This is a genomic window from Microbacterium sp. Ag1, assembly GCF_001005635.1.
Taxonomy (GTDB): Bacteria; Actinomycetota; Actinomycetes; order Actinomycetales; family Microbacteriaceae; genus Microbacterium; species Microbacterium oxydans.
Map to the genome: position 1 here is coordinate 457,013 of NZ_LBCR01000034.1, position 48,684 is coordinate 505,696.

The window sequence follows — 48,684 nt, forward strand, 5'->3', positions numbered from 1 at the left end:
GCCGGGACTTCAATACTACATATGGGGACCGACATTGGGGGCGACCACAAGGGGTAGTAGTTACATCCGTGTAGTTATCCACCGTTCTCAACAGATACAACACAGGTTCTCCACCGTTTCTTCCACAGGCCGAGCCCCCTTCCGAAGGCACGCGAACCGCGTGAAATCGCGGCTGGGAAGCCCCTGTGAGCGATCCATCCACAGGGGGCACGTTACGACGCCCCACCGACATTCGGATTCCTGTGGAATTCACCCTTCGGCGTGTCGCGGGCGTGTCGCGGATCGCCCCATCCGCGACCGGCCCCACGGGCCGGTACCGTTGTCTGGTGGCGGGATATCGGGATCTTCTTCGCACGCCGGGAGTGGCGCGCATGATCGCTGCTCAACTGACCGCGCGCTTCCCCAACGGGATGATGTCGCTGGCGATCCTGCTGCACGTCGAGCAGCAGACCGGCTCCTACGGGTCCGCTGGTCTCGTCCTCGCCGCGACCAGCGTCGGCCAGGCGATCGCCGGCCCCATCACCAGCCGCTGGATGGGCGCCTGGGGCATGCGTCGAGTGCTCACTCTCACCCTGTCGGTGTGTGTGGTGGCCGTACTGTGTCTGGCTCTGCTTCCGCTCGAGGTGCCGGGGTACATGGCGCTCGGGATGATCGCCGGCCTCTCCACCCCACCGGTGCAGGCCGCCGTGCGCACGATCTACCCCAAGCTCGTGAACTCCTCGAACCTCACCCCGCTGTTCTCCCTCGACGCGTCGCTGCAGGAGATCATCTGGGTGCTCGCGCCCGTCGTGATCACACTCGTCTCGACCCAGATCGGCACCGCCGAGGGTCTGCTGCTGGTCGCGATCATCCTCGTCGGCGGCGGCGCGTGGTTCATCCTCTCCCCCGAGGTCGGGCGGGTGCGCATCCCGCGCAGCCGCAACGCCCTCGGAAAAGTCGTGCTCAAGCCGCCCGTGATGCTGGCGACCGTGATCGGGTTCCTCCTGATCGGAGCCTGCGCCGCCGTCGAGGTCGGCGTCGTGGCGACCTTCGAGCACGGAAGCCTCGCCGCCGGACTCGTCCTCGCCGTGTTCTCGGCCGGAAGCCTCGCCGGTGGTCTCGCCTTCGGCCACATCCCCATCGGACCCTGGGCCATGGCCCGCCGTCTGCTGATCGTCACGATCGGCCTCGGGCTGACGATGGTCATGCTCAACGTGTTCTGGCTGGGCGGCACCCTCATCCTCGCCGGCATCGGCATCGCGCCCGCCCTGGCGGTGCTCTTCGCGATCACCTCGGCCAGCGTGAAGTTCAGCGAGACCGCTGAGGCCTTCGGCTGGGCCGGCACCGGACAGCTCATCGGCGCCGCCGCCGGTTCCGCTGTCGCCGGCTTCCTCGTGGATGTGGGCGACTGGCGCGGCGCCTACCTCGCCGCCACCATCTTCGCCGCGGTCGGACTGATCGTGGCCGTCGTCTTCGTCCGTTCCTTCCCGGACCTGCGTCACCGCGACGCGAGCCCCCACCCCGACACCGAACCCCTGGCGGTCACCCCCTCATGAGCTCTCCCTCCTCCTCCTTCCCCGAGATCGTCTGCATCGGCGAGACCATGGCACTGATCACTCCGACCGACTCCCGGCTCGCCGAAGCCGCCGAGGCGTCGGTCGGACTCGCCGGCGCGGAGTCCAACGTGGCCGCCGGCGTCGCCTCGACGGGACACCGCGTCGCATGGGCATCCCGCCTCGGCGCCGATCCGCTCGGAGACCGCGTCGCCTCCGAGCTCGAACGCCGCGGGGTGGAGCTGTGGGTCGAGCGCGACGACGCCGCCCCGACCGGGGTCATGTTCAAGGACCCGGGCGCGGAGTCCTCCTCCGTCTACTACTACCGCAGCGGATCAGCCGCTTCGCGCATGGAGCAGGGGTTCCTCGACCCCTCCCGCCTCGACGGGGTGCGCATCGTGCACACCACCGGGATCACGCCAGCACTGTCGGCCTCGTGCCGGCAGATGGTCGACCGGCTCTTCACCGATGCACGCGCAGCCGGCGCCCTCGTGTCGTTCGATGTGAACGACCGTCGTCCCCTGTGGAGCAGGGACGATGCCGCCGAGACGCTCGCCCGCCTCGCCGATGCCGCGGACATCACCTTCGTCGGCCGCGATGAGGCCGAGCGCATCTGGGGGACGGTGACCCCGACCGAGATCCGTGCGTTCCTGCCGAACTGCGCCCTGCTCATCGTCAAGGACGGCGATGTCGGCGCCACGGCGTTCGAGGGGGAAGCCGAGCCTGTCTTCGTACCCGCCCCCGTGGTCGACGTCGTCGAGCCGGTCGGCGCCGGGGATGCCTTCGCCTCCGGTTTCCTCGCGGCGACCCTCGACGGAGAAGACCTCACCTCACGCCTCTCCGCCGGTCACGCGGCCGCGGGGCGCGTGCTGACCATCGCGGCCGACCTCCCACCTCTGGTGCCACTGCGCTGATGCGCGCGAGACTGCGCGCTCCGGGGACCCCGGCACGTCCCCGGTCATAGGCTGGGGGCATGGCCGCACCGCTCACTCTTCCCCGCCTCTCGTGGGGGTCGCCGTCGGCCTCCCGTCGCGCCCTTCTGGTGCACGGTCTCGGGTCTTCAGGCGCACTGATGTGGCGTCTCGGCGACGCTCTCGCCGACGCGGGCTGGCACGCGACCGCCGTCGACCTCCGCGGGCACGGCGACGCTCCGCGTTCCCTCGACTACTCGGTCTCCGCCTATGGGGCCGACCTCGCCGAGACCATCCCCGACGGCGACCGTGCCTGGGATGCCGTCATCGGTCACTCGCTCGGTGGCGCGGCCAGCACGGTCGCCGCGGCCTCCAGCCCGGAGTGGACCCGGCGCCTCGTGCTCATCGACCCGGCGATCCACGTGGACGGTCGCGACGCCGCGATCATCCGCCGGAGCCAGGAACGCGCGTTCGCCGACACCCGGATCGAGGTCGTGCAGCAGGAGCATCCGCACTGGCATCCGCAGGATCAGGAGCTCAAGGTCGACGCCGTGCGGCGTGCGAGCGCGTGGGCCGTGGAGCAGACCAGCGCCCAGAATCGACCGTGGGACGTGCGCGCAGAAGCGGCGCGCCTGACGGTCCCCACGCACGTGATCGGCGCGGATCCCGCCGTCTACAGCATCTTCACGGGAGAGCTCGCCGACGAGGTGCTCGCCGCGAACCCCCTCATCTCCCTATCGGTGGTCGAGGGTGCAGGGCACTCCCTGCACCGCGACCGCCCGGAGGAATCAGTACGGCAGCTTCTGGAGGCACTGGCATGACATTCGATCCCGCAGCATTCCTTCCCGACGACCTCCTCGAGCGCATCCGCGAGCGCGCGCCGATCCACGACCGCGAGAACACCTTCCCTCAGCAGGACCTGGACGAGCTGCGGGCTGCCGGGTACCTGTCGATCCTGGTGCCACGAGAGCGCGGTGGCGCGGGACTCGGGCTCGCCGAGGCCGCGATCCTGCAGCAGCGCCTGGCGGGGGCGGCCCCGGCGACAGCCCTGGCCATCAACATGCACCTCGTCTGGACGGGCGTCGCGAAGGTGTTCTCCGACCGCGGGGTCCCCGGCCTTGAGTTCGTGCAGGACGGCGCCGTCGCGGGCGAGGTCTTCGCGTTCGGCATCAGCGAGGGCGGCAACGACCTGGTGCTGTTCGGCAGCGACACGGCGGCTGTGCCGGACGGGGACGGCGGCTACTCCTTCACGGGAACGAAGATCTTCACCTCCCTCGCCCCGGTCTGGACGCGCCTGGGCCTGCACGGTCTCGACACCACCAGCCCCGATGCCCCGAAGCTGGTCTTCGCCTTCGTTGAGCGGACGGATGCCGTCACCACCTCCGACGACTGGGACACCCTCGGCATGCGGGGCACGCAGAGCAGGACCACCCGGCTGAACGGCGCCGTGTCCGACGCCGCCCACGTCGTGCGACGCATCGATCCGGGACCCAGCCCCGACCCGATCGTGTTCGGGATCTTCTCGGTCTTCGAGATCCTGCTCGCCTCCGTCTACACGGGGATCGCCCGGCGAGCGTTGGAGCTCGCGGTGGCCACGGCGCAGAAGCGGCATTCGAAGAAGACCAGGCTCGCGTACAGCCAGGATCCCGACATCCGCTGGCGCATCGCCGACATGGCCATCGCCTACGACGCGCTGCCCCCGCAGATCGCCGCGCTCGGACGCGATGTGGATGAGCGCGTCGATCACGGCGCGCGGTGGTTCCCCCAGCTCTCCGGTGTCAAGCATCGGGCGATCACGATGGCCAAGCACGTCGTCGACGAGGCGATGCTCGTCGCCGGCGGCGGGTCGTACTTCTCGGCCAATGAACTCTCGCGCCTCTACCGCGACGTTCTGGCCGGAGCGTTCCACCCATCCGACCCCGAGTCCGCGCACTCCACGGCGGCGAGCGCCTGGCTGGGACCGCTCGAGAGCTGAGATTCCTGCCGATTCCGCTGGACGAATAGCCAGATTCCACGAAATCGGTTGCTCAGCGCATCGTGGAGTGCGAGGATCGCACCATGAGTCCGGCGAAGAAGCACCCTTCCCTCGATGCGGTCTCGAAGACGATCGTCGAGCTGCTCCAGGAGGACGGACGACGTTCGTACTCCGAGATCGGCCGCACCGTCGGGATGAGCGAAGCCGCCGTGCGCCAGCGCGTGCAGCGGCTCACCGAGTCCGGCGTGATGCAGATCGTCGCCGTCACCGACCCGATGCAGCTGGGCTTCCACCGCCAGGCCATGATCGGCGTGCGCGTGTCCGGCGACGCCCGCCGCGTCGCCGAGGCCATCGCCGCCATCGACGCCGTCGACTATGTGGTCATCACGGTCGGATCCTTCGATGTCCTCGCCGAGGTGGTCTGCGAGGACGATGACGACCTGCTCGCGCTGATCAACGACGTCATCCGCCCGATCGACGGCGTCCTCTCCACCGAAACCTTCATCTACGCCAAGCTGCAGAAGCAGCTCTACAACTGGGGGACCAGATGAGCACCGCACGCACCATACCTTCCGAGTCCGCACTGCAGACGATGGCGAAGGACCATCTTTGGATGCATTTCACCCGGCAGTCCACGATGGCCGAGTCGGGCGTGCCCATCATCGTCAAGGGCGAGGGGCACCGCATCTGGGATGCCAAGGGCAAGGAGTACTTCGACGGGCTCGCCGGCCTCTTCGTCGTGAACGCAGGGCACGGTCGACGTCGACTGGCCGAGGCTGCCGCGGCGCAGGCTTCCGAGCTGGCGTTCTTCCCCCTGTGGTCGTACGCGCACCCGGCCGCGATCGAGTTGGCCGATCGTCTCGCCGACGAGGCGCCGGGCGACCTCAACAAGGTCTTCTTCTCCACCGGCGGCGGCGAGGCGGTCGAGACCGCGTTCAAGCTCGCCAAGCACTACTGGAAGCTGCAGGGCAAGCCCGCCAAGCACAAGGTCATCTCGCGGTCGGTGGCCTATCACGGCACGCCGCAGGGAGCCCTGGCGATCACCGGCATCCCCGCGATGAAGTCGATGTTCGAGCCGATCACCCCCGGTGGCTTCCGTGTGCCGAACACCAACTTCTACCGCGCGGCCGAGATGGGCGGACCCGCCGACGACCTCGAAGCGTTCGGACGCTGGGCGGCCGACCGCATCGAGGAGATGATCCTCTTCGAAGGCGCCGACACGGTCGCCGCGGTCTTCCTGGAGCCGGTGCAGAACTCCGGCGGCTGCTTCCCGCCCCCTCCCGGCTACTTCGCCAGGGTGCGCGAGATCTGCGACCGTCACGACGTGCTGCTCGTCTCGGACGAGGTCATCTGCGCCTTCGGCCGCCTGGGTCACACCTTCGCCTGCACGGGTCTCGGCTACGTGCCCGACATGATCACCTGCGCCAAGGGCATGACCAGCGGGTACTCCCCGATCGGCGCGACGATCGTCAGCGACCGCATCTACGAGCCCTTCTCGAAGGGCGACCTGTCCTTCCCGCACGGCTACACGTTCGGCGGGCACCCGGTGTCAGCCGCGGTCGCGCTGGAGAACCTCGCGATCTTCGACGAGGAGGGACTCAACGCGCACGTGCGGGAGAACTCCCCGCTGTTCCGTGCAGAACTCGAGAAGCTGCTCGACCTGCCGCTGGTCGGCGACGTGCGCGGCGACGGCTACTTCTTCGGCATCGAGCTCGTGAAGGACAAGGGCACGAAGGAGACCTTCGACGATGCCGAGTCCGAGCGGCTGCTGCGCGGCTTCCTGTCACCCGCCCTGTTCGAGGCCGGGCTGTACTGTCGCGCCGATGACCGCGGCGACCCCGTGATCCAGCTCGCGCCGCCGCTCACGGTCGGACCGTCCGAGTTCCGGGAGATCGAGCAGATCCTGCGGGATGTGCTGACGCGCGCGCAGTCCGTACTCTGACCGTCCCGGCCACGACGGCGCCACGACGGCGAGGACGCAGGGTCAGGCCACGGGCGTCGCGCTCCGCCTCGCCAGCAGTGCGAGATGGAGCGCGGCGAGCGTCTCTCCGTCGTCGAGGTCCGCGTCGAGCAGATCGCCGATCAACGTGAGGCGCTGATAGAAGACCGACCGCGAGAGGTGACTGGCGTTCGCCGCCGCTGAACGATTCCCGGGGTGTGCGACGAGCGCCGACAGCACGTCGATCAGGTCTCCTCGGCGCTCCCGGTCGTATGACACGACCGGCGCCAGCATCCGCTCGCTGTGCGCGAGAAGGCGATGGTCGTCGCGCAACGAGGCGACAAACCGCTCCAGCGGACGGTCGTCGACGCGCCGCACGCGGGGACCGCTGTCCGAACGGTCGCTCGCCGCCAGATCGCGCGCGGCCCGAAGCGAGGCGAGCAGCCCCAGCACGTCATCCGCAGGGGGCCCCACGAAGACCGTGCGGTCGGGGCCGACGAGGCTCGTGACGATCGCATCCGTCAGCGGAGCGGATGCCGGCAGCGAGAGCAGTGCGACATCGTCGTCACCCACCCGCGCGGCGACCACCGCGACCCCGGCCCTGGCCGCGCGGTGCGCGAGGTGCACCGCAGATTCCGTGCCGCGTGCCACGATGCCGTGGCAGTGCCGCCCCGCGAGCATGAAGCCGCTGGTCGCGAGACGGGCCTGGATGTCATCCGGACTCGCGAAGCGGGCGCCGAGCAGATCGTCGATGAGGCCGCGCTGCGCGAGCAGCGACCATTCGGAGTCACCGCCGTCCGCGAGGCATCCGAATGCGAGGGCCGTGGCCCCCTGTTCGAGCACGGTGAGCCGGCCGGCAGGATGCGCAGGTCCGGGGAGTGCGAGGAGGGTCCCCCACCGCACGCCGCGCGCCTGTACGGGCACGCGGTCGGCCGAGCGCAGCTTCCCCAGCGCCTCCGCGACCGGCATCCGCAGGGTCTCGTGCGCGATCACCTCACGCGCCAGGTTCTCCAGCACGACGGGTGCGCCGAGCGCTCTCGCCGTCTCCGCGACGACGACGTCGGCCGGAGCTCCGCGCAGGCTGAGCGCCGTGAAGAGCTCGTGCAGGTGCTGGCGTTCGCGCAGGGCCATGGTCTGCGCCGCGATCAGCGCGCGGTGCACGGTCTCCGTGACCGTGACGAACTTGATCTCGCTGGTGAGTGCGATCAGTGCGAGCCCGCGCTCCGTGCACACCTCGACGACGGCCTCCGGGATGCGCGCCTGGCCAGAGCCGAGCTCGACCACGATGCCCGCGACCCCGGCCTGATGCAGTCCGACGGCGAAAGCACGCAGTTCCGCCGGAGCGGTCGGCCAGCCGGCCCCGGTGCTGAGCAGGAGCTCCCCGCCGTCGAGCAGACGGGCGACACCGGCACTGTCGGACACGTGCACCCAGCGCACGGCGGCATCGAGCGCCCCACCGCCGACGATCACCTCCGGAGCGCCTGCCTGCAGCACGGGCTCCGCGAGGACGTCGGCGACCGTGAGGAGGGCGTCGCCGCGAACCGGACGATCTGTCCGGATGGAGCGGAAGTCCTGACGTTCTGACATCACGACCAACTCCTCTGCTCTGTGATCATTGAGGAGCACAAGCCTATCGGACACCGGTCAGAGTGTTCGAACGGCGCATTCTTCAGCCCTCGGAGGAACATCGTGGACATCGTCCGTCACGTCATCAACGGAGCGGAGACCGCCGAAGCGGCCCGCACCGGCCAGGTCTTCGACCCCGCCACCGGCCAGGTGTCGAAGCAGGTGGCCTTCGCCTCCACCGCCGAGGTGGACTCCGCGATCGCCGCCGCAGCCGCCGCCCTCCCCGCCTGGCGCGAGACGAGCCTGATCAAGCGCGCCGATGTGTTCTTCCGCCTGCGCCAGCTGCTCAAGGAGCGCACGCCGGAGCTCGCCGCGATCGTGACGAGCGAGCACGGAAAGGTGCTCTCGGATGCAGCGGGCGAGGTGTCGCGCGGCATCGAGAACGTCGAGTTCGCCGCCGGACTCGTGCACCTGCTCAAGGGCGAGCGCAGCGAGCAGGTGGCCCGCGGCGTCGACGTGCACTCGGTCAAGCAGCCGGTCGGCGTCGTCGCGGCGATCACCCCGTTCAACTTCCCGGTCATGGTGCCGCTGTGGATGGTGGCCTCGGCCATCGCCTGCGGCAACACGGTCGTCCTCAAGCCCAGCGAGAAGGACCCGTCCGCCTCCGTCTGGCTCGCGAAGCTCTTCAGCGAGGCGGGCCTGCCCGACGGAGTGCTCAACGTCGTCAACGGCGACAAGGAGGCCGTGGACGCGATCCTGGATTCCCCGCGCGTCAACGCGGTGAGCTTCGTCGGCTCCACTCCGATCGCCCGCTCGATCTACCAGCGTGCCTCGGCTGCCGGCAAGCGCGTGCAGGCCCTCGGTGGCGCGAAGAACCACATGGTCGTGATGCCCGACGCCGACATCGACGCGGCAGCCGACGCCGCGGTCTCCGCCGCCTACGGCTCCGCCGGCGAGCGCTGCATGGCCGTCTCCGTGCTGGTCGCGGTGGGCGACATCGCCGACGACCTCGTCACCGCGATCGCCGACCGCATCGGCGGCCTCACGATCGGCGCGGGCACGGATACCGCGAGCGAGATGGGTCCGCTCATCACCCGCGAGCACCGGGACAAGGTCGCCTCCTACGTGACGGGCGCTGAGGCCGAGGGCGCGAAGGTCGTCGTCGACGGCACGCAGAAGGAGTTCGACTCGGAGGGCTTCTTCCTGGGTGTCAGTCTGATCGATCAGGTCGCCCCCGGCATGAAGGTCTACGACGACGAGATCTTCGGCCCGGTGCTGTCGGTCGTCCGCGTCGACACCTACGCCGACGCGGTCGCCCTCGTGAACGCCAACGCCTACGGCAACGGCACCGCGATCTTCACGCGCGACGGCGGCACGGCCCGTCAGTACGAGTTCGACATCGAGGTCGGCATGGTCGGCGTGAACGTTCCGATCCCCGTGCCGATCGGCGCCTACTCGTTCGGCGGGTGGAAGGACTCGCTGTTCGGCGACTCGCACATCTACGGCCCCGAGTCGGTGCACTTCTACACGCGCTCCAAGGTCGTCACCACCCGCTGGCCCGACCACACCCCCTCCCAGATCGACCTCGGTTTCCCGAGCAACCACTGACTTCCCGAGCAACGACTGAGCGGACACGACGATGACGAACTTCACCGACCGACACGGGGTCGCGCACCCGCTGCCCGCCCCCGAAGCCGAAGCGCAGGTGCGTGCAGACGACCGCGGGCACGTGTTCCACTCCTGGAGCGCGCAGGGCCTGATCGACCCGCTGCCCGTCGCCGCGGGCGAGGGATCGACCTTCTGGGACTACCAGGGCAACCCCTACCTCGACTTCTCGAGCCAGCTCGTGAACCTCAACCTCGGGCACCAGCATCCCGATCTGGTCGCCGCGATCCAGCAGCAGGCCGGACGCCTCGCGACGATCCAGCCCTCCATCGCCAACGACGTGCGCGGCGAGCTCGCACGTATGATCGCGGAGGTCGCGCCCGAGGGGTTGGAGAAGGTGTTCTTCACCAACGGCGGCGCCGAGGCCAACGAGTACGCGGTGCGCATGGCCCGCCAGTTCACGGGACGCCGCAAGGTGCTGTCGATGTACCGCAGCTACCACGGCTCCACCTCGACGGCGATCTCGCTCACCGGCGATCCGCGGCGCTGGGCCAACGACACGGTCGACTCCGGTGCCGTGCGCTTCTTCGGACCGTACCTGTACCGCTCTCCGTTCCATTCCGAGACTCCGGAGCAGGAGGCTGAGCGGGCGCTCGCACACCTCGAGCAGACGATCCAGCTGGAGGGCCCGCAGACCATCGCGGCGATCATCATCGAGACGGTCGTGGGCACCAACGGCGTGCTCGTCCCGCCGCCCGGGTACCTGCAGGGTGTCCGCGAGCTGTGCGACCGCTACGGCATCGTGTACATCGCCGACGAGGTCATGGTCGGATTCGGCCGCCTGGGCGAGTGGTTCGGCATCGACGCGTTCGACGCCAGCCCCGACCTGATCACCTTCGCGAAGGGTGTGAACTCGGGCTACGTTCCGCTGGGCGGCGTGGTGATCTCCGACCGCATCGCGAGCGCCTTCGACACGATGCCGTTCGCGGGCGGACTGACCTATTCCGGCCACCCGCTCGCCTGCGCGGCCGGCGTCGCCACGTTCGAGGTGTTCCGTCGCGACGGCATCCTGGAGCGCGTGCGCGACCTCGGCACCCGTATCGTCGAGCCGACCGTGCGCGGCTGGGTCGAGAAGCACCCGAGCGTCGGCGACGTGCGCGGTCTCGGACTGTTCTGGGCCGTCGAGCTCGTGCGCGACCAGGAGACGCGCGAGCCCCTCGTGCCGTTCAACGCCTCGGGGACGGATGCCGCGCCGATGGGTGCCTTCGCCGCAGCCGCCAAGAAGGCCGGGGTCTGGCCGTTCACGCACTTCAACCGCATGCACATCGCTCCGCCGCTGGTGATCAGCGAGGAGGAGTTGGTGCGCGGGCTCGGTGTGCTCGACGAGGCGCTGTCCGTGGCCGACGAGGCCGCGGCGGGCTAAGACGACCACGGATGCACGAAGCCCCGGCGACATCGCGTAGCCGGGGCTTCGTGCATCCATGGTCGGTGTGTCGGAGGGAGTATGTCAGCTCGACGACAGCCCTCGCTACGACCTGCTCGAACCCCTCACGTCTCTAGACGTCTCAGAGCCGCGATAAGGACTCTAGAGAATCGTCTTTCTACGAGATAAAGCGCCGTCATCATGAGCAGCAAGATCGCTGCAGCTATCGCGCTCAGCATTGAAGGTTCATTCCAGAAAACGATAGCTGCGACCAGCGCGAGGACCGGCGCCACCCAGCTGATGATGAGAAGGCTGCGCTTCCGTTTCTCCATAGGACCAAATTCATTGAGAGAGACCATAACTGAAACTCCTTATCCCCTTACGGTCCCGTACACCAGACGTGACCCGCCCAGGTCCAGTACACCCAGATGCCCTTGCCTGCCTGGTTGCAGAGCCCCAGCCCCACGTTGTAGAGAGCCGAAACCCTTGTTCCACGTCTCACTGCGTTTCTCCGATCACTCGACCCGCCGCGCACATAGCGTCCCGCACTTCAACGGCACCTGTCTGTCCTCCGTTCGGGGGACAGACCAGCCAAACCCGCACCACATTGCGAAGAGCGGCCGATATACAATTCGACGGTCGATTACACACTCCTCAAACAGACCGCTGTGCGTCCGGCGACCGCCGAGGAGATCGCAACACACCAGGTCGGGGCCGTTGGCGACCGCGGAAACGCTTAGCTACTACACCCCGGCGCTGGCGTGATTCCCACCGGCGTACTTATCGGCGTGGTCAGCGAGCCGATGCCCCGTCCGGAGTGGGCCGACGGCTCACTCCGCGGAGTCGTACACCCGCTCCCCCTCGACCCAGGTGCCGCGCACCTCGGTCAGGCCGATCTCGTCGGCCGGATGCTCGAACGGGTCACGGTCGAGCAGGGCGAGGTCGGCCCGCATCCCCACCGCGATCGTGCCGGTGTCGTCGAGGTGGTTCACCCGCGCGGAGCCCGCGGTGTACGCCACGAGCGCGGTCGCGAGATCGATCGCCTGCTCCGGCAGGAACGCGGGGTAGTCGCCCTCCCACTCGGTCGGCGCGGAACGACGGTTCACCGCGACGTGGATCGCCGCCATCGGGTTCGGTGTGCTCACCGACCAGTCGCTTCCCGCGGCGAGCGCAGCCCCCGAACGCAACAGGTCACCGAACGGGTACTGCCACGCCGACCGCTGTTCCCCGAGGAAGGGGATGGTGAGATCGACCATCTGCGGCTCCAGCGTCGCCCACAGCATCTGCATGTTGGCGGTGACGTCGAGCGCCCGGAACCGCGGGATGTCGTCGGGGTGCACGACCTGGATGTGGGAGATGTGGTGCCTGTTCCCGCGAGGTCCGTTGCGCACGAGCGCGGCGTCGACCGCATCCAGGCACTCCCGCACCGCGCGGTCGCCGATCGCGTGGAAGTGCAGCGTGAATCCGAGGGCATCGAGCCGCGTCGCCGCTTCCTTGAGCAGCTCGGGTTCGACGAAGGAGATCCCGGAGTCCTCGCGCGGATGCCCGTGGCCGTCGCAGTAGGGCTCGAGCATCGCGGCGGTGAAGTTCTCCGCGACGCCGTCCTGCATGATCTTCACGCTGCGTGCCCGGAATCGCCCGACCGTGCTCTCGTCGCGACGCCGGACGATGTCGTCGATCTGCTCCAGGCCGCGCGACCGGTCCCACCACAGCGAACCCACCACGCGACCGGTGAGCGCACCGGATGCGGCGGCGGTCAGGTACGCGGGCAGCGGGTCGCCCGCGTCTCCGTACTCGGTGCCGACGATCGCGTCCTGCCACGCCGTCACGCCGTAGGAGTGCAGGTGGCGCTGCCCCTGCAGGAGGGCCTCCACCAGACGCTCGGGCGCCTCCGTCGGCAGCAGCCTGTTGACCAGGCCCATCGCGCCCTCGTGCAGCGTGCCGCTCGGTGCGCCGGTCGCGTCGCGCTCGATCCGCCCGTCCGCTGGATCGGCCGTCGCGCGGGTGATGCCGGCGAGCGCAAGTGCTCGGGAGTTGACCCAGGCGCCGTGGCCGTCGCGGTTGGGCAGGAATGCCGGGCGGCCGGGCACGACGGAGTCGAGGTCTTCCGCGGTCGGTACACCGCCGGGGAACGCCGACATCTGCCATCCGCCGCCCAGGATCCACTCGTCATCGGGATGCTCCTGCGCATAGGCGGCGATGCGGTCGAGGTACTCCTCGCGCGTCGACAGCTCGGCGAGGTCGCAGCGGAGCATGTCCAACCCGCCCCACACCGGGTGCACATGCGCGTCTTGGAACCCCGGTACCAGAAGCCCGCCGTCGAGGTCGACGACCTCGGTGTGCGGGCCGACCAGCGCCGAGACGTCGTGCCCCACCCCACTGATACGGCCGTTCGTGACGGCGACGGCGTGCGCGGTGGATCGCGCAGCATCCGCGAGGAACACCCGTCCCCCTCGCGTGCCGGCGGTGAACACCAGATCTGCGAACACCATGCTCACCCTCCAGCCATCGTGCGGGCGATCTCGGTCGCCGAGTCACCCGCACGCTTGAGGACGACCGCCACCAGAGCGAGTGCCAGCAGCGTGAGCACCAGCATGATCGTGGACACCGCGGCGATCTCCGGCCGCAACCCGCTGCGGAGGGCGCTGAGCACGTAGACGGGCCACGGCGTCGTGCCGGAGACCTGCACGAAGGCGGAGACGACGGTGTTGTCGAGACTCAGCGTGAACGAGAGCAGGAACCCGGCGAGCACCGCAGGCATCGCGAGAGGCAGCGTGATCTTGAAGAAGGTGCGCACCGGGGGCGCATAGAGGTCGGCCGAGGCCTCTTCGAGCCGGGCGTCGAGCCCCACGAGCCGCGCCCGCACGATGTACGACACGATCGCGATAGAGAACAGCGACTGTCCCACCACGAGTCTCATGGTGCCGTCGTTGAAGATGCCGATCCCGGCGTCCTGCCCGAGGAAGACCAACCACGGCAGGAGCGCGACGGCATCCACGATCTCCGGCGTCACCGACACGAGCAGCAGCAGTCCGAGGAACCACCACACCCACTTGCCGGGATTGCGCGCCATCGCGATGCCGGCGAGGGTTCCCAACGCGGTGGCAAGGAGCGCCGCCAGCAGGCCCGTGCGCACCGAGACGAGCACCGCGTCGCGGATCGCCGGCTTGTTCACGATCGCGAGGAACGAGTCGAAGCCGAAATGGTCCCACGACACCAGCAGCCGGCCGACATTGAAGGAGTAGACGATGATCACGAGGATCGGCAGGAACAGGAACAGGAACACCAGCGCCGCCCAGAGCGGCAGCACGAAGCGACCGGCCCCTCGGCGCACGCGCGGTGCGGTCTTCTGCGGTCCATCGGTCACGGCGGTCATGATCCCTCCCCCAGGACGAGGCGGTTGCGTTGCCGGAGCGGCAGGGTCACGAGCCAGAGGAGTCCGGCCGCGACGGCGATCGAGAGCATGATGACGATGATCAGCAGTACCGCCATGGCCGAGCCGAGCGCCCAGTTCTGCGCGGTCTGGAACTGACTCGCCACGACCTGCCCGATCATGTTGCCCTTCGCCCCGCCCAGCACGGTCGCCGTGATGTAGTCGCCCATGAGCGGGATGTACACCAGCAGCACTCCCGCGATGATCCCGGGCCTGGCCAGGGGCACGGTCACCCTCAGGAAGGTCGTAACGCTGTTCGCACCGAGATCCTTGCTCGCCTCGCGCAGCGGCCCCGACACGCGATCGAAGGCCACGAACAGCGGCAGGATCATCAGCGGCAGGTAGTTGTAGACGACGCCGAGGAGCACCGCGCCGCGCGAGTAGAGCAGATCGAGCGGACCGGGGATGACCCCGATGCCCTGCAGCAGCTGCGAGAGCCAGCCCTCGGGGGCGAGGATCACCTGCCAGCCGATGGTGCGCACGAGGAAGTTGGTCCAGAACGGCACCATCACGAGCGCGAGCAGGAGTCCGCGCTTCGAGGGCGGGGCCTTCACCGCGATCCAGTATGCGACCGGACCGCCGATCACCAGACACAGGGCCGTGCCGAGGATGCCGATCCACAGTGTGTTCAGGAACGTGCTGAAGAACGTCGGGGAGAGAGCTTCGAGGTAGCGGTCGAACGAGAGGTGGTCGAGCGCATGCGTGGCGAAGATGCTCGGCTTGTAGCCGAAGCTGAACACGATCACCATGAAGATCGGGGCGACGAAGAAGACGAGCAGCCAGACCCAGGCGGGGATCGCGAGGCCGAACTTGAGCTTAGGCACCGGCGGCCGCCTTCATCGAGTTCCAGATCGAGACGACACGGTCCTGCGCATCGGTCAGCTTGCCCTCGTGCATCGTGGCCACCTGCTCCTCGTCGAAGAACACCATGTCGAGCCGTTCCAGCCCCGCAGCCTCCGCTTCCTCGCGGATGCCGGAGATGCCGGTGTCGTAGCCGATGTAGTCGACCTGTGCGAGCTGCACGTCGGGCTGCAGCACGAAGTCGATGAACGCGTGCGCGGCCTCGGGGTGCGGAGCTCCCGCGGCGATCGCCCAGTTGTCCATCCACAGCTCCGTCGCCGGGCTCCCGAGCACCCACTGCCAGCGGTCAGGGTCGTCCGACTCGAAGATACCGAGCCGCGCGTCGCCGTTGTAGGACTGCAGCAGCGCGTGGGACGCCTGCGGGATCGACGACCCACCGGGGTACGAGTCGAACGCCGAGACGTGCGGAGCGAGATCCTTCACCAGGAACCTCTCGACCGCGTCGAGGTGGTCGGGATCGGTGGTCGTCCAGTCGATGCCGTTCGCCCAGAAGTAGATGCCCAGCAGCGGTGCCGGGTCGTCGAGCACCGAGGTCGAGCCCGATGCCTCGTTCTGCGCGGCATCGATGAAGTCGTTCCAGGTCGTGAGCTCGCGCGAGATCACCCTCTTGTCGTACACGAACCCCGTGGTCCCCCACGCCTTGCACACCGAGTACTCGTTGCCGGGATCCCAAGAGCGCCCACGGAACTCGGGGGCCACGTGCTTCATGTTCGGCAGCAGGTCGAGGTTGAACTTCTGCAGGAGTCCGTTCTCGGCCATGGGCCCGACGAACACCCCGGTCGGCACCACGATGTCGTAGCCGGAGGTGCCGCGGGCGGCGACCAGCTTGGCGATCAGCTCCTCGTTGGAGTTGAAGGCGTCGAGCACGATGCGCGGGCCGCTCTCGGCGGTGAACTGCTCGAGCACCTCCGGGGCGTCGTAGTCACCCCAGCTGTAGATGGAGAGCTTGTCCTCGAGAGGGCCGCCCTCGGCATGCACGGCCGCGGCGTTCTGCCCCGGCGAGCACGCGCTGAGCACGACGGCACCGCCCGCCATGATCGCGGTGGCGAGGAAGCCCCGTCGGGTCAGCTCGGTGCGGATCACCCGCGCGGCACTCCGGTGTGCGAGCACGCGCACCGGAGGGGCGCCCGTCACAGCCCGCCGTCCTTGGGCAGGGTGATCACGTGCGTCGCGGTGGTGGGGATGCCCTCGGCGGCGAACAGCCGCGCATCCGCAGGATCCCACACACAGCGGACGGCGTCATCGACTCGCACCCGCGGGGCGGTCGGGGCCGGCATGCGCGAGAGGAACGTGGCGTCCTCGCCGACGCGAACAGCGACCTGGAGGGTCTCACCCAGGTGCGAGACACCGAGCACGCGCCCGGGGACGCCCCCGCCTTCGCCCTGTTCCAGACGGACGTACTCCGGCCGGATGGCGGCGACGGCCGGCTGCCCCGCCGCCACATGCTCCCCACCCCAGCGGCCCGCGATCACGCCGATGGCCGTGTCGACCGCCTCCCCATCTGCCCGAACCGTGCCGTGCACGAAGTTCTGCTGACCGATGAACGACGCCACGTAGGCGGAGGCCGGCTCCGCGTAGATGGCGTCCGGCGCATCGAGCTGCTCGATCCGCCCCGCGCGCATCACGGCGATCCGATCGCTCATCGAGAGCGCCTCGGCCTGATCGTGGGTGACGAATACGAAGGTCGTGCCCAGCCGCGCCTGCAGCAGCTTGAGCTCGAGCTGCATCTCCTCGCGCAGCTGGCGGTCCAGTGCCGCCAACGGCTCGTCGAGCAGGAGCACGCTCGGCCGGTTGATGAGTGCACGCGACAGAGCGATGCGCTGCTGCTGTCCACCGGAGAGCTGTGTGGGCTTGCGGTCGGCGAAGGCGCGCAGCTGCACCATGTCGAGTGCTTCGCTCACCCGTTCCCGCTGCTCGGCCTTGGGCACGCGCCGCTGCTGCAGCCCGTACGCCACGTTCTCGGCGACCGTGAGGTGCGGGAACAGGGCGTACGCCTGGAAGACGGTGTTCACCTCGCGCCGATACGGGGGGAGGTTCAAGACGCTGCGGCCGGAGATGCGGATGTCCCCGGCATCCGGGTATTCGAAGCCCGCGATCATGCGCAGGGTGGTCGTCTTCCCGCAGCCGGACGGGCCGAGCAGGGAGAGGAACTCCCCCTGCTGCACGTCGAGGGTCAGGTCGTCGACGGCGGTGGCGGTGCCATATCGCTTGGTGACGCCGTCGATGTGGACCGCGCCGGTGGCGGTGGGTGCATCGAGTGTCGCCGTCGACATTCGGGTGTTGTCGGGCATGGAGCCTCCCCATTGAGATTCGCTTGTCGCGAGTCTGTCACAGGAAAGGCGTCAGGTATAGCGAAATCGGAAGCCTCTTGATGATTTCGCAACGGTATCCGTTGCCGATTCAGGAAATGGCGACCGATTGGCACCGATCAGAGGAGGAAGCCACGCAGCAGGGCTTCGGACCCGGCGAGATGATCGCGCATCGCCGCCTCGGCAGCATCCGGACGTCCGGCGAGGATCGCGGAGACGATGCTCTCGTGCTGCTCCCCCGAGTGCTGGATGTTGCGCGGCATCAGCGGGAACGTATCGAGCCACGCATTGACGTCGGCCCTGTTCTCGGCCACGAGCGCGACCAGCGACGGGATTCCGGCGGCCTCGGCGATGGCCAGGTGCAGCAGCGTGTCCAGGCGTCTATACTCCTCAGGACCCGCCGGCACCGCCGCCTCGTGTCGCGCCCACAGGTCGGCACGGGTCGAAGCGTCCAAGGAGCGGCTCGCGGCCGCGCGCACGGCCCCGGTCTCGAGCACGCGGCGCAGCCCGAGCACGTCGTCGATCTCGTCCGGCGTCACCGCCCCCGGCACGCTGGGGTGTGGCAGCGGGTCGGCCACGAACGTGCCTCCGTAGCGACCACGCCGCGGCAGCAGGTAACCGGTGTCGGCCAGCTCGCGGATCGCCTCGCGCACGGTGTCGCGACTCACCCCGAACGACGCCGCCAGCTCGCGCTCCGGAGGCAGGGACTCGCCAGGAGCGACCACACCGAGCCGGATCGTCTGCACGAGTCGGGCCACCGCGTCCTCGAGCGCATTGCCGCGCCGCAGCGGCCGGTAGACGGCCCTTCGCACTTCGACGAGGTCGCCGTCGTGGGAGTGCTCGCTCATGCCTTCACCCTGTCACAGCGAGGTGAGGGTGGCTCACAGCGGGGTGACGTAGGCGTTCGTGATCCCGCCGTCGACGACGAACGCACTCGCGGTGATGAACGACGCGTCGTCGGAGGCGAGGAACGCCACGGCCGCTGCGAGCTCGGCGGGCTCCGCGAAGCGTCCCATCGGCACGTGCACCAGGCGCCGCTGCGCACGCTCCGGATCCTTCGCGAACAGCTCCTGCAGCAACGGGGTGTTCACCGGTCCAGGGCACAGCGCATTCACCCGCACTCCCTGACGGGCGAACTGCACACCGAGCTCGCGGGACATCGCCAGCACGCCCCCCTTCGACGCGGTGTAACTGATCTGCGAGGTGGCGGATCCGAGGAGCGCGACGAAGGAGGCGGTGTTGATGATCGATCCGCGCCCCGCGGGCACCATGTGACGGAGGGCTGCACGGCTGCACAGGTACACGCTCTTGAGATTCACGTCCTGCACGCGATCCCACGCCGGGAGCTCCGTCGTCTCGATGGAGTCGTCATCGGCCGGCGAGATGCCCGCGTTGTTGAAGGCGATGTCGATCCGCCCGAACTCCTCCGCGACACCGTCGAACAGCGCGTTCACCTTGGCCTCGTCTGCGACGTCGACCGGGCGGAACACGCCGCCCACCTCGGCGGCCGCCGCCTCTCCTGTCGTCGGATCGACGTCGGCGATCACGACGAGGGCCCCCTCCGCTGCGAAGCGCTGGGCGGTGGCGAACCCGATGCCGCTCGCGCCGCCGGTGATGATGGCGACGCGGTCCTTGAGACGCTGGGTCAGATCGATGCTCATGTGGGTTCTCCGTTCCGGATGGGTGAAAGGACGACGCGATCAGTGTTCATCGGTCGCGAAGAAGACGTTCTTGGTCTCGGTGAAGTGCTCGGCGGCGTCGGGGCCGAGTTCGCGCCCCAGGCCCGACGCCTTCATGCCGCCGAACGGCGTGGAGTACCGCACCGAGGAGTGCGAGTTCACGGACAGCACGCCGCTGCGCACACCCCGGGCCACGCGGACACCGCGTCCCAGGCTCTCGGTCCAGACGGAGCCCGCGAGACCGTACGCCGTGTCGTTGGCCAGACGGATGGCATCGGCCTCGTCCTCGAACGGCATCACCGCGACGACGGGCCCGAACACCTCCTGCTGCGCGATGCGGTCGGCGGGGTCGGCGAGCACCACGGCCGGCGCGAACCAGAACCCGTCCCCCTCGGGGGCACTGCCACGGAAGGCGATGTCTGCACCGTCGAGGAATGAGGCGACGGTATCGCGGTGTCCCGCCGAGATGAGCGGCCCCATGTCGGTGTCATCGCGGGCAGGGTCGCCCACACGCCAGGCGGCGACGGCCGGTTCGAGCAGTTCGAGGAACCGGTCGTAGACCGAGCGCTGCACGAGCACGCGGCTGCGCGCACAGCAGTCCTGGCCGGCGTTGTCGAACACGGATCCGGGAACTCCGGACGCCGCGCGTTCGAGATCCGCGTCCTCGAAGACGATGTTCGCGCTCTTGCCCCCGAGTTCGAGGGTGACGGGCTTGAGGGCTCGCGCGCAGCCCGCCGCGACTTCGACGCCCACCTCGGTCGAGCCGGTGAAGACGACCTTGCGCACGTCCGGGTGTTCCACGAGACGCTGCCCGACGACCGAGCCCGACCCGGTGACGACCTCGAACAGCCCCTCCGGTAGTCCTGCTTCGCGCGCGAGCTCGCCGAGGCGGATGGCGGTGAGAGGTGTCAGCTCGGCGGGCTTCAGCACCACGGCGTTGCCCGCGGCGAGCGCCGGCGCGAACGCCCACGAGGCGATCGTCATCGGGAAGTTCCACGGAACGATCACGCCGACCACGCCGTAGGGGTCGTGGAACGTGACATCGAGCCCGCCGGCCACCGGGATCTGTCGCCCGGACAGGCGCTCCGGGTCGGCGGAGTAGTAGTTGAGCACCTGGGCGACGTGACCGGCCTCCCAGCGGGCCGAGCCGATCGGATGCCCGGAGTTGAGCACCTCCAGCTTCGCCAGCTCTTCGACGGCGCCTTCCACCGCGCGGGCGAACGACCGGAGGGCATCCGCACGTGCCACCGGGGCCAGGGCCGCCCACCGACGCTGCGCCGCGACGGCACGAGCGATCGCGGCATCCGTCTCTCCGATGCCGGCTCTGGGGACCTCGCGGATCGCGGCACCGGTGGACGGGTTGATGACTGTGAACGCGCTCATCGGGCGTCCTCCTTCCGCCCGGCGGCGAACGCGCGAGCCTGCGAGACGAGATCTGCGAAGAGACGTCGGTCTTCGGCATTCTCCTCCGGATGCCACTGAATGCCGACGACGTGACCATCTGCGGTGTCGACGAACGCCTGCACGAGTCCGTCGGCGGAGTGCGCAGCGGCGACCAGCCCCTCCCCGAGCCGATCGATGCCCTGATGGTGATAGCTGTGCACGCGTACGTCGCCGGCACCGAGGACGCCGGCGAGCGCCGTGTCGCCCGAGACCTCGATGTCGTTCTCGGCGAACACGCCTCCGCCCAGGCGGTAGCGCTCGGTGCCGAGCGACTCGGGCAGGTGCTGGTGCAGAGTGCCTCCGCGCGCCACGTTGACGAGCTGCAGCCCGCGGCAGATCGCGAGCACCGGTATGCGGCGCCGCTCGGCCGCTCTGAACAGCGCCAGCTCCCACGCGTCGCGGTCGACCCGGGCCGGATCCGTGAGCGGATGCCGCTCCTCGCCGTAGAGCTCGGGAGCGACGTCGGCCCCTCCGGAGAGGATCAGTCCGTCCAGCCCGGCGATGGCTGCATCCGCCGACTCCGGGTCCTGTGGCGGCAGGAGCAGTGCGATTCCGCCCGATGCCGTCACCCCGGTCAGGTACTGCTCGGGCAGGAACGCGGCCCGCACATCCCACACCCCCTGCTGCGCCCGCTCGAGGTAGGTCGTGACCCCGATCAACGGTGCCGGGTCAGAGCCGCTCGAAACCACGGATCCGCTCCCAGTCGGTGACGGCGGCGTCGTAGGCCTCGACCTCGATGCGCGCCTGGTTCAGGTAGTGCTCCACAACGTCGTCGCCGAACGCTTCGCGCGCGATGGCCGACTCGCTGAACAGCTGTGCCGCTTCGCGCAGCGTGGTGGGAAGGTGTTCGACGCCGGCCTCGTACGCGTTGCCGGTGAAGCGGTCGGGCAGGGGCAGTTCGTTCTCGATGCCGTACAGACCGCCGGCGATGATGGCCGAGATCCCGAGGTAGGGGTTCACGTCGCCGCCCGGCACTCGGTTCTCGACCCTGAGCCCGGCCCCCGCCCCGATCACGCGCAGCGCACAGGTGCGGTTGTCGATGCCCCAGGCCACTCCGGTCGGGGCGAAGCTGCCCTTCGCGAACCGCTTGTACGAGTTGATGTTGGGCGCATAGAGCAGGGTGAACTCCCGGAGCGTGGCGAGGATGCCGGCGATCCAGTGCCCCATGATCGGACTGAATCCGTGCTCGCCGTCTCCGGCCATGACCGGAGTGCCGTCGTCGGCGCGCAGCGAGAGGTGGATATGGCAGCTGTTGCCCTCGCGCTCATTGAACTTCGCCATGAAGGTGAGCGCCTGGCCGTGCTGCTCCGCGATCTCCTTCGCACCGTTCTTGTAGAGCGCGTGCTGGTCAGCGGTCTCGCGCACCTCGGCATAGCGGAAGGCGATCTCCTGCTGCCCCAGGTTGCACTCCCCCTTCACGCCCTCGCAGTAGAGGCCCGCGCCGTCCATGCTGTTGCGGATGTCGCGCAGCAGCGGCTCGAGGCGGGTGGAGGCGAGCAGGTTGTAGTCGACGTTGTAGTCGGTCGACGGCGTCAGTCCCTCGTACTTGCGGGCCCAGGCGTCGCGGTAGGTGTTGTCGAAGACGATGAACTCGAGCTCGGTGCCCGAGAACGCGGTCCAGCCGCGTTCGGCCAGTCGATCGCGCTGACGGTCGAGGATCGCCCGCGGCGACGGGCTCACCGGCTCCCCGTTTCCCCACACCAGGTCCGCGATCACCAGCGCCGTCCCCGCCAGCCAGGGGATCCGGCGCAGCGTCGCGACGTCGGGCCGCAGCACCATGTCGCCGTAGCCGCGATCCCACCCCGACATCGCGTAGCCGTCGACCGTATTCATGTCCACATCGACCGACAGCAGGTAGTCGCACGCCTCGGCACCGTGATGCACGATGTCCTCCTGGAACAGTCGCGCGGACACCCGCTTGCCGACCAGCCGCCCCTGCGCATCCGCGAAGGCCACGATCACCGTGTCGATCTCGCCGGCGGCGATGCCGGCATCCAGTTGCTCGATGCTCAGGTTTCCCGCCATCGTCTCGCTCCCGTCGTCGTGGTGAAGCGATCGGCCGACCGGCTTCGCCATCAGAGTAGATCACCAGGACGTTTAAAGGTAGACGAAACCACCATTGGCTGTCACAATCATCCGCAAGGTGCACCCGGCGCCTGTGTGTGCTTGCGAACGGAGAGCGGATGTCTGAGCAGAGCAGTGAATCCCGCAAGGTCGCTGGGGCGACCTATACACGCGCCGGGAACGAATACTTCGAGAAACGCACCCTGAAGAGGTCTGCCGGTGTCTGGGGCCTGTGGGGTCTCGCGGTCGCCGCCGTCATCTCCGGAGACTTCTCCGGCTGGAACTTCGGCATCGACTTCGCGGGCTTCGGCGGAATGCTGATCGCCTTCGTGATCCTCGTGCTCATGTACTACGGCATGATCTTCGCGATCGGCGAGATGGCCGCGATGATGCCCCACACCGGGGGCGCCTACTCCTTCGCGCGATCGGCGATGGGACCGTGGGGCGGCTTGGTCACGGGCGCAGCGGAGACGATCGAGTACGTCGCGACCACGGCGGTGATCGTCTACTTCTCGGCGTCGTATGCGAACGGCATCACGAGCGAGCTGCTGGGAATCCAGCTGCCGGGGTGGCTCTGGTACCTCATCCTCTACGTCGTGTTCATCGCGCTGAACTCCGCGGGGGCCGCGATCTCGTTCCGATTCGCGATCGTCGTCTCGATCATCTCGATCGGCATCATCCTGGTGTTCTCCCTGATGGCGATCTTCTCCGGCGCCTTCAGCTGGGATGCGCTGTGGGACATCGCCCCCGACCCCGGCCAGACGGAGTTCCTGCCGCACGGCGTGCTGCCGATCCTGTTCGCGCTCCCGTTCGCGATGTGGTTCTTCCTCGGCATCGAAGAGCTGCCCCTGGCCGCCGAGGAGTCGCACAACCCGACCCGCGACATCCCCAAGGCCGGCTTCTGGGCGCGCGGCACCCTCATCGTCACGGGTCTGCTCGTCCTCTTCCTGAACACCGGCGTGATCGGCGCCGAGGCCACCGGCACCGCGGGCGAGCCGCTGCTCGACGGCTTCCGCGCCATCGTGGGCGACCAACTCGCCGCGGTGCTCGCGCTCTTCGCCCTGATCGGGCTGCTCGCCTCCCTGCAGGGCATCATGTTCGCCTACGGCCGCAACATGTACTCGCTCTCCCGCGCAGGCTACTACCCTCGCTTCCTCTCCCTCACCGGCAAGCGGCAGACGCCGTGGGTGGCGCTCGTCGTCGGTGCGGCGATCGGTTTCGTCGCCCTCATCGTGCTCGACGTGCTCGCGGCCGTCGACGCCGAGGGCGCCGGGTCGGTGGCAGGCGCGATCGTGCTGAACATCGCGGTCTGGGGCGCGGTGCTCGCCTACGGACTCCAGCTGGTGTCGTTCATGATCCTCCGCAGGAAGTACCCGGACGTCGCGCGGCCGTACCGGAGCCCGTGGGGGATCCCCGGCGCAGCTGTCGCGCTCGTGATCGCCGCGCTGATCTTCGTCGGGTTCCTGCTGAATCCGACGTTCGGCCCCGCCATCGTGGCGATCGCCATCGTCTACGTCGTGATCCTGCTCGGATTCGGGCTCTTCTTCCGCCACCGTCTGGTGCTGTCGCCCGAAGAGGAGTACGCGATCTCCGGCGGCTCCCACGGCGACCCGCAGGCCGAGGGCTACGACGCCATGGAGGGCGAGGTGTTCGACGACAGCGGCAGGTGACTCACCGCGCAGCGCCTCGACGACTCCGTCGGGGTGCTGTGTCGCGCCGCCCCTGGACCCTACTTGCGGTCGAAGTCGAAGGCCTTGAGCAGCTCGACGACGGCCTTCTCCCGCTCCTCGCCGCCCTCCTCGAACATGTGGGTGACGTGCGTCTGCAGGTGGTTCTCCAGCAGCAGGCGGTTGAGTGACTCCAGGGAGCGCTGGATGGCGCGGGACTGCGTGATGATGTCCATACAGTAGTCCTCGTTCTCGATCATCCGCGCGACGCCGCGCATCTGTCCTTCGAGGATGCTGGTGCGGTGCAGCGCACGTTTCTTGATGTCTTCGATCACCCCTCGAGGGTACTCCCCCCAGGGGGTATCCGGCTGTCTGTGCGCCGAGACAGCGCACGCTCCGCGCACAGGGCCGCCGGTGCGGTGGCGTGAAAGGATGACGTCATGCCGCGAACACCGATGACGCAGCTCTCGCCCGCCGACCAGGAGCGCCTCCGCGCGCTCCGACGCATGAAGGCCGTCGCCCTCGGCGCCCTGGTGTTCATGGCCGTCGTGTTCGTGTTCGCCTTCGCGTTCCAGCAGCGCATCGAGGGACTCGCCTATGTGCGCGCGGCGGCCGAAGGCGGCATGGTGGGTGCGCTCGCGGACTGGTTCGCGGTGACCGCGCTCTTCCGACGCCCGCTCGGGCTCCCCATCCCGCACACCGCGATCATCCCGAACCGCAAGGACGAGATCGGCCGCTCGCTCGGCGAGTTCGTGGAGACGAACTTCCTCGCCGCCGACGTGGTGCGCACCAAGCTGTCGACCACGAAGATCGCTCTGCGCGCAGGCGACTGGCTGCGTGAGGCCCCGCATGCGGAGCGGGTCGGCGCCGAGGGTGCGACGATCGCCACGGCCGTGCTCAACGCGCTGAGCGACGACGACGTGCGAGACCTGATCACGGACCTCGCCCGCGAGCATCTGGTCGATCCCGAGTGGGGTCCGCCCGCCGGAGCGTGGCTCGAGAAGATCGTCGAGGCCGATGCCCATCACGGCGCTGTCGACCTCGCCGCCGACAGCATCTCGCGCTGGCTCGACGCGAACGCCGAATCGTTCAGCGGTCTGGTCTCCCGGCGCCTTCCGGGGTGGGTGCCGAAGCTGGCTCACCGCTTCGTGGACGACACGGTGTATCACGAGGCGGTCAAGTTCGTGCACGCCGTGCAGGCCGACCCCCGCCACCCGGCACGCCTCGCGGTCGACGGCTATCTGGCACGTCTGGCCGACAGCCTGCAGAACGACCCGGCGACGCGGGCGAAGCTCGAGAACGCCAAGGCGTCGCTGTTCGACAGCCCCCGCGTCGGCGCTCTGGCCGCTGAGGCGTGGAACACCGCGAAGAACGGCTTGCTCGCTGCCCTCGCCGATCCCGAGAGCGGCCTCCGACGCCGCGCCGTGCAGGCCCTGCAGGAGGTCGGGGAGCGCCTCACGACCGACACCGCGCTGCAGAACCGCGTCGACACGTGGGTATCGGACGCCGCGGTCTTCCTCGTCGACCGCTACCGGCACGACATCGCCTCGATCATCACCGACACCGTCGAACGCTGGGACCCGGCGGAGACGACGGAGAAGATCGAGCTCATGGTCGGCCGCGACCTGCAGTACATCCGTTTGAACGGCACGTTCGTCGGCGCCCTGGCCGGTCTCGTCATCTTCTCCATCGCGCACGCCCTGATCCCCGGAGTCTGACCATGCCCTCGTCCTCCCGACCGCTGAGCCACGATCCCCTCTGGCCCCGAGCCGGGTCCTGGCCTGCCTTCGACGGCACCGCCGACGCCGTGCTCGTCGGGGTGCCGACCTGGCGCACCTCGCTCTCCCCGACCGGTGCGCACGCGACGCCCACGGCGATCCGCGCGGCTCTCCCCCGCTACGGCACCGCGCTGATGGGACCGCCGGTGATCGAGCTCGACGAGGTGCTGCGCATCGCCGACGCCGGCGACATCGCCGATCCTGACGGCTCCGCCGGTGAGGCCAGGGTCATCTCCCGCGTGCGCGAGCTCGCCGCCGCTTCGAAACTCGTGATCGCCCTCGGCGGCGACAACTCGCTCACCTATCCGGTGGCGCTCGGTGCCGAAGCGACGGGACTGATCACGTTCGACGCCCACTTCGACCTGCGCGACGGCATCTCGAACGGCACTCCCGTGCGGCGCCTCGTGGAAGATGTCCCCGCCACGTCGCCGCTGGATACCACGCGCATCGACCCGACCAAGGTCGTGCAGATCGGCATCGCCGACTTCGCGAACTCCGCCGCCTACGCCCGACGCGCAGCCGAGTGGGGCATCCGTGTCATCCCCCTCGACGAGCTCCGCCGCCGCGGAATCGACGATGTCGTCGCGGAGGCCGTGGAGGTCGCCGGTTCCGGAGCCGATGCGCGCATCCATCTCGACATCGACGTCGACGTCTGCGACCGGTCGGTCGCGCCGGGCTGCCCGGCGAGCGTGCCCGGCGGTCTGCAGGCGTGGGAGCTGCGCGCCCTCAGCAGGGCCGTCGCGACGGATCGACGTGTCGCGAGCGCCGACCTGGCCGAAGTCGACGCCACCGCCGACGCCGACGATGCCCGCACCGTCCGCCTGGCGGCTCTGTGCGTGCTGGAGCTGCTCGCCGGACTCGCCGCACGCACATGAGGATCGTGGTGTCGGGGACGCACGCCAGCGGCAAGAGCACGCTGATCTCCGACTTCCGTGCGGTCCGCCCCGAGTACGTCGTACTGCCCGACCCCTTCGAGGACCTCGATCTCGACGATCCCGCGAGCGAGCACAGCTTCGCCGTGCAGCTGCGCGTCACCGCGGCGCGACTCCGGGAGTCGGCCGCCGCTTCCGCGGTGATCTGCGAGCGGGGGCCACTCGACTTCCTCGCCTACCTGACCGCTCTGGAGGAGCTGGGCCGCAGTGACGGCGCGCTCCTCGCCCGCGCCGCAGAGATCGTGGAGGCGTCGATGGCCGCGATCGACCTCGTCGCGATCGTGCCCCTGGACGGGAGCCGGCCGATCCACGTCACCGGCGACGAGGACCCGGCTCTGCGCGTCGCGATGGACGAAGCGCTGGTGGGACTCGTCGATGACCTCGAGCGCGCAGGCTCCGTCCCGCACGTGGTCACGATCGTCGGCAGCCCCGAGGAGCGGCTCCGGCTACTGCTCGAGGCGAGCCGGGGCTGACCAGCCCCAACCCCCGTGCGGCGAGGGCGCTCACTCACAGACCCGGTCTCGACCTCCAGCACGAGCGGCCGAGGAACCAGAACGGCCGATGGGACATGATCTCTCATGTCCCATCGGCCATCTTCACGGTGGACCTAAGGGGATTCGAACCCCTGACCTCCTCGATGCGAACGAGGCGCGCTACCAACTGCGCCATAGGCCCGTGAACAGGTTCTACGCTATCACGACGAGAGGGCCGCTCGCGTCGCAGACCGTCATCCTGCGGCCCGATGGGAGAGCAGTTCGCGCACGTGGGCCTCGATCTCGGCGTCGTCGACGAACCCCATCCGCGCGTACGGCGACGACGCGGCCGGCAGGGCCACCGGCGGCTCCGGTGCCATCTGCTCCGCCCGCTCGCGCAGTGCGGCGACTCGCGCGGCCTTGCGGCGCGCCTCCTGGGCTTCGAGCTGAGCCTGTGCGGCCTGCGCACGGGACCCCGCCACGGATGCCATCGGCTCGGGCAGCGGACGCGGCGTCCACGTCGCTCGGCCCTGGTCGTGAAGCTCGGGGGCCACACGCGGAGCAACAGGGGTGGCCACGACGTGGGCGGCGCGCGCGGCACGGTTCGCGACCGCGGCCATGCGCTGCAGAGCGACACCGGCGACGACGACCACCGCACCACCGACCCAGATCAGAGCAGATCCGCCGGCAGCCAGCAGCTGCCACACGCCCAGCCCGGCGACGATGAGCCCGGCCAGCAGGCTGCTGGTCGCGAGGATACGCACACGTCTACGCGCGCGCGCCCGACGGATCACGGGGTCGGCCCTGGTGGCCGCGAGTTCCTGCCGCAGAGCCTCGAGCGCGGCGGCCTCCCGCTCCGACTGCACCCTCTTCGCCAGCTTCTGCTGAGCGAGCGCGGTGCGGGCGTTCAGCTCGACGCGGACCTCCCCCGGCGTCTCGCTCGTCTCGGCGAGCACGCGCAGCGCCTGGTTCAGTCGCACGGCGTTGCGTTCGGCGGCGTTGTACTGGAACCGGCCTCGCCACGACGGCAGAAGATAGAGCATCCACAAGAGCACGGCGACGAGCACGATCACTCCTCCGCTCAGCACCGGCCCGTCCATACCGACAACGCTAAGGGCTGGGGGCGGGCAGCGCCGTACAGACGGGCGCGTGTCGCGGCGTGTTCGTCCGGATCCGCTGTCCGGACGGGTGTTTCAGGACGATATGCGGTCGGCCGGCGGCACCGTCGCGGCGTCGGGAGGCACCTGGCCGCTGAGCCACCGCGCCAGCACACCCTGCGGCACGTCTTCCGTGGTCAGGGCGAATGCGTAGTGGTCGCGCCAGTCCCCGTCGATGTGGATGTAGCGCCGCCGCAATCCCTCGTACCGGAACCCGAGCTTCTGGACGATGCGCAGGCTCGCGGCGTTCTCCGGACGGATGCAGATCTCCATGCGGTGCAGGCCGTACTCGGTGAAACACGCATCGGTGGCCATCGCGACCGCGGTCGGGGTGATCCCGCGACCGGCGAACCGCTCGCTCACCCAGTACCCGATCGTGGCAGAGCACAGCGAGCCCCGAGAGACTCCCCATACGTTGAGCTGCCCCGCGATCTCGCCGTCGTACTCCATGACGAAGGGGTAGCCGGAGCCGTCACGGTACTGCTGGAGCAGGCGACGGATGCTGAGCCTCCTATCGAATGACACCGATCCGTACGGGACGGTCGCCTCCCACGGCTGAAGCCATGACCTGTTGGCGAGCAGCTCATGCTGCAGAGGCCGCGCATCCTTCGTTCGGACGAGCCGCAGCTCTATCGGGCCGTGTCGCATCCCCGTCGCCAGATCCATGCCGCACCGACGCCCGCGAAGCCGCCTAGAGGCGTTCCGCGAACTCCTTGAGCCAGGGGCGCAGCTCCGAACCGAGGTCGTCGCGGTCTGCCGCGAGCTGGACGATCGCCTTGATGTAGTCGACGCGGTCGCCCGTGTCGTAGCGGCGACCACCGAAGACGACGCCGACGACGCCGGGGCCGTCAGGGTCGGCCGCCATCACCTGCAGTGCGTCCGTGAGCTGGATCTCGCCCCCCTTGCCCGGCTCGGTGTGCTCGAGGATCTCGAAGACCGAGGCCGGGAGGACGTAGCGTCCGATGACCGCGAGGTTCGAGGGGGCGTCCTCCTGTGCCGGCTTCTCGACGAGACCGGTGACCCGAACCGCATCCGACCCTTCGAGGGGTTCGACCGCAGCGGCGCCGTACATGTGGATGTTCGCGGGATCGACCTCCATCAGCGCGATCACCGCGGCGCCGGTGCGCTCGTGCTCGGCGATCATCTCGGTGAGCAGCGGATCGCGCTCGTCGATCAGGTCGTCACCGAGCAGCACGGCGAAAGAACTGTCGCCGACATGGGTGCGCGCACGCAGCACTGCATGACCCAGACCCTTCGGCTCACCCTGACGGACGAAGTGGATGTCGGCGAGGTCGCTCGACTTCATCACGCGCTCGAGGCGACCGGTGTCGCCCTTCTCCATGAGCTTCACCTCGAGCTCGGGGACCGAGTCGAAGTGGTTGGAGATCGCGTTCTTGTTGCGCCCGATGATGACGAGGATGTCGTCGATCCCGGCGTCAGCCGCCTCTTCGACGACGTACTGGATGGCCGGCTTGTCGACGACCGGGAGCATCTCCTTCGGCATCGCCTTCGTGGCGGGCAGGAATCGTGTCCCCAGTCCGGCGGCGGGGATGACTGCTTTGATCTTGTGGTTGCCCATCCTCTCAGCCTAGTGGTGAGCGTCGACGTAGACTCGGAGCCATGTCGAACGACGTCGAACACGCCAAGCGCGCACTCCGCGCCGAGCTCCGCGAACGACGCCAGCTCCTCTCCGACACACAACGCGAGACGGCGGCCACGGCCATCGGCGAACGCCTCGATGCCCTCGTCGACGAACTGGGCGCCCGATCCATCTCCTGCTTCCTCTCCACCACGACGGAGCCGGGCACCCGTGACTTCGTGACCAGGGCCGTGCGCCGCGGCATCCGCGTGCTCCTCCCCGTCACCCGCGCCGACGGGCTGCTGGACTGGGCTGTCGCCACGGACGATGACGAGGTCGCCGAGGGCCTCTTCGGCCTGCCGGAGCCCACGGGCGAGGTGCTGGGCCCTATCGCCGTGAACGACGTCGACCTGATGATCGTCCCTGCCGCGGCGGTCGACCGTTCCGGCATGCGCATGGGCTGGGGGCGCGGGTACTTCGACAAGACGATCGGCTCGATGGAGAAGTGCCCTCCCGTCTACGCGGTCATCTATGATTCCGAGGTACTCGACGAACTTCCGCGAGAGGTCCACGACCAGCCGGTGAACGGCGTCGTGACCCCGTCGCAGACCCTCACCCTGTCGCCTCGGCGACGCTGATCTCAAGGACCCCCATGCCCACCTACGCCTATGCCTGCACCGCGTGCGGTCACACCTTCGACGCCGTGCAGAGCTTCGCCGACGACGCTCTCACCGTGTGCCCCGAGTGCGGTGGCGCGCTGCGCAAGCAGTACGGCTCGATCGGTGTGACCTTCAACGGCTCCGGTTTCTATCGCACGGACTCGCGCGCCAAATCCGGTGGATCGAAGGATGGTTCGGCATCATCGAAGACGGAATCGACGACGAGCGCCAAACCGGCGGCTGCGTCGACTCCGGCCTCTTCCTGAGGTATCGATCTGTTGGGGGATCCCATGCTCAAAGGTTTCAAGGACTTCCTGCTCCGGGGCAACGTCATCGATCTGGCCGTCGCGGTCGTCATCGGCACGGCGTTCACCGCGATCGTCACGGCCGTCGTCAACAGCATCATCAACCCGCTCATCGCGCTCTTCCTCAAGGCGGACGCGGCCGGACAGTTCGGGATCCAGGTTCCGAACATCTACGGCGAGACGGTGACCTTCCCGATCGGCGACCTGATCTCGGCGATCATCAGCTTCCTCGCCGTCGCCGTCGTCGTGTACTTCGTGTTCGTGCTGCCGATGAACACGTTCAAAGCTCATGTCGAGGCCCGCAAGGGCACGCCCGCGGAGGAGCCGGAGGAGGAGCCGGCCGCGGCGACCGAGTCCGAGCTGCTCGTCGAGATCCGCGATCTGCTCAAGGCACAGCGCGGAGCCTGACCGGCTGGAACCACTCGAGACGCACGGTCCCTCTTCGGAGGGACCGTGCGTCTCTCCGTTCCCGGCTGAGGTAGGAGCCGCACAGTCAGTAGTGCGGCGGGACGTCCTGGAGCAGCTGGTCGTCGTTCGGCCCCTTGGCACCCTTCGGCCGGTTCCGCGCCGGCGGCGTCTCCGCTGGCCCCGATTCCGGTTCCGGGTCGCTCCCCGGCACCGGAGTGAGACGCGCACGACGAGATCCGGCGATGCGTTCCACGTGCTGGCGCGGGTCCGCGGGCCCCGGGTGCTCAGTCATTCTGGGTGTCGAGCGTGTCGATCGGCTGCGTATCGTTCTCCGCGCGCGGGGCGGAATCCGAGATGCCGAGCACCGCGGCGATTCGGGTCGCCACGGTCACGGGGTCGCTGTAGAGGTCGAACGCGTGCACGCGCATGTAGTGCCAGCCCAGGCGACGCAGCACGTGCGGGCGCAGACGCAGGGTCTCGCGCAGGGACTCACCTCGCGTCTCGGGATCCGACTCGATCACGACGGCCTTGCCGCCGTGCTGCGCGACCAGCGGGAGCAGTCCGCGGTAGTCGACGTCCACCGACGCGCCGAGGCGCCGCAGTTCGCGGGCAAGCGCCAGGGTCAGCGGGTCGGCGAGATCCTCCAGCCGCGCATCCCGGCTCCGGGCGGCCAGGCCGCCGAGGATCGACATCAAGGTCGCCGCCCCGTGCTCCAGGCGCCCATCGTCGAACGAGGAGGGACGGATCGACGAGACGAGGACCATCGAACGGCGCGCTCGCGTCATCCCGACCGTGAGCAGTCGCTCGCCGTCCGGTGTGGAGAGGTCGCCGAAGTCGCTCAGGACACGGCCGTGCTTGGTGAGACCGAAGCCGAGCGAGAAGATCACACGATCGCGGCTCTCCGCGACCGACTCCTCGAGCGTCAGCACCGCGAACGGTTCGACCGTGTCTCGGCCGACGAAGTCCGCGACATCGGATCGCCCGGCGAACGCCGAAGTGACGGCGGCGCGCACGCGCTCGGCGTGGCGGGCGCTCGCGGTGACCACCATGAGGGATTCCGACGGGCGGTGCACCGCGTGCTCGACCACGAGGGTCACGACCCTGGCGACCTCGGCATCCGGGCTCTCGACCGCACCCGAGATCGGATCGGGCGTTCCCGTACCGCCCTCGACGTAGTCGACCGTCAGGCTGCCACGACCGAGGTACGAGCCCGCCCAGGGAAGGGAGACGATCTCGCCCCCGTAGAAGGCGTCGTTGATGAGCTCCGCGAGGTCCTCGCCACCCGCCCGGTAACTGCGGGTGAGGGTCATCACGGGCAGGAGCTCGGACAGTCGCTCGAAGGCCGAGACGTCGTCGAAGGGCACCTCGGGCTCCCACGACTCCTCCGGATCGACCGCGATGCGGAACGGGGTGGGGCGCTGCGTGACCGGATCGCCGAACGCGACGATCTGGCGCGCACGACGGATCGCCGGGGCCGCTTCTGCGAGGTTGATCGCTGCGGCATCGACGAGGATCACGGTGTCGAACTCGACCGAGTCGGGGATCTCGGGCACCAGGTACGGCGAGGAGATCCAGGCCGGCGCGAGCACGTCGACAAGGGTGGGCGCAGCGCTGACCACCTGCGCGGTGGTCGTCGCGGACTGCGTCAGCGCCTGACGCAGGTGCTGCGACTGCTGGGGCTCGTCGACGATCGCGATGCGCCACTGATTGGCCAGCTGCCATGCGAGCAGCGGTCCGGCCATGGCGGCATGCGCCTCATCGACCAGGCGGAAATCGCGCTCGAGCCGATCGACGACCGCGGTGTTCGCTCCGAGGAGGGCGCGGTCGTCCTGCAGGGCGCGCTCGAGGAGGGACTGCCACCAGGCGAACTCGAGCTCCTCCCCCACCTGGGACTCCGAGACGTGGCGGACGGAGAGCTCGGTGAGAAGCGGCTCCAACCCGAGGAGGGCGAGTCGGTCACGCAGCTGGGCGCGCTCGACCAGGTTCTCGAAGACGTCGGATTTGGCAGCGAGGCCGGCGAGGGTGCGAACGAGCCGGGCCACGGGCAGCGATGCCAACGGCTCACGGCGTCCGAGGGCGGTGTCGAGTTCGGCGAGCTCGGCTTCCACACGCTGCCAGGCCGCGTGGACGTCGGCGAGACCGAGCGGGATCTCCGGCGCGACGCCTGCGTCGACGAAGCGCTGCCATTGGGTGCGCTGCGCCTGGATCCGCAGGAGAGCCTCATGCATCTCGGTGACATGCACTCCCGGGCGGACATACTCCTTGGCGAGCCGACGGAGCCTGCGCCGGTTCGCCCCGGACAGGCCGGGAGCGTCGCGGCGCGAACCGTGCGCCTGGATGAGCTCACCCAGAGGACGTTCGAAGACCGTGGGGCTGAATCGGTCGAGCGAATCGCGGATCCCCTGCAGCAGCCGCAGGTACTCGCCGAGCTCGTCGATGGTCGCGAACGGACGCATGTGCGTCTGCGCGATCAGCTCGTAGCCGCGCTCGAGCAGGGTGGGCACGCTCTGCGAGTGCAGTCGCCCGGCGAGCTCGTGCGCCGCTCGTGCGGCTTCGGTGCTGGAGAAGGTGACCCCGTACCAGGGCGAGTCGTTCGGGCCGAAGCGGAATTCGCCGAGGCGGGCGGCCTGTGCGAGGGCCTCGGCAGCCTCGCTGCGGTCGGCGGCGAGGCGACGAAGCGCATCGGGTCCGAGACGCGCGGTGGTCGACGGTGGAACGGGGAGCGACGCCAAGCGCGTCAGTTGGCGGGTGGCGTCGAGGACCGAGGCGCCCAACCCGGCGATCGGCGCGCTGAGCGCCTGACGGTAGTCGCGCAGGACGGTCCGCAGACGCACGAGGGCATCGTCGACTTCGCCGACCTTCGGCGCCGTGGCCTTCTCGTTGCGCCCGATGGCCCTGACCAGATCGCGCCGCACGTTCGCCGGCGAGACCGCGAGGCTGTCCAGTCCGATCCCGGCGAGACGATGGCGGACGCCGTCGAGGGTCGAGCGACGCGCGGACACGACGAGGACGCGCTTGCCTCCGCGCACGAGTTCGCCGAGCGCGTTGATCACGGTCTGCGTGCCGCCGGTCCCCGGAAGCGTCGCGACGGTCAGGGAGTGCCCCGCGGCGATGCGCGCGAGCACAGCTTCCTGCTCGGCGTCGGCGTCGAGGAGGAGATTGTCGGACGCAGGAGCGCGGTCGTCCGGCCCGATGTGGTGCGGGATCGCCCGTGGGGCGGTCACGCGCTCGCGGTCGCCCACGTGTCCGGCGAGGGCGTTCAGCACCTGATGGTCGAGACTGCCGCCGTCGCGGGACATCACCCCGGACACGTCGGCGAACGTCGAGACGACCAGGCGCGGCTCGACCGAGAAGGTGTCGATCGATCGCGTGATCGCGCGCAGGCTGTCGATCACCGGCTGCGGCTTGAAGATCCCGCCGTCGTAGGCGAGGGCTGCGAGAGCTGTCGCGTCGATCGTGAGACCGAAGTGATCGCGGGCGATCCGCACGAGTTCGGGATTCACCTCGAAGGCGCCCTGCAGCTTCAGCTCGAAGTCGGAGTGGTGGCGGCGGATCGCCAGCGGACGCAACAGCACAGGTGCGGCGAACCCCGCTCCCCCGATGCGCCACCGGGCGACGCCGACGGCGAGGTGCACGGCCTCGATGCCGCGGACGGTGCGCAGCTCGGTGTTCTTTGCTGTGATGCGCTCCGCGGCGAGTCTCGCTGTGCGCAGACCGACCTCATCGCGGAAGAGGTTCGAGAGGAGCGTCGACTTGCCGGTGATGAACTGCGGCAGGCTGCCGGGGTGCGCCTTGGAGATGTCGATACCCGACTCGGGGCTGTCGCGGAAGCTCACCAGTGGCGAGGGGCCGCCGAGATCCGCGGCCTCCGCTCTCAGACGCGTGCGCTCCGACTCCGCTGCGTGCGCGATGTCGATGCCGGCAGTGGACCCGTGCAGGTCGCTGATCGACACAGCAGGATCCACCGCTGTGTCGTCCGCAGACTTTCCTTCACGTCGCCACACAATGACACCCTAGGCGCGCGACATGCCGACGCGGGGTATCCCGGGCGGGTTTCCGCCGAATTTCCGCGATGCGATGCACCGTCCACTTCTCCTGCCCGGCGTCCGCGCCGACGAGGTTCTCCACCCGGAGCGGCAACAGCGGCGTGCGGTGTCCCGTCCAGCGGTCAGGATGGGGGCATGACCTTCCGCTACGACTTCGCGCCGACCCCCTTTGGCGATGCTCTCGCCGTGTTCTCCGACGAGGGCATCGTGCGGTTCGATCTCTCCGAATCCGAAGACCCGCGCGTGCCCTGGCTGCTCGAAGGCGTGTCGCGCCAGCTGAGATCCGTGCCGGAGCCCGACCCCGGTGCCGCCGACGAGCTCGCCCATCTGCTCGCCGACTACTTCGACGGCGAGCAGGTGCGCTTCGACGAGCACATCCGCCTCGACTGGCGACTCGTCGACGGGTTCGCTTTGACCGCTCTGCGGACGATCTGCGACATCGAGTGGGGCGAGACGATGAGCTACGGAGAGGTCGCGGTCCTCGCCGGACACCCCGGCGCCGCGCGCGCCGTCGGCACAGCGTGTCGCGTCACACCGTTCTCGATCATCGTCCCGGTGCACCGCGTCGTGCGGTCGGACGGCAGCGCGGGCCAATACGGCGCGCACCCTGAGCGCAAGAAGTTCCTGCTCGACCTCGAGACGAGCTGAGCCGTCGGCAGGCGGTGTCGTGGACCCGGCGAGTAGGCCGCCGGGTCCACGACTTCGGGCTCAGGCTCAGTGCTCCGTGGCCTTCTCCGCGCCGAATCCGGTGAGCGATCGCACCTCCATCTCCGCGGCCAACCGGGGAGACTCCTTGCGGCTGCTGGTGATCGTGCCCAGCCAGCCGAGCAGGAAGCCCAACGGGATCGAGACGATGCCCGGGTTGTTCAGCGGCCACACGGCGATATCGATCCCCGGGATCATCGATGTCGGGGTTCCCGAGAACACCGGCGAGAGGACGATGAGGACAATCGCCGACCCGAGCCCGCCGTACATGCTCCACACGGCCCCGCGAGTGGTGAATCTGCGCCAGAACAGCGAGTACAGGATGGTGGGCAGATTCGCCGACGCGGCCACGGCGAAAGCCAGCGCCACCAGGAACGCGATGTTCTGCCCCTGCGCGCCGATCCCGCCGACGATCGCCAGGATACCGATCACGATGACCGTACGTCGGGCGACGCGCACCTCTCCGTTGGGGTCGGCTTCGATCGGCTTGCCCTCCGAGTCCTTGCGCCCCTTCTGGATGACGTTCGCGTAGATGTCGTGCGCGAACGACGCGGCAGCGGTGATAGTGAGTCCCGCGACGACTGCGAGGATCGTCGCGAATGCCACAGCCGAGATGAAGCCGAGCAGCACCGGTCCGCCGAGTTGGAGAGCCAGCAGCGGGGCCGCGGAGTTCACACCCCCCGGGGCCGCGGCTATCACGTCCGCTCCGACCAGGGCGCCAGCACCGTACCCGAGCACGAGCGTGAGCAGGTAGAACCCGCCGATGAGCCAGATGGCCCAGACGACCGAGCGACGGGCCTCCTTGGCGGTCGGAACCGTGTAGAAGCGCATCAGGACGTGCGGCAATCCCGCAGTGCCCAGCACGAGCGCCAGACCGAGAGAGAGGAAGTCCCACGGATTTGCTCCGTACTGCAGACCGGGCGCCAGGATCGCGTCACCCTTGTCCGAGTTCGCCACCGCGGCCTCGAGCAGCGTGTTCAGACTGAACCCGTTGATCGCGAGCACCCACACGGTCATCCCGAGGGCACCGCCGATGAGGAGGAAGGCCTTGACGATCTGCACCCAGGTCGTTCCCTTCATGCCGCCGATCAGCACGTAGACGATCATGAGGATGCCGACGACCGCGATCACGACCGACTGACCGACCCGACCGTCGATGCCGAGCAGCAGGGACACCAGACCGCCGGCACCCGCCATCTGCGCCAGCAGGTAGAAGAAGCACACGGCGAGCGTCGTGATGGCGGCCGCCATCCGCACAGGCCGCTGCTGCAGACGGAACGAGAGCACGTCCGCCATGGTGAACTTGCCGGTGTTCCGCATCAGCTCGGCGACCAGGAGCAGGGCCACGAGCCACGCCACGAGGAAGCCGATGGAGTAGAGGAATCCGTCGTACCCGTTGATCGCGATCGCACCGCAGATCCCGAGGAATGATGCGGCGGACAGGTAGTCGCCCGCGATAGCGAACCCGTTCTGCGGACCGGTGAACGAGCGGCCGGCGGCGTAGTAGTCGGCCGCGGTCTTGTTGTTGCGACTCGCTCTGATCACGATGAACAGCGTCACCGCCACGAACGCCAGGAAGATCGAGATGTTGAAGACCGGATTGATCTCGAGGGCAGCGGGTGCCGCCGCGCGCACGCCGCTCATGCCGCGCCCTGCGCTTCCTCGAGTTCCTCGCGGATCTGCGCCGCGAGCGGATCGAGCTTGCGATTCGCGAAGGAGACGTAGGCCATCGTGATCGCGAAGGTGGTGACGAACTGGCCGAGGCCGAAGAGGAGGCCGATCGTGATGTCACCCCACACCCGCTGTCCCATGAAATCCGGAGCGAAGGCGGCCAGGAGGACGTAGACGAAGTACCAGAGGAGGAAGAAGGCCGCCATCGGGAAGATGAACGATCTCTGCGTGCGTTTCAAGGTCAGGAATCTCGGGGATCGTTCGACCGCTGTGTAGTCGATCTCACCGTTCGAATCCGTGTTCGTCTGGTCGCTCATGGGGCCTCCTTGCCACATGTCCGGTGCTCGCACGAGCCACCTCGTGCGAATGGTAGGGTCGACGCTACGAAACGGGGCATTGCGTCGTCACCCCCGAAAGTAGGTAGTCGTGAACTCACCCGTCGCCCGCGAATCCGAGGCGGATCTCGTCGCGAACGCGGTGCGGGAGCTTGCACGGCGCACACGCTTCCCTGTCGCTTTCGGCGGCCTCATCGAAGAAGGCGTGGTGAGCGTCACCAGCATCGTCGGCGCTCGCACGCGTTCGCTGGACGGTCTTCGTGTGCGTCCGGAACGCGGCCTCGGCGGTCGCGCGATGATGGAGCTCCGCCCCCGCATGACGAGTGACTACGGGTCGTCCCAGCAGATCACCCACGACTACGACGTCTTCGTGCTGGGAGAAGGTCTGCGTACGCTCCTCGCTCTTCCCATCGTCGTCCAGGGACGCTCCCGCGGGGTGCTCTACGCCGGCGGGTGGGACGAGGAGCGAGTCGGCGGGGTGACCACCGCCCCCGCCATGCAGGTCGCCCGATCCGTCGCCGATGAACTGCGCATCCGCGACGAGGTGCAACGGCGACTCCAGGAGACCGCCCTCAATGAAGACGTGGTCGCCCCGGCGCAACGCGAGGAACTGCGGCAGAGCTTCGCGGAACTCCGCAGCATCGCGGCCTCCGTCGAGGACGAAGATCTCCGCACCAGGATCGCGCACGTCGAGCGGCGCCTGCTGACCCTCGCCGGAGACGGTGCGGCGCCGGCCACGGGGCCGATCCCCGCGATCCACCTCTCTCCGCGCGAGACCGACGTGCTCGCATGCGCCGCGCTCGGTTCGACCAACGCGGAGATCGCGTCGCAACTCGGTCTGCGAGAAGGCACCATCAAGGCATATCTGGGGACGGCGATGTCCAAATTGGATGCGTCGACGCGCCACGCCGCTGTCGCGAGAGCCCGGCGAATCGGACTTCTTCCCTGATCAAAGGGAATGGAATAATCGCACGGCCTTTGCGAGATGAATGCGATCGAGCATTTCGAGTTGTCGCATTTCTCTCAGGGGAGTAAAGTCGCCCCCATGGCGAGACGAATTGTGCACCAGCTGGTCGACGACATCGATGGCAGCGTTCTGGAGGTCGGCGAAGGCGAGACTGTGCATTTCTCGCTCAACGGCACCGCTTATGAGATCGACCTGAACACCGCGCACGCCGATGAATTGCGCAAGGCGCTGGAGCCCTACGTGGCGGCCGGACGCAAGGCGGGATCGTCCTCGAACGCCTCACGCACGTCGTCCGCACGCAAGCGTCCAGCGCGGAACCCCGAGGTCGCGGCGATCCGCGCATGGGCGAATGACAATGGCCACAAGATCTCCGAGCGTGGACGCATTCCTGCGCAGGTCGTCGACGCGTACAACGCGGCGCACTGACGTCATTCCAGACGTTCTTCACCCCCTACGGGGTAATTATTACGCGCCCTCCTGCAGCCAGGGCTCGTCCCGAAGCGTGATCTCCTCGGTCATATCCGTGAGGAAGCGGATCACGACTTCCCTTTCGGCCTGCGTCAGGCGAGCGGCGGAATAGAACCGCTTCGCCTGCTGCCGACCCACCGTCTCCATCGCCGCATGCCGAGTCTCCGGGGTGATGGATATCTGCAACGCCCTGCGGTCGGTCGGGTGCGGAGCGCGGGCGATATGCCCTCCCTGCTCGAGGCGGTCGAGAAGCTTCGTGGTCGCCGCGGTGGAGACGCCGAGGTGGTGGGCGATGCCCCCCGGAGTGGCCACGAGGTTTCGATTCGCGCACACGATCAGATAGTGCAACGCGCGCATGTCGGTCTCGTTCAGGCGCATGTACCGGCGCGAGGCCTGCGAGAGGGTCTGCTCCGCTTCGCGCAGCCCTGCCAACGACTCCATGACCTGCGCGATCTGCTTCAGCTCCTCGGGCGGCACGCCTGTGCGGTCGATCAGGACACTGCGGGGGTCGCTGGCCTCGACGTCGTAGATCGCGGTGTGGATGAGCCCGTCCGGCGCCTCGCCCGTCGGACTCACCCCTGCTCCCGGTGCGGGGGACGACACCTGCGCGCCCGCGTTCGGGGTGGTGCCGGGCTCCGAGTCCATGCGATCATGTTACACACCAACAGTTTCATGCTAAGTTGACTACTCACCAAGTTAGCTAAATCGGGAACGCTCGAGGCCAAGGAGATGCCGTGGATGACGTGACCCTCCTCGCCGAAGACGGGACGGCTGTCGGAACGCTTCCCAAGAGCGAAGTCCACACCAGCGACACTCCCCTGCACCTGGCCTTCTCCTGCTACGTCTTCGACCGTGACGGTCGCCTGCTGATCACCCGCCGGGCACTCACGAAGAAGACGTGGCCGGGTGTCTGGACCAACAGCTTCTGCGGCCACCCGCGACCGGATGAGGCCATGGTCGATGCGGTGCTTCGCCACGGTCGCGGGGAACTCGGCATCCAGGTGTCGGACATCCGCACCGCGCTCCCCGACTACCGGTACCGCGCCGTCGATGCGAGCGGGATCGTCGAGAACGAGATCTGTCCAGTGCACGTCGCCGTCCTCGAGGCCGACCCCACGGCGAATCCCGATGAGGTGTCCGAGTGGACGTGGGTCGACGTGGATCCGCTGATCGAGGCCGTGGCGCATGCGCCCTTCGCCTTCAGTCCGTGGTTGGTCGAGCAGCTGCCCCTGTTACGTCAACGCGGCGAGGTGTGACCGATGAGCGCGACGACCACCGAGGAATCGCTGAGCACCCGGATCGAGGAGGCACTTCGCCACCGGTTCTCCGAGAGGAGCACAGCGGCCGAGCGTTACGGGAGCGAGTTCGTCGCACTGTGGCGGGCCGCCGAGGAACACGCTCTCGAGGGAAAGCTGATCCGTCCCCGCCTGCTCCTCGATCTCACGCATGCGCTGGCACCCACGCCGCTGACGATCGCCGAGACGCAGTCCGCGATCGAGGTGGCCGCCCACGTCGAGCTTCTCCACTACGCCTTCCTCCTCCACGACGACGTGATCGACGGTGACCTCACGCGGCGCAGAAGACCCAATCTGATCGGAGCGCTCGCGGCATCCCGCCCCGCAGGACCGACCGAGACCTCCCTGCACTGGGCGCGCTCGAGCGCGATCCTCCTCGGGGATCTGCTCCTGTCGTCGGCGGTGCTGGGCTTCGCGCGCGCCGAGGTCGCCGCAGAGTCTCGCGAGCGCCTGCTCGGCCTGCTCGAAGAGACGATCTTCGAGACCGTGGCGGGGGAGCACACCGACGTCGCACTCAGCGACGGCATCATCGCTCCCGATCTGCGGACGATCCTCTCCACGAGCGCGTACAAGACCTCGACCTACTCCTTCGTCCTGCCGCTGCGCGCCGCTGCGGTGCTCGCGGGTTCGTCGACCGCTGCCGAGGAGCACCTCACGGCGATCGGATGGAACCTCGGACTCGCCTATCAGCTGCAGGACGACCTGCTGTCGGTGTTCGGCGACCCCGAGGAGCACGGCAAGGACCCCTTCTCCGATCTGAGAGAGGGCAAGGAGACGGCGATCATCGCGTACGCGCGCATGACGAGCGAATGGGACGGGATCGAGCTGCACTTCGGACGGACCGACCTCAGCCCGGCGGACGCCGCGGCTGCTCGCGACCGACTGCGCGCATGCGGCTCCGAGGCCTTCGTCGAGGGTTTGGTGCAGGAGCATCTCGATGCCGCCGATGCCGCGCTTCTGGACGCGGAATCCGCGGGCCTGGTCCCCACAACGGCGGCAGAGGCCATTCGGAGCCTCGCTTCCCGAGTCGGGAGTCGCCGCCGATGAGCACCACCCCATCCGGCCACCGCGATGAGACCGCACTCCGACGTTTCAACCGCACGGCGGAGATCGCCACGACCGATGTCATCCGCACGTACTCGACGTCGTTCGGACTCGCCAGCCGCCTGCTCGGGAAACGCCATCGGCAGCACGTGCGCAACATCTACGCGATGGTCCGCATCGCCGACGAGATCGTCGACGGCGTGGCTGCGGAGGCCGGCCTTGACGTCACGGCACAATCAGCCGCCCTCGATTCGTACATCGCGGAGACCCATCGGTCGATGCGCAGCGGCTACAGTAGCGACCTGATCCTGCATGCGTTTGCTCGCACGGCGCGGGAGTGCGCGATCGGCGATGACCTGACCCAGCCGTTCTTCGACTCGATGCGTGCGGACATCGACGCGGACTCCGGTTTCGCCGCGTATGACATCGACGCCCATGCGGCCTACGTCTACGGCTCCGCTGAGGTCGTCGGGCTCATGTGTCTGCAGGTGTTCCTCCGAGACGCCGAGCGCACACCGGAGGAACGGGAGATCCTCCGGCACGGGGCACGGCAGCTCGGCGCCGCGTTCCAGAACGTGAACTTCCTGCGCGACCTCGCAGACGACACCGACCGCCTGCACCGCGGTTACCTCGGCGGGAGCGCGCGTCTCACCGACGCTGATCGCGACGCGTGGGTCGAGACCGTGTTCGGGCAGCTGGCCGACGCGCGCGCCGCGATCCCGCTGCTGCCCAAGGACGCGCGCGCCGCGGTTCGCAGTGCCCTGGCGTTGTTCGCCGCGCTCACTCGGCGGGTGTCGACGACTCCCGTCGACGTCCTCTACCGGCGCCGGGTCCGCGTTCCCGATCCGATCAAGGCCGTCCTCGCCGCTCGATCCGTGCTCGTCACAGCGCTGGAGCGCGACCGATGAGCCGGGTGGTCGTCATCGGCGCCGGCGTTGCCGGTCTCGCCACGGCAGGACTGCTCGCACGGGACGGACACGACGTCGTCGTGCTCGAGAAGAACGATCGTGTCGGTGGCCGAGCAGGGACGATCGAACGCGACGGGTTCCGTTTCGACTCCGGCCCATCGTGGTACCTGATGCCGGAGGTCTTCGACCACTTCTTCGAGATGATGGGCACCACGACCGCCGAGCAGCTCGACCTGGTCAGGCTCGACCCGGGCTACCGTGTGTTCCGAGCGCCCGGAGCGGTGGATGCCTCCCCGACACCGGTGACCGTGCCCGCAGGACGGGAAGAGGTCACACGGCTGTTCGAAGCGCTCGAACCCGGTTCAACGGCAGCGCTCGACGCGTACCTCGACTCCGCACAGGATGCCGGAGCGATGGCCCGGAAGTACTTCCTCTACAACCCGTTCACGCGCATGCGGTCGCTTCTCGCGCCGGAGGTGGTCCGCGCTCTGCCCCGACTGGGCGCCCTGCTCGGAACACGCCTGCAGTCCTACGCTGCGCGGCGCTTCGACCACCCTGTCGTGCGCCAGATCCTGGGCTACCCCGCGGTGTTCCTCGGAACCGATCCCCGAAGCGCTCCCGCGATGTACCACCTCATGAGTGCGCTCGACCTCGATCAGGGCGTCAGCTACCCGCAGGGCGGATTCTGGCGCGTGATCGAACGGATCGAGGCACTCGCACGCGATGCGGGAGCACGGATCGTGACCGAGGCGCAGGTGACCGGGATCCGCACGCAGGACGGTGCCGACGGCACGCACGTGACCGGCGTCGGCTGGCTCGACGAGTCCGGTGCCTCCCACGTCGAGAGCGCCGACGTGGTGGTCTCAGCAGCCGATCTGCACCATACCGAGACCGCCCTGCTCCCTGCCACGCTGCAGACCTATCCGGAATCGTGGTGGGCGCGACGCACCAGCGGACCCGGCGGGATCCTCGTGATGCTGGGCGTACGCGGCGGGCTGCCCGAGCTCCCCCACCATTCGCTGTTCTTCACCGACGATTGGGACGCGAACTTCGACGCGATCTTCGGCTCCACCCCGACGGTGCCGGACCCGGCATCGATCTACGTCTGCCGGCCGAGCGCGACCGACCCCGACGTCGCTCCCGCCGACCATGAGAACCTGTTCGTCCTGATCCCGGTGCCCGCCGACGTCGATCTCGGCAACGGTGGGGCCGACGGACACGGATCCCCTGCGGTCGAGCGTGCGGCCGACGCGGCGATCGATCAGGTGGCGACCTGGGCGGGCATCCCCGACCTGCGGGAGCGGATCGTCGTGCGGCAGACGACGGGGCCCGCGGACTTCCGTGACGACTATCACTCCTGGCGCGGCGGGATGCTGGGCCCGGCCCACATCCTCTCGCAGAGTGCGATGTTCCGCGCCCAGAACGCATCCAAGCGCGTGCAGGGTCTGTTCTACGCCGGCGCCACGACGGCACCGGGCGTGGGGGTTCCGATGTGTCTGATCAGCGCGGAGGTCGTCCTCAAACGCATCAGGGGCGACCACTCGCCGGGGCCGCTCCCCGTTCCCGCACACTCCCCCGTCGGGACGGAGGCGTCCTGATGGGTGCGGTGTATCTGGCGGCCCTCCTGGTGTCGCTGGGCTGCATGCTGCTGCTGGACTGGCGGTTCCGGCTCTTCTTCTGGCGCGACGCGGTCTCCGCTGCCGTCGTGACGACCCTCGGCCTCGTGTTCTTCCTCGTGTGGGACGTGGCCGGGATCGCGAACGGGATCTTCTTCCGCGGCGACGGAGCGATCGCGACGGGCCTGGTGCTCGCTCCCGAGCTGCCCATCGAGGAACCCGTCTTCCTGCTGTTCCTCGTCGTCTGCACCATGATCATCTACACCGGGACGACGCGTGTGCTCGCCCGACTCCGTGCACGCACAAGGGCACAGAGGGAGCGATGATGACCTACCTCCAGCTCTCCGCCTGGTTCGTCGCCGGTTCCGCAGTTGCCGGCGCGGCGCTCGTGCTCGCGTCCCGCGGTCGCGGACCACGCCCCGCATCCGTGCTCCTGACCATCCTCGTGCTCTTCCTCCTCACCGCCGCGTTCGACACCGTGATGATCGCGAGCGGGCTGTTCCACTACGCCCAGGATCCGCTGCTCGGAGTGCACGTCGGGCTCGCGCCGATCGAGGACTTCGCCTACCCGCTCGCAGGTGCTCTGCTCCTTCCGGCCGCGTGGACCGCGATGCGCGCCCTTCGGCGGTCCCGCGGGCGGACACCGACAGATGAGGAGGAACGACGTTGAGCGGAGCCACCGCGCCGTCGAACGGCATCGCACGGGACATCGCCCAGATCGTGCTGTCGTCGCGTCCGATCAGCTGGATCAACACGGCTTTCCCCTTCGCGGCCGCCTACCTCCTGAGCACGCGCGACATCGACCTCACCCTCGTGCTCGGCACCCTGTACTTCCTCATCCCCTACAACCTCGCGATGTACGGGATCAACGACGTGTTCGACTACGCCTCCGATCTGGCGAACCCGCGCAAGGGAGGCATCGAGGGAGCACTGCTCGCACCCCGCATCCATCGAGCGACCCTGTGGGCGGCTGCGGCGACGAACATCCCCTTCCTCGTCTACCTCGTGATCGTCGGGAACCCGGCCTCGACGGCCTGGCTTGCGGTGAGCGTCTTCGCGGTCATCGCATACTCCGCGCCGTTCCTCCGATTCAAGGAGCGCCCGTTCCTCGATTCCGTCACCTCCAGCACACATTTCGTCAGTCCCGCGATCGTCGGCCTCGCCCTGGCCGGAGCGTCGGCGACGACGGGAACCGTCATCACGCTCGGCGCGTTCTTCCTCTGGGGGATGGCCGCCCATGCCTTCGGCGCCGTGCAGGACATCGGCCCCGACCGGGCGGGCGGCATCTCTTCGATCGCCACGGTCATCGGTGCACGGGCGACCGTACGCCTGTCGCTCGCGCTGTGGGTGATCGCAGGCACGGCCATGCTGTGGACTCCGTGGCCCGGTCCGCTCGCCGCCGTCCTCGCGTTGCCCTATGTGGTGAATGCAGCACCGTGGTGGAACGTGACGGACGAGACTTCCGCCTCCACGAACCGCGCCTGGCGACGCTTCATCGCCCTCAATTACTTCGCCGGCTTCCTCGCGACGATGATCCTCATCCTCGCCTGGATCTCCTGACCGCCCGTTCCGAAGCACCCCCGAAAGGAGCCCCGATGTCCCGCCCCGACACCGCGCAGACCCCGCCGCCGAGAGAGCGCACTCGACGGCACTCCTGGGTGCGCGTCTTCCTCCCCGTCGCCCTGATCCTCGTGTGGCTGGTGGGCGCGTCGCTGGGCGGACCGCTGTTCGGCAAGGTCGACGAGGTGTCGTCCAACGAGCAGACGACGTATCTCCCGGAATCGGCGGATGCGACGCAGGTGCAGAAGCTTCTCGGCGAATTCAGCGACAGCGACTCGATCCCGGCCATCGCCGTGTTCACCGCCGACGACGAGCTGACCTCTGCCGAGCTCGATGCCATCTCCGCCGCCGTCGCGGATGCGCCGACGGTCGAGGGCGTCGGCGGCGACGTCTCCCCCGCGCTCCCATCCGACGACGGACGCGCGGTGCAGGCGTTCATCCCGATCGACTCCGACGCCGAGCTCGCGGATGTGACGACGGCCCTGGGCGACGAGCTGCGCGCCGCCGTGCCGGAGGGGGTCACCGTCTACATCACGGGACCCGCCGGTTTCAGCGCCGACCTGGTGGCCGGTTTCGCCGGTATCGACGGGCTCCTGCTCGGTGTCGCGCTCCTTGCCGTTCTCGTGATCCTGGTGCTGGTCTACCGGTCGTTCCTGCTTCCTCTCGTCGTGTTGTCCACCAGCCTCTTCGCGCTCTGCGTCGCGCTGTTGGTCGTCTGGTGGCTTGCGAAGTTCGAGGTGCTGCTCCTCAGCGGCCAGACCCAGGGGATCCTGTTCATCCTCGTGATCGGCGCCGCCACCGACTACGCCCTGCTGTTCGTCGCTCGCTTCCGGGAGGAACTGCGCGTCGCTCAGGACAAGGGCGCCGCGGTGATGGCGGCGTGGAAGGGCTCGGTGGAGCCGATCGTCGCCTCAGGCGGCACCGTGATCGCCGGCCTGCTGTGCCTGCTGCTCAGCGACCTCAAATCCAACAGCACTCTGGGACCGGTCGCGGCGATCGGCATCGTGTTCGCGATGCTCTCGGCGCTGACGCTGCTCCCGTCGCTGCTGCTGCTCTTCGGTCGCGCCGTGTTCTGGCCGCGGCGCCCACGCTTCGAGCCCGAGGTCGTGGCCGCTGAGCACGGCATGCGCACCACGGGCCTGTGGGCGCGGCTCGCCGGCCTCATCAAGCGCCGCCCTCGGGTCATCTGGATCGTGACGACGATCGTGCTGCTCGCGGGGGCGGCGGGAATCACGCAGCTCGACGCCGACGGCGTACCGCAGTCGGATCTGGTGCTCGGCGCGTCCGAAGCGCGCGACGGCCAGGTGGCCCTGGGTGAGCACTTCCCCGGCGGATCCGGAAGCCCCGTGTACGTCGTCGTGAAGGAGGGTCAGCTGCAGGACGCGGCCGATGTGCTCCTCGCCAACGACGGCGTCGATGGCGTCACGGTCACCGCGGCCGATTCCCCGAGTGGTTCGGCACCCGTGACGGAAGACGGCATCACGGCCGTCGGCCCTCCCGGCACGCCCGCCCCGGAACCGACCACCGTGAAGGGCGATGTCCTGCTTCAGGGCACCCTGACCGATGCGGCGGATTCCGAGGCGGCGGCCTCAACCGTGCGAGAGCTTCGCGAAGACCTCGATGCCATGGATGCGCTGGTCGGCGGTGTCACGGCGACCTCGATCGACACCAACGACGCATCGATCCACGACAGGAACCTCATCATTCCCGTCATCCTCGTCGTGATCATGCTGATCCTGATGCTGCTGCTGCGCTCGATCCTCGCGCCGGTGCTGCTGATCCTCACCACGGTGCTGTCCTTCGGCACGGCGATGGGAGTCTCGGCGCTCGTCTTCAACGGGATCTTCCAGTTCCCGGGCGCCGACCCTGCCGTCCCGCTGTTCGGATTCGTCTTCCTGGTGGCGCTCGGCATCGACTACAACATCTTCCTGATGACCAGAGTCCGTGAGGAGTCGAAGGCGCACGGAACGCGGGAGGGCATCCTGCGAGGGCTCTCGATCACGGGTGGGGTGATCACTTCGGCCGGCCTCGTGCTCGCGGCCACCTTCGCCGCGCTGTCGGTGATCCCGATCCTGTTCCTGGTGCAGCTCGCCTTCATCGTCGCCTTCGGCGTGCTCCTCGACACGTTCGTGGTGCGCTCCCTGCTGGTCCCTGCACTGACCTACGACATCGGCAAGGCGATCTGGTGGCCGTCGAAGCTGTGGCGTCGCGGAGAAGACTGACCCACAGCGGGGACGACGGAGACGCAGCGGCGTGCATCCGGTCGCTTAGACTGGATGCACGCCCTCGTAGCTCAGGGGATAGAGCAGCCCTCTCCTAAAGGGCAGGTCGCAGGTTCGAATCCTGTCGCGGGCACGACATGCAGAAGGGG

46 protein-coding genes and 2 tRNA genes are annotated in these 48,684 nt (G+C 68.6%); 27 read left to right on the plus strand and 21 right to left on the minus strand.

The genetic code is table 11. The annotated features are described in order from the left end of the window. The first annotated feature begins 371 nt into the window (after positions 1-371). From AAY78_RS18830 to AAY78_RS18855, 6 genes are all read left to right on the plus strand, one after another. Positions 372-1,535: an MFS transporter gene (locus tag AAY78_RS18830; RefSeq protein WP_046749772.1), complete on the plus strand. Its 1,164-nt coding sequence runs from the start codon at positions 372-374 to the stop codon at positions 1,533-1,535. Continuing rightward, positions 1,532-2,446 carry a sugar kinase gene (locus tag AAY78_RS18835; RefSeq protein WP_046749773.1) on the plus strand — a complete coding sequence of 305 codons (915 nt, stop codon included), beginning with the start codon at positions 1,532-1,534 and terminating at the stop codon, positions 2,444-2,446. The genes AAY78_RS18830 and AAY78_RS18835 overlap by 4 nt, the downstream gene beginning before the upstream one ends. 59 nt (positions 2,447-2,505) lie before the next feature. Continuing rightward, a complete protein-coding gene (locus AAY78_RS18840; protein ID WP_046749774.1) occupies positions 2,506-3,264 on the plus strand; it encodes an alpha/beta fold hydrolase in 759 nt (252 codons plus the stop codon). Next, positions 3,261-4,418, plus strand: coding sequence for an acyl-CoA dehydrogenase family protein (locus tag AAY78_RS18845; RefSeq protein WP_046749775.1), 1,158 nt, complete (start codon positions 3,261-3,263; stop codon positions 4,416-4,418). The genes AAY78_RS18840 and AAY78_RS18845 overlap by 4 nt, the downstream gene beginning before the upstream one ends. A gap of 83 nt (positions 4,419-4,501) precedes the next feature. Then, positions 4,502-4,969 (plus strand): Lrp/AsnC family transcriptional regulator, encoded by a 468-nt coding sequence (locus AAY78_RS18850; RefSeq protein ID WP_045263434.1) that lies wholly within the window; start codon positions 4,502-4,504, stop codon positions 4,967-4,969. Next, positions 4,966-6,360: an aspartate aminotransferase family protein gene (locus AAY78_RS18855; protein ID WP_046749776.1), complete on the plus strand. Its 1,395-nt coding sequence runs from the start codon at positions 4,966-4,968 to the stop codon at positions 6,358-6,360. The genes AAY78_RS18850 and AAY78_RS18855 overlap by 4 nt, the downstream gene beginning before the upstream one ends. A 42-nt stretch (positions 6,361-6,402) precedes the next feature. Here the strand turns inward: AAY78_RS18855 and AAY78_RS18860 are convergent, their stop codons facing one another. Further along, the gene (locus tag AAY78_RS18860) at positions 6,403-7,944 is read right to left on the minus strand and encodes a PucR family transcriptional regulator (protein WP_082108757.1); all 1,542 of its coding nucleotides are present in this window, start codon (positions 7,942-7,944) and stop codon (positions 6,403-6,405) included. 102 nt (positions 7,945-8,046) lie between these two features. On the opposite strand from AAY78_RS18860, the gene AAY78_RS18865 reads away from it, so the two are divergent. Then, the gene (locus AAY78_RS18865) at positions 8,047-9,531 is read left to right on the plus strand and encodes a CoA-acylating methylmalonate-semialdehyde dehydrogenase (protein ID WP_046749777.1); all 1,485 of its coding nucleotides are present in this window, start codon (positions 8,047-8,049) and stop codon (positions 9,529-9,531) included. 31 nt (positions 9,532-9,562) lie between these two features. After that, positions 9,563-10,951 carry an aspartate aminotransferase family protein gene (locus tag AAY78_RS18870; protein ID WP_046749778.1) on the plus strand — a complete coding sequence of 463 codons (1,389 nt, stop codon included), beginning with the start codon at positions 9,563-9,565 and terminating at the stop codon, positions 10,949-10,951. Between the two features lie 830 nt (positions 10,952-11,781). Here AAY78_RS18870 and AAY78_RS18880 read toward each other — a convergent pair. The 10 genes from AAY78_RS18880 to AAY78_RS18925 form a co-directional block, all read right to left on the minus strand. Continuing rightward, complete coding sequence (locus AAY78_RS18880) at positions 11,782-13,443, minus strand: amidohydrolase (protein ID WP_046749780.1); 1,662 nt, start codon at positions 13,441-13,443, stop codon at positions 11,782-11,784. Between the two features lie 2 nt (positions 13,444-13,445). Next, positions 13,446-14,327, minus strand: a complete 882-nt coding sequence (locus AAY78_RS18885; RefSeq protein WP_231589758.1) for an ABC transporter permease — start codon at positions 14,325-14,327, stop codon at positions 13,446-13,448. Then, positions 14,324-15,208, minus strand: a complete 885-nt coding sequence (locus tag AAY78_RS18890; protein ID WP_046749781.1) for an ABC transporter permease — start codon at positions 15,206-15,208, stop codon at positions 14,324-14,326. The genes AAY78_RS18885 and AAY78_RS18890 overlap by 4 nt, the downstream gene beginning before the upstream one ends. Then, entirely contained in the window at positions 15,201-16,379 is a 1,179-nt protein-coding gene (locus AAY78_RS18895) for a polyamine ABC transporter substrate-binding protein (protein WP_046749782.1), read from the minus strand. The genes AAY78_RS18890 and AAY78_RS18895 overlap by 8 nt, the downstream gene beginning before the upstream one ends. Then, the gene (locus AAY78_RS18900; protein WP_046749783.1) at positions 16,376-17,536 is read right to left on the minus strand and encodes an ABC transporter ATP-binding protein; all 1,161 of its coding nucleotides are present in this window, start codon (positions 17,534-17,536) and stop codon (positions 16,376-16,378) included. The genes AAY78_RS18895 and AAY78_RS18900 overlap by 4 nt, the downstream gene beginning before the upstream one ends. Before the next feature lie 137 nt (positions 17,537-17,673). Then, on the minus strand, positions 17,674-18,402 hold the full coding sequence (locus AAY78_RS18905) for a FadR/GntR family transcriptional regulator (protein WP_046749784.1): 729 nt from the start codon (positions 18,400-18,402) through the stop codon (positions 17,674-17,676). Positions 18,403-18,435: 33 nt separating this feature from the next. After that, complete coding sequence (locus AAY78_RS18910; protein ID WP_046749785.1) at positions 18,436-19,215, minus strand: 3-oxoacyl-ACP reductase; 780 nt, start codon at positions 19,213-19,215, stop codon at positions 18,436-18,438. Positions 19,216-19,254: 39 nt separating this feature from the next. After that, complete coding sequence (locus AAY78_RS18915) at positions 19,255-20,616, minus strand: aldehyde dehydrogenase family protein (RefSeq protein ID WP_046749786.1); 1,362 nt, start codon at positions 20,614-20,616, stop codon at positions 19,255-19,257. Further along, positions 20,613-21,365, minus strand: coding sequence for a gamma-glutamyl-gamma-aminobutyrate hydrolase family protein (locus AAY78_RS18920; RefSeq protein WP_046749787.1), 753 nt, complete (start codon positions 21,363-21,365; stop codon positions 20,613-20,615). Before AAY78_RS18920 ends, AAY78_RS18915 begins: the two co-directional genes overlap by 4 nt. Further along, complete coding sequence (locus tag AAY78_RS18925) at positions 21,346-22,752, minus strand: glutamine synthetase family protein (protein WP_046749788.1); 1,407 nt, start codon at positions 22,750-22,752, stop codon at positions 21,346-21,348. The genes AAY78_RS18920 and AAY78_RS18925 overlap by 20 nt, the downstream gene beginning before the upstream one ends. A 107-nt stretch (positions 22,753-22,859) precedes the next feature. Between AAY78_RS18925 and AAY78_RS18930 the strand changes: the two genes are divergently transcribed. Beyond that, on the plus strand, positions 22,860-24,410 hold the full coding sequence (locus AAY78_RS18930) for an amino acid permease (RefSeq protein WP_046749789.1): 1,551 nt from the start codon (positions 22,860-22,862) through the stop codon (positions 24,408-24,410). Positions 24,411-24,469: 59 nt separating this feature from the next. Here AAY78_RS18930 and AAY78_RS18935 read toward each other — a convergent pair whose 3' ends face one another. After that, entirely contained in the window at positions 24,470-24,742 is a 273-nt protein-coding gene (locus tag AAY78_RS18935; protein ID WP_045263421.1) for a metal-sensitive transcriptional regulator, read from the minus strand. A gap of 105 nt (positions 24,743-24,847) precedes the next feature. On the opposite strand from AAY78_RS18935, the gene AAY78_RS18940 reads away from it, so the two are divergent. From AAY78_RS18940 to AAY78_RS18950, 3 genes are read left to right on the plus strand one after another with little or no spacing between them, the layout of a single operon-like run. After that, positions 24,848-26,125 (plus strand): DUF445 domain-containing protein, encoded by a 1,278-nt coding sequence (locus tag AAY78_RS18940; RefSeq protein ID WP_046749790.1) that lies wholly within the window; start codon positions 24,848-24,850, stop codon positions 26,123-26,125. A 2-nt stretch (positions 26,126-26,127) separates the two neighbouring features. Then, positions 26,128-27,060 carry an arginase family protein gene (locus AAY78_RS18945; protein ID WP_046749791.1) on the plus strand — a complete coding sequence of 311 codons (933 nt, stop codon included), beginning with the start codon at positions 26,128-26,130 and terminating at the stop codon, positions 27,058-27,060. A gap of 8 nt (positions 27,061-27,068) precedes the next feature. After that, positions 27,069-27,590, plus strand: coding sequence for an AAA family ATPase (locus AAY78_RS18950; RefSeq protein WP_164734105.1), 522 nt, complete (start codon positions 27,069-27,071; stop codon positions 27,588-27,590). 129 nt (positions 27,591-27,719) lie between these two features. On the opposite strand, the gene AAY78_RS18955 is transcribed toward AAY78_RS18950, so the two are convergent. The 4 genes from AAY78_RS18955 to galU all read right to left on the minus strand — a co-directional run bounded on the left by AAY78_RS18955 (position 27,720) and on the right by galU (position 30,326). After that, positions 27,720-27,792 (minus strand) — tRNA-Ala (locus tag AAY78_RS18955). A gap of 52 nt (positions 27,793-27,844) precedes the next feature. Next, entirely contained in the window at positions 27,845-28,690 is an 846-nt protein-coding gene (locus AAY78_RS18960) for a hypothetical protein (protein ID WP_046749793.1), read from the minus strand. Between the two features lie 93 nt (positions 28,691-28,783). After that, the gene (locus AAY78_RS18965; protein ID WP_046749882.1) at positions 28,784-29,395 is read right to left on the minus strand and encodes a GNAT family N-acetyltransferase; all 612 of its coding nucleotides are present in this window, start codon (positions 29,393-29,395) and stop codon (positions 28,784-28,786) included. A gap of 43 nt (positions 29,396-29,438) precedes the next feature. Beyond that, entirely contained in the window at positions 29,439-30,326 is an 888-nt protein-coding gene (galU, locus tag AAY78_RS18970) for a UTP--glucose-1-phosphate uridylyltransferase GalU (RefSeq protein WP_046749794.1), read from the minus strand. 41 nt (positions 30,327-30,367) lie between these two features. On the opposite strand from galU, the gene AAY78_RS18975 reads away from it, so the two are divergent. The 3 genes from AAY78_RS18975 to mscL are packed head-to-tail and all read left to right on the plus strand — an operon-like array spanning position 30,368 to position 31,698. Next, positions 30,368-30,964 (plus strand): 5-formyltetrahydrofolate cyclo-ligase, encoded by a 597-nt coding sequence (locus AAY78_RS18975; RefSeq protein ID WP_046749795.1) that lies wholly within the window; start codon positions 30,368-30,370, stop codon positions 30,962-30,964. Between the two features lie 14 nt (positions 30,965-30,978). Next, positions 30,979-31,251 (plus strand): FmdB family zinc ribbon protein, encoded by a 273-nt coding sequence (locus AAY78_RS18980; RefSeq protein WP_046749796.1) that lies wholly within the window; start codon positions 30,979-30,981, stop codon positions 31,249-31,251. Between the two features lie 24 nt (positions 31,252-31,275). Then, on the plus strand, positions 31,276-31,698 hold the full coding sequence (mscL, locus tag AAY78_RS18985) for a large conductance mechanosensitive channel protein MscL (protein ID WP_046749797.1): 423 nt from the start codon (positions 31,276-31,278) through the stop codon (positions 31,696-31,698). Between the two features lie 85 nt (positions 31,699-31,783). Here mscL and AAY78_RS18990 read toward each other — a convergent pair whose 3' ends face one another. Then, a complete protein-coding gene (locus AAY78_RS18990; RefSeq protein ID WP_046749798.1) occupies positions 31,784-31,990 on the minus strand; it encodes a hypothetical protein in 207 nt (68 codons plus the stop codon). Further along, on the minus strand, positions 31,983-35,651 hold the full coding sequence (locus tag AAY78_RS18995) for an AAA family ATPase (protein ID WP_197077727.1): 3,669 nt from the start codon (positions 35,649-35,651) through the stop codon (positions 31,983-31,985). Before AAY78_RS18995 ends, AAY78_RS18990 begins: the two co-directional genes overlap by 8 nt. 228 nt (positions 35,652-35,879) lie before the next feature. Here AAY78_RS18995 and AAY78_RS19000 point away from each other — a divergent pair, with 228 nt between their 5' ends. After that, the gene (locus AAY78_RS19000) at positions 35,880-36,392 is read left to right on the plus strand and encodes a methylated-DNA--[protein]-cysteine S-methyltransferase (protein WP_046749800.1); all 513 of its coding nucleotides are present in this window, start codon (positions 35,880-35,882) and stop codon (positions 36,390-36,392) included. A 66-nt stretch (positions 36,393-36,458) separates the two neighbouring features. Here the strand turns inward: AAY78_RS19000 and AAY78_RS19005 are convergent, their stop codons facing one another. Together AAY78_RS19005 and AAY78_RS19010 are read right to left on the minus strand one after the other, a co-directional pair. Then, positions 36,459-38,093, minus strand: coding sequence for a solute symporter family protein (locus AAY78_RS19005; RefSeq protein WP_046749801.1), 1,635 nt, complete (start codon positions 38,091-38,093; stop codon positions 36,459-36,461). Beyond that, on the minus strand, positions 38,090-38,437 hold the full coding sequence (locus AAY78_RS19010) for a DUF485 domain-containing protein (RefSeq protein ID WP_046749802.1): 348 nt from the start codon (positions 38,435-38,437) through the stop codon (positions 38,090-38,092). The genes AAY78_RS19005 and AAY78_RS19010 overlap by 4 nt, the downstream gene beginning before the upstream one ends. A 109-nt stretch (positions 38,438-38,546) precedes the next feature. Between AAY78_RS19010 and AAY78_RS19015 the strand changes: the two genes are divergently transcribed. After that, positions 38,547-39,404, plus strand: coding sequence for a LuxR C-terminal-related transcriptional regulator (locus AAY78_RS19015; RefSeq protein WP_046749803.1), 858 nt, complete (start codon positions 38,547-38,549; stop codon positions 39,402-39,404). Between the two features lie 96 nt (positions 39,405-39,500). Beyond that, positions 39,501-39,848 (plus strand): histone-like nucleoid-structuring protein Lsr2, encoded by a 348-nt coding sequence (locus AAY78_RS19020; protein ID WP_046749804.1) that lies wholly within the window; start codon positions 39,501-39,503, stop codon positions 39,846-39,848. Positions 39,849-39,887: 39 nt separating this feature from the next. On the opposite strand, the gene AAY78_RS19025 is transcribed toward AAY78_RS19020, so the two are convergent. After that, positions 39,888-40,535: a MarR family winged helix-turn-helix transcriptional regulator gene (locus AAY78_RS19025; protein WP_082108759.1), complete on the minus strand. Its 648-nt coding sequence runs from the start codon at positions 40,533-40,535 to the stop codon at positions 39,888-39,890. An 89-nt stretch (positions 40,536-40,624) separates the two neighbouring features. On the opposite strand from AAY78_RS19025, the gene idi reads away from it, so the two are divergent. The 9 genes from idi (at position 40,625) to AAY78_RS19070 (ending at position 48,668) form a co-directional block, all read left to right on the plus strand. Continuing rightward, complete coding sequence (idi, locus tag AAY78_RS19030) at positions 40,625-41,146, plus strand: isopentenyl-diphosphate Delta-isomerase (RefSeq protein WP_046749805.1); 522 nt, start codon at positions 40,625-40,627, stop codon at positions 41,144-41,146. A gap of 3 nt (positions 41,147-41,149) precedes the next feature. Further along, positions 41,150-42,232, plus strand: coding sequence for a polyprenyl synthetase family protein (locus tag AAY78_RS19035; RefSeq protein ID WP_046749806.1), 1,083 nt, complete (start codon positions 41,150-41,152; stop codon positions 42,230-42,232). Beyond that, positions 42,229-43,137: a phytoene/squalene synthase family protein gene (locus AAY78_RS19040; protein WP_046749807.1), complete on the plus strand. Its 909-nt coding sequence runs from the start codon at positions 42,229-42,231 to the stop codon at positions 43,135-43,137. The genes AAY78_RS19035 and AAY78_RS19040 overlap by 4 nt, the downstream gene beginning before the upstream one ends. Continuing rightward, the gene (crtI, locus tag AAY78_RS19045; protein WP_046749808.1) at positions 43,134-44,735 is read left to right on the plus strand and encodes a phytoene desaturase family protein; all 1,602 of its coding nucleotides are present in this window, start codon (positions 43,134-43,136) and stop codon (positions 44,733-44,735) included. The genes AAY78_RS19040 and crtI overlap by 4 nt, the downstream gene beginning before the upstream one ends. Further along, positions 44,735-45,079: a lycopene cyclase domain-containing protein gene (locus tag AAY78_RS19050; protein ID WP_046749809.1), complete on the plus strand. Its 345-nt coding sequence runs from the start codon at positions 44,735-44,737 to the stop codon at positions 45,077-45,079. The genes crtI and AAY78_RS19050 overlap by 1 nt, the downstream gene beginning before the upstream one ends. Beyond that, a complete protein-coding gene (locus tag AAY78_RS19055; RefSeq protein WP_046749810.1) occupies positions 45,079-45,423 on the plus strand; it encodes a lycopene cyclase domain-containing protein in 345 nt (114 codons plus the stop codon). Before AAY78_RS19050 ends, AAY78_RS19055 begins: the two co-directional genes overlap by 1 nt. Then, a complete protein-coding gene (locus AAY78_RS19060; RefSeq protein ID WP_046749811.1) occupies positions 45,420-46,313 on the plus strand; it encodes a prenyltransferase in 894 nt (297 codons plus the stop codon). Before AAY78_RS19055 ends, AAY78_RS19060 begins: the two co-directional genes overlap by 4 nt. A 35-nt stretch (positions 46,314-46,348) precedes the next feature. Further along, positions 46,349-48,535 (plus strand): MMPL family transporter, encoded by a 2,187-nt coding sequence (locus AAY78_RS19065; protein WP_046749812.1) that lies wholly within the window; start codon positions 46,349-46,351, stop codon positions 48,533-48,535. A 60-nt stretch (positions 48,536-48,595) separates the two neighbouring features. Beyond that, positions 48,596-48,668: transfer RNA gene (locus tag AAY78_RS19070), tRNA-Arg, on the plus strand. Positions 48,669-48,684: the final 16 nt, after the last annotated feature.

Excerpts from the sequence above, each read along its gene's own strand:
- AAY78_RS18830 (WP_046749772.1), top strand. The coding sequence starts at position 372 with ATGATCGCTGCTCAACTGACCGCGCGCTTCCCCAACGGGATGATGTCG.
- AAY78_RS18835 (WP_046749773.1), top strand. The coding sequence starts at position 1,532 with ATGAGCTCTCCCTCCTCCTCCTTCCCCGAGATCGTCTGCATCGGCGAG.
- AAY78_RS18840 (WP_046749774.1), top strand. The coding sequence starts at position 2,506 with ATGGCCGCACCGCTCACTCTTCCCCGCCTCTCGTGGGGGTCGCCGTCG.
- AAY78_RS18845 (WP_046749775.1), top strand. The coding sequence starts at position 3,261 with ATGACATTCGATCCCGCAGCATTCCTTCCCGACGACCTCCTCGAGCGC.
- AAY78_RS18850 (WP_045263434.1), top strand. The coding sequence starts at position 4,502 with ATGAGTCCGGCGAAGAAGCACCCTTCCCTCGATGCGGTCTCGAAGACG.
- AAY78_RS18855 (WP_046749776.1), top strand. The coding sequence starts at position 4,966 with ATGAGCACCGCACGCACCATACCTTCCGAGTCCGCACTGCAGACGATG.
- AAY78_RS18860 (WP_082108757.1), bottom strand. The coding sequence starts at position 7,944 with ATGTCAGAACGTCAGGACTTCCGCTCCATCCGGACAGATCGTCCGGTT.
- AAY78_RS18870 (WP_046749778.1), top strand. The coding sequence starts at position 9,563 with ATGACGAACTTCACCGACCGACACGGGGTCGCGCACCCGCTGCCCGCC.
- AAY78_RS18880 (WP_046749780.1), bottom strand. The coding sequence starts at position 13,443 with ATGGTGTTCGCAGATCTGGTGTTCACCGCCGGCACGCGAGGGGGACGG.
- AAY78_RS18885 (WP_231589758.1), bottom strand. The coding sequence starts at position 14,327 with ATGACCGCCGTGACCGATGGACCGCAGAAGACCGCACCGCGCGTGCGC.
- AAY78_RS18900 (WP_046749783.1), bottom strand. The coding sequence starts at position 17,536 with ATGCCCGACAACACCCGAATGTCGACGGCGACACTCGATGCACCCACC.
- AAY78_RS18905 (WP_046749784.1), bottom strand. The coding sequence starts at position 18,402 with ATGAGCGAGCACTCCCACGACGGCGACCTCGTCGAAGTGCGAAGGGCC.
- AAY78_RS18910 (WP_046749785.1), bottom strand. The coding sequence starts at position 19,215 with ATGAGCATCGATCTGACCCAGCGTCTCAAGGACCGCGTCGCCATCATC.
- AAY78_RS18915 (WP_046749786.1), bottom strand. The coding sequence starts at position 20,616 with ATGAGCGCGTTCACAGTCATCAACCCGTCCACCGGTGCCGCGATCCGC.
- AAY78_RS18925 (WP_046749788.1), bottom strand. The coding sequence starts at position 22,752 with ATGGCGAAGCCGGTCGGCCGATCGCTTCACCACGACGACGGGAGCGAG.
- AAY78_RS18930 (WP_046749789.1), top strand. The coding sequence starts at position 22,860 with ATGTCTGAGCAGAGCAGTGAATCCCGCAAGGTCGCTGGGGCGACCTAT.
- AAY78_RS18940 (WP_046749790.1), top strand. The coding sequence starts at position 24,848 with ATGCCGCGAACACCGATGACGCAGCTCTCGCCCGCCGACCAGGAGCGC.
- AAY78_RS18945 (WP_046749791.1), top strand. The coding sequence starts at position 26,128 with ATGCCCTCGTCCTCCCGACCGCTGAGCCACGATCCCCTCTGGCCCCGA.
- AAY78_RS18960 (WP_046749793.1), bottom strand. The coding sequence starts at position 28,690 with ATGGACGGGCCGGTGCTGAGCGGAGGAGTGATCGTGCTCGTCGCCGTG.
- AAY78_RS18965 (WP_046749882.1), bottom strand. The coding sequence starts at position 29,395 with ATGCGACACGGCCCGATAGAGCTGCGGCTCGTCCGAACGAAGGATGCG.
- galU (WP_046749794.1), bottom strand. The coding sequence starts at position 30,326 with ATGGGCAACCACAAGATCAAAGCAGTCATCCCCGCCGCCGGACTGGGG.
- AAY78_RS18975 (WP_046749795.1), top strand. The coding sequence starts at position 30,368 with ATGTCGAACGACGTCGAACACGCCAAGCGCGCACTCCGCGCCGAGCTC.
- AAY78_RS18980 (WP_046749796.1), top strand. The coding sequence starts at position 30,979 with ATGCCCACCTACGCCTATGCCTGCACCGCGTGCGGTCACACCTTCGAC.
- mscL (WP_046749797.1), top strand. The coding sequence starts at position 31,276 with ATGCTCAAAGGTTTCAAGGACTTCCTGCTCCGGGGCAACGTCATCGAT.
- AAY78_RS18990 (WP_046749798.1), bottom strand. The coding sequence starts at position 31,990 with ATGACTGAGCACCCGGGGCCCGCGGACCCGCGCCAGCACGTGGAACGC.
- AAY78_RS19000 (WP_046749800.1), top strand. The coding sequence starts at position 35,880 with ATGACCTTCCGCTACGACTTCGCGCCGACCCCCTTTGGCGATGCTCTC.
- AAY78_RS19005 (WP_046749801.1), bottom strand. The coding sequence starts at position 38,093 with ATGAGCGGCGTGCGCGCGGCGGCACCCGCTGCCCTCGAGATCAATCCG.
- AAY78_RS19010 (WP_046749802.1), bottom strand. The coding sequence starts at position 38,437 with ATGAGCGACCAGACGAACACGGATTCGAACGGTGAGATCGACTACACA.
- AAY78_RS19020 (WP_046749804.1), top strand. The coding sequence starts at position 39,501 with ATGGCGAGACGAATTGTGCACCAGCTGGTCGACGACATCGATGGCAGC.
- AAY78_RS19025 (WP_082108759.1), bottom strand. The coding sequence starts at position 40,535 with ATGGACTCGGAGCCCGGCACCACCCCGAACGCGGGCGCGCAGGTGTCG.
- AAY78_RS19035 (WP_046749806.1), top strand. The coding sequence starts at position 41,150 with ATGAGCGCGACGACCACCGAGGAATCGCTGAGCACCCGGATCGAGGAG.
- AAY78_RS19040 (WP_046749807.1), top strand. The coding sequence starts at position 42,229 with ATGAGCACCACCCCATCCGGCCACCGCGATGAGACCGCACTCCGACGT.
- crtI (WP_046749808.1), top strand. The coding sequence starts at position 43,134 with ATGAGCCGGGTGGTCGTCATCGGCGCCGGCGTTGCCGGTCTCGCCACG.
- AAY78_RS19050 (WP_046749809.1), top strand. The coding sequence starts at position 44,735 with ATGGGTGCGGTGTATCTGGCGGCCCTCCTGGTGTCGCTGGGCTGCATG.
- AAY78_RS19055 (WP_046749810.1), top strand. The coding sequence starts at position 45,079 with ATGACCTACCTCCAGCTCTCCGCCTGGTTCGTCGCCGGTTCCGCAGTT.
- AAY78_RS19065 (WP_046749812.1), top strand. The coding sequence starts at position 46,349 with ATGTCCCGCCCCGACACCGCGCAGACCCCGCCGCCGAGAGAGCGCACT.